Annotated in this window: 57 protein-coding genes (1 of these 57 only partly in view); 35 read left to right on the forward strand and 22 right to left on the reverse strand. The window is 68.3% G+C overall.

Annotation, left to right across the window (positions count from 1 at the left end):
- Positions 1-456: 456 nt before the first annotated feature.
- Positions 457-846, reverse strand: coding sequence for a hypothetical protein (locus tag ABZ671_RS16775; protein ID WP_357858082.1), 390 nt, complete (start codon positions 844-846; stop codon positions 457-459).
- 358 nt (positions 847-1,204) lie between these two features.
- Here ABZ671_RS16775 and ABZ671_RS16780 point away from each other — a divergent pair, with 358 nt between their 5' ends.
- From ABZ671_RS16780 to ABZ671_RS16790, 3 genes are read left to right on the forward strand one after another with little or no spacing between them, the layout of a single operon-like run.
- Positions 1,205-1,873 carry a hypothetical protein gene (locus ABZ671_RS16780; RefSeq protein ID WP_357858085.1) on the forward strand — a complete coding sequence of 223 codons (669 nt, stop codon included), beginning with the start codon at positions 1,205-1,207 and terminating at the stop codon, positions 1,871-1,873.
- Positions 1,848-2,534 carry a hypothetical protein gene (locus ABZ671_RS16785; RefSeq protein ID WP_357858088.1) on the forward strand — a complete coding sequence of 229 codons (687 nt, stop codon included), beginning with the start codon at positions 1,848-1,850 and terminating at the stop codon, positions 2,532-2,534. The genes ABZ671_RS16780 and ABZ671_RS16785 overlap by 26 nt, the downstream gene beginning before the upstream one ends.
- Positions 2,535-2,543: 9 nt before the next feature.
- Positions 2,544-2,738: a hypothetical protein gene (locus ABZ671_RS16790; RefSeq protein WP_357858091.1), complete on the forward strand. Its 195-nt coding sequence runs from the start codon at positions 2,544-2,546 to the stop codon at positions 2,736-2,738.
- Between the two features lie 311 nt (positions 2,739-3,049).
- Here ABZ671_RS16790 and ABZ671_RS16795 read toward each other — a convergent pair whose 3' ends face one another.
- A complete protein-coding gene (locus ABZ671_RS16795) occupies positions 3,050-3,544 on the reverse strand; it encodes a hypothetical protein (RefSeq protein ID WP_357858093.1) in 495 nt (164 codons plus the stop codon).
- A gap of 453 nt (positions 3,545-3,997) precedes the next feature.
- Between ABZ671_RS16795 and ABZ671_RS16800 the strand changes: the two genes are divergently transcribed.
- Positions 3,998-4,414, forward strand: coding sequence for a helix-turn-helix domain-containing protein (locus ABZ671_RS16800; protein WP_357858096.1), 417 nt, complete (start codon positions 3,998-4,000; stop codon positions 4,412-4,414).
- Between the two features lie 15 nt (positions 4,415-4,429).
- Here the strand turns inward: ABZ671_RS16800 and ABZ671_RS16805 are convergent, their stop codons facing one another.
- Entirely contained in the window at positions 4,430-5,044 is a 615-nt protein-coding gene (locus tag ABZ671_RS16805) for a phosphoesterase PA-phosphatase (protein ID WP_357858099.1), read from the reverse strand.
- Positions 5,045-5,429: 385 nt separating this feature from the next.
- On the opposite strand from ABZ671_RS16805, the gene ABZ671_RS16810 reads away from it, so the two are divergent.
- Together ABZ671_RS16810 and ABZ671_RS16815 are read left to right on the forward strand one after the other, a co-directional pair.
- Entirely contained in the window at positions 5,430-5,933 is a 504-nt protein-coding gene (locus tag ABZ671_RS16810) for a hypothetical protein (RefSeq protein WP_357858103.1), read from the forward strand.
- A 14-nt stretch (positions 5,934-5,947) separates the two neighbouring features.
- Positions 5,948-7,240, forward strand: a complete 1,293-nt coding sequence (locus tag ABZ671_RS16815; RefSeq protein WP_357858106.1) for an MAB_1171c family putative transporter — start codon at positions 5,948-5,950, stop codon at positions 7,238-7,240.
- Positions 7,241-7,305: 65 nt separating this feature from the next.
- On the opposite strand, the gene ABZ671_RS16820 is transcribed toward ABZ671_RS16815, so the two are convergent.
- The 5 genes from ABZ671_RS16820 to ABZ671_RS16840 form a co-directional block, all read right to left on the reverse strand.
- Positions 7,306-7,692 carry a hypothetical protein gene (locus ABZ671_RS16820; RefSeq protein WP_357858109.1) on the reverse strand — a complete coding sequence of 129 codons (387 nt, stop codon included), beginning with the start codon at positions 7,690-7,692 and terminating at the stop codon, positions 7,306-7,308.
- Positions 7,693-7,822: 130 nt separating this feature from the next.
- Positions 7,823-9,340: a hypothetical protein gene (locus ABZ671_RS16825; protein ID WP_357858111.1), complete on the reverse strand. Its 1,518-nt coding sequence runs from the start codon at positions 9,338-9,340 to the stop codon at positions 7,823-7,825.
- Positions 9,341-9,384: 44 nt separating this feature from the next.
- Entirely contained in the window at positions 9,385-11,283 is a 1,899-nt protein-coding gene (locus ABZ671_RS16830) for a helix-turn-helix domain-containing protein (RefSeq protein ID WP_357858114.1), read from the reverse strand.
- 381 nt (positions 11,284-11,664) lie between these two features.
- Positions 11,665-11,946, reverse strand: a complete 282-nt coding sequence (locus ABZ671_RS16835; RefSeq protein ID WP_357858116.1) for a hypothetical protein — start codon at positions 11,944-11,946, stop codon at positions 11,665-11,667.
- A gap of 109 nt (positions 11,947-12,055) precedes the next feature.
- A complete protein-coding gene (locus ABZ671_RS16840) occupies positions 12,056-13,036 on the reverse strand; it encodes a hypothetical protein (protein WP_357858119.1) in 981 nt (326 codons plus the stop codon).
- Positions 13,037-13,625: 589 nt separating this feature from the next.
- Between ABZ671_RS16840 and ABZ671_RS16845 the strand changes: the two genes are divergently transcribed.
- From ABZ671_RS16845 to ABZ671_RS16890, 10 genes are all read left to right on the forward strand, one after another.
- A complete protein-coding gene (locus ABZ671_RS16845) occupies positions 13,626-14,432 on the forward strand; it encodes a hypothetical protein (RefSeq protein WP_357858122.1) in 807 nt (268 codons plus the stop codon).
- Positions 14,433-14,578: 146 nt separating this feature from the next.
- Positions 14,579-14,791, forward strand: a complete 213-nt coding sequence (locus ABZ671_RS16850; protein WP_357858125.1) for a hypothetical protein — start codon at positions 14,579-14,581, stop codon at positions 14,789-14,791.
- Positions 14,792-14,817: 26 nt separating this feature from the next.
- A complete protein-coding gene (locus ABZ671_RS16855; protein ID WP_357858127.1) occupies positions 14,818-15,558 on the forward strand; it encodes a hypothetical protein in 741 nt (246 codons plus the stop codon).
- Between the two features lie 79 nt (positions 15,559-15,637).
- On the forward strand, positions 15,638-16,306 hold the full coding sequence (locus ABZ671_RS16860) for a hypothetical protein (RefSeq protein ID WP_357858130.1): 669 nt from the start codon (positions 15,638-15,640) through the stop codon (positions 16,304-16,306).
- A 46-nt stretch (positions 16,307-16,352) separates the two neighbouring features.
- Positions 16,353-18,095: a hypothetical protein gene (locus ABZ671_RS16865; RefSeq protein WP_357858133.1), complete on the forward strand. Its 1,743-nt coding sequence runs from the start codon at positions 16,353-16,355 to the stop codon at positions 18,093-18,095.
- Positions 18,092-19,630, forward strand: a complete 1,539-nt coding sequence (locus ABZ671_RS16870; RefSeq protein ID WP_357858136.1) for an SCO6880 family protein — start codon at positions 18,092-18,094, stop codon at positions 19,628-19,630. Before ABZ671_RS16865 ends, ABZ671_RS16870 begins: the two co-directional genes overlap by 4 nt.
- Positions 19,631-19,929: 299 nt before the next feature.
- A complete protein-coding gene (locus tag ABZ671_RS16875; RefSeq protein ID WP_357858139.1) occupies positions 19,930-21,183 on the forward strand; it encodes a hypothetical protein in 1,254 nt (417 codons plus the stop codon).
- 44 nt (positions 21,184-21,227) lie between these two features.
- Positions 21,228-22,925 (forward strand): TraM recognition domain-containing protein, encoded by a 1,698-nt coding sequence (locus ABZ671_RS16880; protein ID WP_357858142.1) that lies wholly within the window; start codon positions 21,228-21,230, stop codon positions 22,923-22,925.
- A gap of 257 nt (positions 22,926-23,182) precedes the next feature.
- Entirely contained in the window at positions 23,183-23,602 is a 420-nt protein-coding gene (locus tag ABZ671_RS16885) for a hypothetical protein (RefSeq protein ID WP_357858145.1), read from the forward strand.
- On the forward strand, positions 23,550-24,176 hold the full coding sequence (locus tag ABZ671_RS16890; RefSeq protein ID WP_357858148.1) for a hypothetical protein: 627 nt from the start codon (positions 23,550-23,552) through the stop codon (positions 24,174-24,176). Before ABZ671_RS16885 ends, ABZ671_RS16890 begins: the two co-directional genes overlap by 53 nt.
- On the opposite strand, the gene ABZ671_RS16895 is transcribed toward ABZ671_RS16890, so the two are convergent.
- A complete protein-coding gene (locus ABZ671_RS16895) occupies positions 24,177-25,466 on the reverse strand; it encodes a nitric oxide synthase oxygenase (RefSeq protein ID WP_357858151.1) in 1,290 nt (429 codons plus the stop codon).
- A gap of 158 nt (positions 25,467-25,624) precedes the next feature.
- Between ABZ671_RS16895 and ABZ671_RS16900 the strand changes: the two genes are divergently transcribed.
- The 6 genes from ABZ671_RS16900 to ABZ671_RS16925 all read left to right on the forward strand — a co-directional run bounded on the left by ABZ671_RS16900 (position 25,625) and on the right by ABZ671_RS16925 (position 31,759).
- Positions 25,625-26,128, forward strand: a complete 504-nt coding sequence (locus tag ABZ671_RS16900) for a hypothetical protein (RefSeq protein WP_357858154.1) — start codon at positions 25,625-25,627, stop codon at positions 26,126-26,128.
- Positions 26,129-26,345: 217 nt separating this feature from the next.
- Complete coding sequence (locus ABZ671_RS16905) at positions 26,346-27,587, forward strand: hypothetical protein (RefSeq protein WP_357858157.1); 1,242 nt, start codon at positions 26,346-26,348, stop codon at positions 27,585-27,587.
- A gap of 222 nt (positions 27,588-27,809) precedes the next feature.
- Entirely contained in the window at positions 27,810-28,466 is a 657-nt protein-coding gene (locus ABZ671_RS16910) for a hypothetical protein (RefSeq protein WP_357858160.1), read from the forward strand.
- A gap of 293 nt (positions 28,467-28,759) precedes the next feature.
- The gene (locus ABZ671_RS16915; protein ID WP_357858163.1) at positions 28,760-29,782 is read left to right on the forward strand and encodes an oxidoreductase; all 1,023 of its coding nucleotides are present in this window, start codon (positions 28,760-28,762) and stop codon (positions 29,780-29,782) included.
- 92 nt (positions 29,783-29,874) lie between these two features.
- Positions 29,875-30,780 carry a helix-turn-helix transcriptional regulator gene (locus ABZ671_RS16920; RefSeq protein WP_357858166.1) on the forward strand — a complete coding sequence of 302 codons (906 nt, stop codon included), beginning with the start codon at positions 29,875-29,877 and terminating at the stop codon, positions 30,778-30,780.
- Positions 30,781-31,357: 577 nt separating this feature from the next.
- The gene (locus ABZ671_RS16925; RefSeq protein ID WP_357858169.1) at positions 31,358-31,759 is read left to right on the forward strand and encodes a hypothetical protein; all 402 of its coding nucleotides are present in this window, start codon (positions 31,358-31,360) and stop codon (positions 31,757-31,759) included.
- Between the two features lie 120 nt (positions 31,760-31,879).
- On the opposite strand, the gene ABZ671_RS16930 is transcribed toward ABZ671_RS16925, so the two are convergent.
- Positions 31,880-32,089, reverse strand: a complete 210-nt coding sequence (locus tag ABZ671_RS16930; protein WP_357858172.1) for a DUF397 domain-containing protein — start codon at positions 32,087-32,089, stop codon at positions 31,880-31,882.
- A complete protein-coding gene (locus ABZ671_RS16935) occupies positions 32,082-32,975 on the reverse strand; it encodes a helix-turn-helix transcriptional regulator (protein ID WP_357858344.1) in 894 nt (297 codons plus the stop codon). Before ABZ671_RS16935 ends, ABZ671_RS16930 begins: the two co-directional genes overlap by 8 nt.
- Before the next feature lie 689 nt (positions 32,976-33,664).
- Here ABZ671_RS16935 and ABZ671_RS16940 point away from each other — a divergent pair.
- The 11 genes from ABZ671_RS16940 (at position 33,665) to ABZ671_RS16990 (ending at position 44,961) form a co-directional block, all read left to right on the forward strand.
- Entirely contained in the window at positions 33,665-34,819 is a 1,155-nt protein-coding gene (locus ABZ671_RS16940; RefSeq protein ID WP_357858175.1) for an FAD-binding oxidoreductase, read from the forward strand.
- 443 nt (positions 34,820-35,262) lie between these two features.
- Positions 35,263-35,526, forward strand: coding sequence for a hypothetical protein (locus ABZ671_RS16945; protein ID WP_357858178.1), 264 nt, complete (start codon positions 35,263-35,265; stop codon positions 35,524-35,526).
- An 11-nt stretch (positions 35,527-35,537) separates the two neighbouring features.
- The gene (locus tag ABZ671_RS16950; protein WP_357858347.1) at positions 35,538-36,983 is read left to right on the forward strand and encodes an APC family permease; all 1,446 of its coding nucleotides are present in this window, start codon (positions 35,538-35,540) and stop codon (positions 36,981-36,983) included.
- 169 nt (positions 36,984-37,152) lie between these two features.
- A complete protein-coding gene (locus ABZ671_RS16955; protein ID WP_357858181.1) occupies positions 37,153-37,998 on the forward strand; it encodes a hypothetical protein in 846 nt (281 codons plus the stop codon).
- Complete coding sequence (locus ABZ671_RS16960) at positions 37,995-39,242, forward strand: histidine decarboxylase (protein ID WP_357858184.1); 1,248 nt, start codon at positions 37,995-37,997, stop codon at positions 39,240-39,242. Before ABZ671_RS16955 ends, ABZ671_RS16960 begins: the two co-directional genes overlap by 4 nt.
- Positions 39,243-39,255: 13 nt before the next feature.
- Complete coding sequence (locus ABZ671_RS16965; protein ID WP_357858187.1) at positions 39,256-40,455, forward strand: class II histone deacetylase; 1,200 nt, start codon at positions 39,256-39,258, stop codon at positions 40,453-40,455.
- A 280-nt stretch (positions 40,456-40,735) separates the two neighbouring features.
- Positions 40,736-41,500, forward strand: a complete 765-nt coding sequence (locus ABZ671_RS16970; protein WP_357858190.1) for a class I SAM-dependent methyltransferase — start codon at positions 40,736-40,738, stop codon at positions 41,498-41,500.
- Between the two features lie 422 nt (positions 41,501-41,922).
- Complete coding sequence (locus ABZ671_RS16975) at positions 41,923-42,138, forward strand: hypothetical protein (RefSeq protein ID WP_357858193.1); 216 nt, start codon at positions 41,923-41,925, stop codon at positions 42,136-42,138.
- 18 nt (positions 42,139-42,156) lie between these two features.
- On the forward strand, positions 42,157-42,396 hold the full coding sequence (locus ABZ671_RS16980) for a hypothetical protein (protein ID WP_357858196.1): 240 nt from the start codon (positions 42,157-42,159) through the stop codon (positions 42,394-42,396).
- Between the two features lie 549 nt (positions 42,397-42,945).
- Positions 42,946-44,157 carry an MFS transporter gene (locus ABZ671_RS16985; protein ID WP_357858199.1) on the forward strand — a complete coding sequence of 404 codons (1,212 nt, stop codon included), beginning with the start codon at positions 42,946-42,948 and terminating at the stop codon, positions 44,155-44,157.
- Between the two features lie 177 nt (positions 44,158-44,334).
- Entirely contained in the window at positions 44,335-44,961 is a 627-nt protein-coding gene (locus ABZ671_RS16990) for a hypothetical protein (protein ID WP_357858202.1), read from the forward strand.
- Between the two features lie 97 nt (positions 44,962-45,058).
- Here ABZ671_RS16990 and ABZ671_RS16995 read toward each other — a convergent pair whose 3' ends face one another.
- On the reverse strand, positions 45,059-46,690 hold the full coding sequence (locus ABZ671_RS16995; protein ID WP_357858205.1) for a hypothetical protein: 1,632 nt from the start codon (positions 46,688-46,690) through the stop codon (positions 45,059-45,061).
- A gap of 594 nt (positions 46,691-47,284) precedes the next feature.
- On the opposite strand from ABZ671_RS16995, the gene ABZ671_RS17000 reads away from it, so the two are divergent.
- Positions 47,285-47,932, forward strand: coding sequence for a DUF981 family protein (locus tag ABZ671_RS17000; protein ID WP_357858350.1), 648 nt, complete (start codon positions 47,285-47,287; stop codon positions 47,930-47,932).
- Positions 47,933-48,072: 140 nt separating this feature from the next.
- Here the strand turns inward: ABZ671_RS17000 and ABZ671_RS17005 are convergent, their stop codons facing one another.
- Entirely contained in the window at positions 48,073-48,843 is a 771-nt protein-coding gene (locus tag ABZ671_RS17005) for an HAD family hydrolase (protein ID WP_357858208.1), read from the reverse strand.
- A gap of 145 nt (positions 48,844-48,988) precedes the next feature.
- On the opposite strand from ABZ671_RS17005, the gene ABZ671_RS17010 reads away from it, so the two are divergent.
- Positions 48,989-50,059, forward strand: a complete 1,071-nt coding sequence (locus tag ABZ671_RS17010; protein ID WP_357858211.1) for a glycosyltransferase family 4 protein — start codon at positions 48,989-48,991, stop codon at positions 50,057-50,059.
- Between the two features lie 30 nt (positions 50,060-50,089).
- On the opposite strand, the gene ABZ671_RS17015 is transcribed toward ABZ671_RS17010, so the two are convergent.
- The 9 genes from ABZ671_RS17015 to ABZ671_RS17055 all read right to left on the reverse strand — a co-directional run.
- Entirely contained in the window at positions 50,090-51,037 is a 948-nt protein-coding gene (locus ABZ671_RS17015) for an aminoglycoside phosphotransferase family protein (protein WP_357858214.1), read from the reverse strand.
- Between the two features lie 98 nt (positions 51,038-51,135).
- Positions 51,136-51,804 (reverse strand): dTMP kinase, encoded by a 669-nt coding sequence (locus ABZ671_RS17020; RefSeq protein ID WP_357858217.1) that lies wholly within the window; start codon positions 51,802-51,804, stop codon positions 51,136-51,138.
- Positions 51,798-52,628 (reverse strand): inositol monophosphatase family protein, encoded by an 831-nt coding sequence (locus ABZ671_RS17025; protein ID WP_357858221.1) that lies wholly within the window; start codon positions 52,626-52,628, stop codon positions 51,798-51,800. Before ABZ671_RS17025 ends, ABZ671_RS17020 begins: the two co-directional genes overlap by 7 nt.
- Positions 52,625-53,188 (reverse strand): AAA family ATPase, encoded by a 564-nt coding sequence (locus tag ABZ671_RS17030; RefSeq protein ID WP_357858224.1) that lies wholly within the window; start codon positions 53,186-53,188, stop codon positions 52,625-52,627. Before ABZ671_RS17030 ends, ABZ671_RS17025 begins: the two co-directional genes overlap by 4 nt.
- Positions 53,185-54,072, reverse strand: coding sequence for a nucleotidyltransferase family protein (locus ABZ671_RS17035; protein WP_357858227.1), 888 nt, complete (start codon positions 54,070-54,072; stop codon positions 53,185-53,187). The genes ABZ671_RS17030 and ABZ671_RS17035 overlap by 4 nt, the downstream gene beginning before the upstream one ends.
- Positions 54,069-55,187 (reverse strand): hypothetical protein, encoded by a 1,119-nt coding sequence (locus ABZ671_RS17040; protein ID WP_357858230.1) that lies wholly within the window; start codon positions 55,185-55,187, stop codon positions 54,069-54,071. The genes ABZ671_RS17035 and ABZ671_RS17040 overlap by 4 nt, the downstream gene beginning before the upstream one ends.
- Positions 55,184-55,984 carry a hypothetical protein gene (locus ABZ671_RS17045; protein ID WP_357858233.1) on the reverse strand — a complete coding sequence of 267 codons (801 nt, stop codon included), beginning with the start codon at positions 55,982-55,984 and terminating at the stop codon, positions 55,184-55,186. The genes ABZ671_RS17040 and ABZ671_RS17045 overlap by 4 nt, the downstream gene beginning before the upstream one ends.
- Positions 55,981-56,763 carry an HAD family hydrolase gene (locus ABZ671_RS17050; RefSeq protein ID WP_357858236.1) on the reverse strand — a complete coding sequence of 261 codons (783 nt, stop codon included), beginning with the start codon at positions 56,761-56,763 and terminating at the stop codon, positions 55,981-55,983. The genes ABZ671_RS17045 and ABZ671_RS17050 overlap by 4 nt, the downstream gene beginning before the upstream one ends.
- On the reverse strand, positions 56,760-57,180 hold the 3' portion of the coding sequence (locus ABZ671_RS17055; protein WP_357858239.1) for a ribulose-phosphate 3-epimerase. 302 nt of this gene lie beyond the right edge of the window; only the last 421 of its 723 coding nucleotides appear in the window; its start codon lies beyond the right edge, outside the window — the gene reads right to left on this strand; it ends in the stop codon at positions 56,760-56,762. The genes ABZ671_RS17050 and ABZ671_RS17055 overlap by 4 nt, the downstream gene beginning before the upstream one ends.

A 57,180-nucleotide genomic window follows, 5' to 3' on the forward strand; every position in this document is an offset into this window, starting at 1 on the left:
GGACCATCCTGGAGCCTGCCTCCCCGGCGAGGGGCCGCGGTCCAGCGGCGGCACGCTGGCCCGGCTGGAGGCCATCGGCCCGCAGGGCCGATAGCCCAACCATGTCCGGTGGGGGAGGGCCCGGCGGGACCGGGCCCGGGCGATGCCGGCGGCATCACCCCACGACCCGGCCGGCGCCGGCGGGCCCGCGGCCGCGGTACTCCTGGTCCTGGTCGTGGTGGACGCGGAGTTGGCAGGGCGAGGGGACCCACTGGTGGGCCCCCGCCCGGTGACGGCGGGAGCAACGGCCCACACCACGACGGCGCCACGACAACACCGCCTTTAACCGGCCCCCGACCAGACGGCCACCGACCCACACCAGCCCCAACGAACACCGGTCTCGGTACGACGGCCGGCGGCCGGTGAATTCAGAGCCGCCGCACCGGCTCTGCTGGATTGTTGCCCCGAGCAGGACGGTCATTCGTTATCGATCTTGATCCAGTCTTTCCAGCAGGCGCCGATGAGCTTCGCCTTGTAGGTGCCGTAGAGGCCGTAGATCCGCTTGGGGGCGATTGGGCGGCCGGCGGTCCGGCCGCTGGCTACGGTCACTCCGGTGTTGATGTCCCACACTTTCCAGTCCGTGCCGTAGCACGCGCCTACGGTCACGTCGATGAAGCGGCCGGTGCGGTGTGCGGGAACTGAGCCGGTGGTACAGGTTCGGTACCAGCCCGAGGACCAGTAGGGGGCGGTGCAGTTGGCGGACGCGGCCTGAGCGGGCGTCGCCGCGACGCCGAGCGTTGCGACGGCGGCCGCCATGCTGAGCAGTGCGGCCTGTAACGGCTTCGACTTGTGGATCGTTCCGCGCATGAATGCCTCTCTTGGTTGGACGAACCCAGCGGAGGGGCCCTGCCGCAAGCGCCGAAACGGGGTTTGGGTCGTGCCCCTGCGGTTTGATGCGCCCGTGGGCGAGAGGCTTGCGGCACCGCCAGCCTGGTTGCCGTCGCCTGGCGCTCGCCAGCCACTGTTTCTAGAGCTCAGCGTCCTTGGCTTACTCCCAGGAGCTGCACGGACCATAGGCCAACTGGCAGTAGGTGATCGCGCCCACCAAGCGCTCGGCCAGCAGGGGTTAAGGGCTACCTCTTGGCGGGGCGGTGGCGCATAATCTAGGGAGATTCGCCGCCATGCTGACCAGCGAGGCGGCGCATATTGTCTAGGGAGTTGACGCGTGACTGTCCAGTTCGTAGTGGCGGTGGATGCGGAGATGCTGCGGGCTGTTCAGGACCGGGTGGGGCGAGAGGTCGAGGCTGAGCGGGATTGGTGGCAGGAGCGGCGTCGTGAGCTCGGGGTGCAGTGGTTGCGTGGATCCGGTCGGCGGGAGGCCTTGGCGCAGCTTCGACGCGAACGGGCGCAGAGGCGGATGGCGGGCGAGCTGTTGGGGACGCAACGGCACCTGTTGACGTTCTTTGTGCGTCGAACGCTTGCGGCTCGGGGGTGGGACAAGGAGTATGAGCCGGTTCCGGTGGGGGAGCGGGGGATGCCGGGTAGGCCTGTGGGTCGGTCGCCGCAGAGCGATCTGGCGGCGGGGATTGGCTTGACCGATCGGTTGTACTTTGAGCTGCCTGACGAGTTGGGGGAGCAGGTGCGTCGTGCGGCCTATTGGGAGTCGGCCGCGGCGGTGCGGGCGCTGCTGGCGTGGGCGGATCGGTACGGCAAGGGGCCTGCGGCTGAGGGTGTCGAGGGGTTCGCCGCGGTGATGCGGCAGGCGATGGGGATGGGCCCGAGTGCCGCTGCGCTTCGGAAGCGTGAGGAGTTGCGGCGGCGGGTCCTGACGACAGGGGACATCCTTCGCCAGGCGGCTGGCGCCGCTGGTGACGCTTTATCTAGGGAGATTTAGCGGCTGTACGGGCAACAGCGCCGCGTTCCGCGCTCACCTACGCGAACACCGGCTCGGCTACGTCCTCGCGGTGTCCTGCAGCCACCTGATCCCGCTCGACGGTGGCAAGGCCCGGGTTCGGGCCGACCGGGTCGCCGCCGACCTGCCGGCATCGGCGTGGCAGCGCCGCTCAGCTGGCGCCGGGTCGAAGGGCCCACGCTTCTACGACTGGGCGTGGCTGGACGACGTGTGCACCGACGCCGACTCCGACGACGGCGGCCACAGCCTGCTGATCCGCCGCAACACCACCAGCGGGGAACTGGCCTTTTACCGCTGCTGGACCCCGAAGCCGACTGCTCTCGCGCAGCTCGTGCGGGTCGCTGGCATCCGTTGGACCGTTGAGGAGAGCTTCCAGGCCGCCAAGAGTCAGGTCGGTCTGGACCAGCACCAGGTCCGCCGCTGGGACTCCTGGCACCGGTTCACCACCCTCGCCCTGGCCGCTCTCGCTGTCCTGGCGATCTGCGCCGCCGACGCAGCCCACCACGACCCGGCCGACACCGGACTGATCAAGCTCACGGTCAACGAAGTCCGCCGACTCATCAACGCCGCCTCAACCTTGAGCTTCAAGCATGATCGAACCCTGAGCTTCAGGCATGATCGCGAAGGGCGGCTGCCGTATTAGGCTCAGGCCATGACGACCTCATCACCCCATGACGCGGTGCCGGACAGGACCAGCACGGGCGCACCGACCGGCGACGGACAGGTCGACCCGGTGACCCCTCTCACCCCCAACGGCAAATCCGACTCCAGCTCTGCCAAGACCACCATCACCGGGCACGTCGCCGGATTCATTGCTCAGGTGACCAAGACCCAAGGAGAGGTCTGACGGCGATGCCCACCCCCGACCGCGCGGTGAGCGACCGCGCACCGGAGACCCGAGACTCCGACGGAAAGCGAGAGCACGCCCCCAGCGCTGCCCCGGATTGGGCGATCGCTGGCTCAAACCCCACCACGACCCCACCCCCGCAGAGGCGCCCCCCATGCCTCTGACCAGCCTTACCGCTAGTTTTCGCAAGATCATCAGTCAAGGGCCGGACTCGCCACACCGGAGGCACCACCGCGTCGGCCCGCGTCGACGCTGGCCGACGTCCGGTCAGCGCAGCATTCGACCGGAGTGATGCCGCCGGCATCGGATGATCAGGGCGTTTGTAGTGAGGAGGTGAGGACGTCTGCAGTCAGGCGGAGGAGTTCGGCGAGTTCGTCGGCTGTTTCTGGGGCGGGGCGGCCGGGGAGCGGGTCGAACGCGAGTGCAGCCTCGGCGAGGAGGGTGGTATGGGCGTGCTGCCCGAAGTCGATGGTGCGGTGTTGTTTGGCGCGGTGAGCCACTGTGGCAGCAAGTCCCCGGGCGATGAGTAGTGTCCAGGCGGGCACGGCGATGAGCTCGTCGGGATCGTAGGGGGTGATGGCGTTGGCCGGGTGGCCTGTGTGGGGTTTCGGGTTGAGGCTGATCGCCAGGAGTCGTGCTTGTCCTGGGCAGCCGGCCTGGTGGCCAGGACCGGCGAGGGTTGCGGCGAGGGCGGCTTCGTCGAGGGTGTCCCATCGGTCGGGGGCAGCATTGTAAGGGCAGTCGAGGCAGGTGTAGGTGTAGCGCCCGGCTGCGGTCGGGGCCTGTGTTGCTGTGCTGGTTGGCATCCCCGTTCTTCTCCCCGTGGTCGTGGCTGCGGTGCGGAGCTGGAAATGGTTCATGGTGGCCCCGGGCGCGCCCGGGGCCACCGGTGCCAAACCGCGTTGGGTGACGGGACCCCCTTGATGCGCGGCGGCCGTACCGGCTTGTCTGTGCCCCCTCGTGCCGGTTGCCTTGGCGTGCTGTGACGCGCGCTCTGGGCGGGCTTGCGCATCCCCCGTTCCGTCCCCCATCTCGCGATCGGCGGTCCTCACACGACAAACTGTTACGGCTTCGACACATGCCGATGTCGGGCGCGCGCCTGTTGCAACACTATCGTTGTCAGCTACGGTGTCACTGCCACAACAGTGGTCGGGCGTAGCCAAGTCAAGCACGGCCGTGGAGGTGCTGCAACTATTGTGGCCACGACGTTCTTGTTCGCCACGATCGTGGCAGTCTGGGCTTGATCAGGAGGGGTGGTCATGGCCGACGCTGGCAGGGTCGACGGGTCGTTCGCCGCCCGGTTACAGCACCTGTTCGAGACGCATCTCAAAGCCGGCACCGACAAGCCGTATTCGCCCGACGAGGTAGCCAAGGCAACGGGCTTGTCTCTTAGCTACGTCAACTACCTGCTCAGCGGGGAGAGGGACAACCCGACGCGTTCGGCTATCCAGAAGCTGGCCAACTTCTTCCGGGTGGAGCCGAACTTCTTCTTCGACCCGGTTGGTGACACCGCTGTCGGTGCGGACGTCGACTCGGACCTGGAGACCATCACCGTGCTCGCGCGACGGATGCCTGCGGGAAGGCCCCGGGCGAGCCTACGCTTGATCGTCGAGCAGGTCGCTGCGTTAGAGGCGGAGGGCAAGAAACCGGGTCGACGGGGTCGGGCGGACGCGTAGGTCTGAGGCCTGGGGTTACCGCACGAGAAGGAACGACGGGATCGCGACGAGCACGCCGAGGGCAGTGCCGGCGATCACTTGGCCCAGGGTGTGATCGCGTAGACGCACTCGTGACCAGCCGACGAGTGCCACCACTGGCGCCGATGCGAACAACGCCGGTCCGAATTGGATCACGAGCACTGCGGCGGAGCCGGCGGCCACCGCCGCATGGATGCTGAGTTTCCAGACGAGGTTCGCCGCGGTGACCGCCAGGCCGAGAGCAAACATCACCACGACCATCGCGATCACTGGTCGGGGAGCGTCGAGGCCGATCATCAGGGCCAGGCCGACGAGGACGGACAGCAGACCGTAGATCAGGGGTGTTCGTCGCTGCTCACGGACCCGGATGTGGTGGTCGGTCAGCCGACCTCGGTGCACGCCCCACCAGATCAAGGCGTTGGGTACGACGGAGCAGAACAGTGCGCCGACGAGTGCCCATCCGAGGCCGACGAGAATCGGCGATGTGCTGGCGATTCCGATAACGATGGGCATCGCTGCGGCCAGCAGCGCCGGCGCGAAAACTTCGGTGAGGGAGCGAGCAACCCGGAGGCTCGGTTGACGGGCTGGTTGGCTGTCGATCACTTCGCGCATGCGTCGCATTGTGCCGTGGTCGGTCTGTGGCTCGCGGGGGAGCCGGAGTCGGGGCCGCATGCGAGAGAGGACGTGCGCGGGGCAGGTGATCCTCCTCGCATCGGGGAGGCTGGCCATCTATCCATCCATCCAGGGCGATATGACGGGTTTCATCGGATCTGGCGCTACGCCATAGGTGAAACTTCCACGAACACCGCTTCGGAGGACTCCCGTGACCGGATCTGCCTGGCTATGCTGCCTGCTTGCGTCCCGCCACTATTGTGGTTCGACGTACGGCTGGGACAACTGAACGTCCGATCAGGACATGCTGGGGCAGGTGACACGAACCGGGACATCTTCGGGTTGAAGGTCCGCCACGGGGGAGTGATGGCAAACGATGTGGGACATGAAGCGGCGGATAGACCGGCTCCTGCGTCAGCTCGATGTCGACCTGCCTGCGCCATTGACGGTGCAGGGGCTCGTGTCGGCCTTGGAGGCAGCTCGGGGTCGTCGTGTCCAGCTCGTTGCCATGACGATCGTGCAGTCGGGGCCGTGTGGGCTGTTGGTGGCGACTCCCGAGGCTGACTATGTCCTCTACACCCGCGACGCGTCGCGGGTGCTACAGGTTCAGACGATCCTGCACGAGCTGATGCACATCGGATTGAGGCATACCGGGGGGACGGTGCTCCCGGTGGGCCGGGTCGCGGCCGCGTTTGATGACGTCGGGCCGGAGGTGGTGCTGGCCCGCTCGCCGTCGACGTTTGGTGAGCAGCAGGAGCACGAAGCCGAGTTGCTCGCGACCTACCTGGGCGCACGGCTGGTCGGTGGCGACCAGGTCGGCGCCTTCGACGACTTGGGGGATGCGACGGCAGCCGTGATGCACCGCATTGCGGCGACGCTGGCGGACTAGGGGCGGGGGGTAACGTGCTGGTCGCGGCTGGTCATGTTGTGGCGGCGCTGGTCGCCGCGGTGGCGCTCGTCGTGAAGCTGTGGGCGCTGCGCCGTAATCCGGGGAACCCGAAGACTCTGGCGAGCGTGGGGATCTGCCTGGGGTGCGGGATAGCCGTCACCGCGGGCTGGGCTCCCGTCCATAGTCTGATCGACAGAGTGTCGGGTGTGCCGAACTTGGCCAAGCCCATCGAGCATGGGTCGGCGCTGCTCGCGGCCACGGCGATTCAGTTCCTCTTCCTGCACCTGGGGAACCCGCAGCGGGCGCGGCGCTTGATGCGGCTCCGGCTGGTGTTCTTCGGCGTCGTGCTCGCCGTGATGGTCGCGATGTTCTGGGCCGCCGCGATCCCTGAGTCGGAGCCGCTGCACTTCGCGGAGCGCTACGGGAGCATGTGGCAGATCTCTGCGTACATGCTCGCGTTCCTGCTGTACCTCGGGGTGTCCGTCGTGGACGTTCTCCGGATGTCGCTTGGTTACGCTCGGTACGCGGGCGCCCGACTGAAGATCATCATGCGGCTGCTCAGCGCCGGCGCGCTGTTCGGTGCGGCGTTCGTTGCGCACAAGGCCCTGTTCCTGGCCCTGAAGCTGGGCGGGGTGGCGCCTCCGTGGCCCGAGCCGATTGTGACGCAGACGTTGGTCACGATGTCGGTGGTGCTGATTTGTTCGAGCCTCGTCCTGGCGACCGTCTGGAAGACGGTCGATGGCGTCCGCGCCTGGCCCCGCAGGAGCGCGGTGTACCGGGATCTGCACGCGCTGTGGTATCTCCTGTACCGGGCGGTGCCGGACATCGTTCTGGATCCACCGCGCCGGCCGAAGCGGAACTCATGGTGGGTGGTCGGTGTCGGGCAGCGGTTGTATCGGCGGTGCGTGGAGATCGGCGACGGCTTGCAGGTGTTGGGGCCGCCGGATGCGCGGGTGGCGGCCGCCGCGCAGCGTCGTGCGTCTGAGGCTGGCTGGGGTGACGCCCGCGCGGCGGCTGCGGGGGAAGCTGCGGCGATCCTGGTCGCCGTACGCCGGCGCGAGCATCGTCGCGTTCCTGTCGAGGAAGTTGATCCGGGACTGGAGCCGCAGCCGGCGAAGGTTGCGCACGTCGATGTGGAAGCCGATGCACGGCGGCTGGCGTTGATATCGATGGTGTTGTCCGAGGAACTGGTGTGTGAGACGGCCGCCGAGTTTTCGGGTGAGTCAGCCAGTGAAGGGGTGAGCCTGGGGCTGTGGTGTTCGGAGAGGGGTGATGCCGGCGGCATCACCCCTCTCCCCCAATCCTAGGCAAACCCTGTCGCATTCTCCGCGTGGTTAGTTCACCCCCGAGCAGACATGAAACAGCCTCGCGTCTAGGCGTCGGCGTCGTTGATCACGTCGATCAAGGGTTCTCCCTGTAGGGCCTCGATCAACGGTTTCCCTTCGACCTTGCGCTGGCGCCGGGCTCGGGGGCGGAACGCGCGGTCGACCTGTTCCAGGCACCACAGCATCCGCTCGGTGTGGACGTGCCGGTGACGCATCTGCGGCTCGATCTCGTCGAGTTGGCTCGCGTCGCGATCGGCGAGCACGTAGCGGCGTCGGCAGCCACGGACACCGTGCTCGGCGAGGACCTCGCGTACCGCAGCGCGCACTTGATGGACGGTGGGTCGCAGCTCCATGACGTCGGCGATGAACAGGACCCGGGCCAGGGTCTGTCGGTCGAGTTGCACCGTGAGTTTGACCGGTGCCGGCTGCTTCACGTGTCCTCCTGTCGTTGTGTGGCGTCGCGTGTTTGCCGGCAAGCCTGATCGTCTGGTTTGGGTTATCGTTGGCGGGCAGGCGCTGCCCGTCCCCCCGTGCGGGCAGCGCCTTGTTTCGTTCCTGGGGCCGCTACTCCGTGCTGTCCGTACTGCCTGCCTTTTTTCGTATGCGCCGGCCTTGGGGCGGATTGGCCCGCAGCTCGGCAAGCTGTTGTTCGTACACGTCGCGTAGGTCACGGACGCGCTGCTCGCCGTGGGCGCGCTCGGCGGTCAGCTGTTCCTGGGCGGCAGCAAGGTTGGCGTCGGCTGTGGCGAGCTGCTGCATCGTGGTGTTGTGCTGCTGGGAAAGCTGGTCGTACGCGGCGCGCACGCTGGCTCGTTCCTGCTCAGCTGAGGTACGGGCTTGGTCAGCGGCGACTCGATCAGCTTCGGCGGTCGCGAGGCGGGACTCGATCGTGGTAAGGCGGCCGGCGAACTCGTTGGCCCGCTGCGTGGCTGCGTCCCGTGCCTCGACGGCGGCGTCGCGGGTCGCCGTCATCGCGGCGAGGTCACGGCGCAGGACATCGACCTGGTCGCGAAGCTGGGTGGCCTCGGCAGCTCGCTCGTCTCGGGCCCGCTCCGCGGCGGCCAAATCCGCCAGGGCGCGCTCGGCCCGCTCCGCGGCCCGGGCGGCGGCGGTGTCGGCTTCTCGCTGGGCCGCAAGCGCCTGGTCGCGAGCGTCTTCGGCAGCAGCCCTACCGGAGTCCGCGGACTCGGCGCGTCGATTGGCGTCCTCTGCGGTGCGCTCTGCCTGCTCGCGCGCAACTTCGGCGACCTGCTTCGCTTCCAGCGCCTCGTCCCGTGCGGCTTGGGACTGGCCCGCGTTGGCGATGGCGTTGTCCCGCTCGGTCTCGGCGGCTTTGCGCGCTGCTTCCTCGCGGTCTGCGCGCTGGTCGCTGGCGTCGGCCCGCCGCAGAGCCTCTGCCCGCTGTTCCTCGGCCGCCGCTACCTGCTGCGCCGCGCGCTCGGTGGCTTCCTCCTCTGCCGCTCGGTGCTCCTCGGCCTGACGCAACGCGGCGTCCCGCTCCGCCTGGAGATCGGCGGCGACCCCGTCGGCCTCTTCACGAAGGTTCTCAGCCTTGCGGGCCGCCCGTTCCGCGTCGACAGCTCGCCGCTCAGCGCCCGCGATGAGTTCGGCCGCCTCGGTGCGGACCGCAACGATCTCTTCGGCGGCTGTGCTGGGATTGGCGAGCGTGGACAGTTCGGCCATCGCTCGTGAGACCTGCGATTGCAGGTCCGCCAAGCTCTTGGTGATCTGCTCCCGCACTATGTCGGCCCGTTCGGTCGCGGTGCTGAACGGACGAGGCGAGGGGTCACCCGTGATGCCGGCGGCATCACCCCGCCGGGCAAGCCGATTGCGCTCGGCGTAGGCGGTGTTCCGGTTGTGCTGGACCTGCTCCCCCCTGCTGTCGGTCTTCACCTCGCCGCAGTAGCTGCTCGACTTCGACTGGCCCGGCTCGCGCGGCTTGACCGGATCTCCGCAGTTCGGAAACAGGCATGGAGCGTGATCCGGGTTGCGGCAGAACCCGTCCTCCTGGGCATCCCCACCGCACGCGGGAAACCGGCATGTCTTTGTCCTGGCGGGTGCAGGCAACGTTTCCTCACTCACAAAACCATTGTAGCAAACGTTTAGACGCCACAACGCCGAAACGTTTAAACGTTAGAACGTTTGACTAGGGTGATGTCGAACGTCGTCGCGAGAACCGCTAGCGCCGTCTCTTCTGCCTGCGCGTCTGGGTCTGGTGCTAGTCCGGGTGGTGGTGCAATGTCCCAGTCCGGTGGCCACCAGATGGGCTCGTCGGGCGACGGTGTTGCGGCCTGGCGGCGTGCGGCGAAGCGCTCCAGCGCCTCTCGCCAGAGGCGCCGCTCTCGGCGGTGCCGGGCATCCAGCCGGGCGAGGTACGCCGTGGCATCGACGTCCTGCCCGGCCTCGCGGGTGGTCGCCTCCCCCTCCCCCCACTGAGCAGCGGAGCTAGCGGTTCCCGGTAGGTTGCGCGCGAGGCCGAGCCGGACGAGTTTGGGCAGCATGTTGTAGGTTTCGGAGCGGCTGACGCCGGCCGCCACGGCGATCTGCGCGGCCGTGCCGCTCGCCCCGGCGGCAAGGGCCTGGTGGATACGCCAGCCGGTCGCGCCGAGCAGCGGTCGGGATCGCCGGGCGCTGTCTCGGACCCCGAAAACGCCAGGGATCGGTCGGGGGTCGGGCCATGTTGCGGGGTCGACGGCCAGGTGCCGGTACGCGGTTGGGATGATCAGCTCGTAGAGGTCGCCGTGCGTCCCTCGCCCGGTCGAGACGCGCTTTACCACAGCCTGCTCTGCTGGGAGGTCGCGTAGCTCGCGCAGGATGGCCGCCGCGGTGGTGTGGTCGATGATGCCGGCGCAGGCTCGGGAGTAGGACCGGGTCCCTGCTTCCACGTGACGGCGGCCGGTTCGCCAGCCTAGCCAGGCCAGGCTCCACAGGAGTGCGCGTGCGTTGTGCCTCTGCTTGCTGGCGATGAGCTGGTCGAGAACCGCTAGCGCCACCGCGAGCCAGCGCCGAACGAAATCACCGTCGGTGACAGCCCCCCCTCCCCCCCCGGTGTTGTGGGTTGCTTGTGGGGCTTGTGTGGACGCGCTGGCGGCCTGCTGCGCCTTGCGCCACTCGGCGTCCAGGCGGCGACGCCAGCGGGGGCCGTAGCGTCCGGTGTAAAGGGTGAGGAGCCCGGACCAGCGGCCAGTGTCGATGTGGTGGAGGACGTCGGCGTAGGAGTGGCCTCGTGTGGCGGCGGCGCAGAGGACGGCGTAGCAGGCCTCTGAGCGGGTCCATGGCCGGCCGTCGTGGGTGGTGTGGGTGGCCGGCCACACGCCGTGCTCGGCGATCTGGGTGTGCAGGGGGCTCAGCGGCCGGGGCCGGCCGCCGAGCTGCAGAACGCACGCCGTGGTGGTGGGCTGGTCGTCGGGGACGAGGTCGGTAAGGCGGGCCAGGGCGCGGGTGACGAGGTCGGCGGCTGATCGTGTGGTGACGGCCTGGTACGCCTCGGGCAGAGGTGTGGTCAGCTGACGGAAGCCGCCGTCCTTGCATCGGCTGCCGGGGGCGGTGAGACAGCCCTCATTGGGGTTGACGGTGGAGCTGATGTCGAGTGTGGGCCAAAGGCGGCGGCAGGCGTGGGCGAGGTGTCGAGCCTGGTCGAGGGTGATAGGGACGGCGAGGGGAATCCAGACGTGGCGGCCGCCGCTGGCGGCGACGTCGCTGATGGGCCGGCCGCCGAGCTGGCGGAAGAACTGCGCGGCGTCGGCGGCGTGGGCTGCGACGGTGGCGGCGTCGTGCTGGTGGCCTTTGGGGTCGAAGTCGAGGCCGAGTACCCAGGCCACTCCCCCGTTGTAGAGCCTCAATGCGGCGGGCCGGTCGGGCAGCTCCGTGGTAAGGCGTCGGTCCTGGGGATAGATGTGACGGCGCTGCGTGCGTGAGTAGCGGCGCAGTCGCATGTAGGGGCTGCGGGTGAGGTGGGGTGTGAGCGCTCGCCAGGTGTGCTCCGCGACTTGGCGCGGGTCACTCTCCGCCAGGCTTCCTAGCATGCTAGGAGGAATGCTCGGGGGCGGTGATGCCGAGGGCATCGCCGGGTGGTCGGCTCCCGCCGGCGCGAGGCCGGGGAGAGGGGTCTGGACCGCGGGCACGCGGTGACACGCCGGGCCGATTTCGGACAGGCTGATGCGTGCCGGCGGGGCAGGTGCTACCGTCATGGCAGCGACGCCTCCACAGGCATAGCGCAGCTCGGCTCGGGACCACCGGCGGCAGGCAAACCACACGGATCTCGGGCTGAGTGCTGGTCTTCAATTGGAGAGGTTGGTCGAGCTGGTCCCTCGGCCTTTACCTCGTTGGTTCGCCCCGGTCTCGTGCCGGGGCGTTCGTCATGTCAGGGGTGGTACTCCTCTCGCGGGGAGCCTCAACGCTGCTGGTCAGGCAGCGTTGGAGGTCGACAGGTCGAGCAGGGTGCCCTGCTCGTCGGTCGCGGTGGCCCAGGTGGGACGGCCGACGGCGTCGACGGGCATGCGGGCGAGAAGTGCGTTGATGACGGCGGAGGCGCTGGTTCCCATCGCCTCCATCGCCCGGTAAAGCTTGGCGGCCTGTTCCGGCTCCAGGGTCGGGTTGGGCCGCCAGGGCCGCTCGGACGAGACGTCGTACCGGGGCGGGTTCCCCCGCTGTGGGACGCCGAGTTTGGCTCCTCGTCGTGCGTGCATGTGATGATCCAACCATGCGCGGGGCGGTACGTACCACAATTCCTCCCGGCGTGTTTTGGCGATTTTTCCTCGGTCGTTTCGGTCGCTTTTCGTGGTCGTTTGACTGTGCTTAGTAGACGGATATGTGGACGTGGTTGGTGTGCTCGCCGCTCGGTCCGGTTTGGCCGAACGGGTTGCGGTAGGGGTGCCATCCTTGGGCGGGTGACCACACCTGCTGGTACCAGATGACGTACATGATTCCGAGGCGATCGGCGTTGGCGACGGCCCATGCCGCCATGTCGTCGCCTCGCTGGCGTTGGGCGCCTGTGGCAGCGCCGCCACTGGTCATCATCCAGTCGCAGGCGCGGCCCTTGGGGTGCTCGCCGGGACCTGCCGAGCGGTAACAGCCGGGGTTGCCGTAGCCGGCCTGTCTCGCCTGGGCGATGAGATGCATGGTGCGGGGAGTCAGACAGCCCTTGTTGGTGGTCGGGTCCGGCCGGACGGTGCATCCCTCGCGCGGCCAGGTCCCGTCAGGGTTGCGGGGCGCGGGCTCTGCGCCTGCGGCTGTGGTGATGCGGTCACAGTCCAGTTCGGTGCCGCCGTACTCGCGCACGGCGGCGAGAGCGGTGGCGGTGTGCTTGGCGTAGGCGTCGGGGTAGGCGCTGCGCTGTACGGCCTGGGCGGCGACGGTCAGCGGCAGGGTACGCCAGTCGGGGACCTTGACTAGGGCGAGGTAGAACGCCGTGGTGGCGTAGGTCGGGTCGTTGACCTGCTCGCGCGTGCCCCACCAGGGCGGTGTCTGCTGAAAGAGGCCGCTGCTGCCGTGGGCGTCCGGGCTGGGATCCAGGCGCAGGCTCGACTCTTGGGCGGCGGTGGCGACGGCGATAGCCCATGCACGAGGCGGCAGCTCGCGTTGTTGTCCGGTGGTGACGATCAGCCGGGCGTGGCGCTCCTGCTCGGAGTCGAGCTGCCACGCCGTACCCGTGGCGGTCAGGCAGTCGGTGGCGCTGACGGCTGCGGCTTGGCGAGGGACGGCGAGCGTGGTGGTGGCGATGATGCCACCGAGCAGCAGCACGACCAGCGCGCCACCGGCCACGGCGACCCGGCTCACTGGGTCCGCTCCGCGAGCGAGAGATGCGCCGCCGGATTCGCATAGCACATTTCGGCTGTCTTGTCAAATTCGCCTTGGCCTGTCGCGGTCGAACCCGGCCCGCCAACGTCCGGCCTTGGTCGGCGCAGACGGCCGCCGTCGCCAGACGCCGGCAAATCATCCCGTGTCGTTCCCCGCATAAGTTGGTACCGTACTCCATGTTGAACGGGGAGAAGATACCTTGACGGATGATCAATTCGGAGATGCGCTGTTCCCGGGGGCTCAGCGGGCACGCTCCTATGGCGAGGAGAGCCTGCGGCCTGCCTCTGCGGAGCGAACTCCGGCTGCCCCTGCGGAGCGGGCTCCGGGAGTCACCGGGCCGTTGCCGCCGCCGATGGCGGTCCCTGCCCCGGCAGTCCATTCAGGCGATGGACAGGAAGGCCCGCAAGGAAAGAGCAGGCGCGACAGGGATCGGGGTCGGCTCGTTGACGTGTCGGCTGGTGTGGCGGTGCCAGCGACGTGGGGTTGGCGAGGCCGGATCAACCAGTGGACTCGGGGGGCTGTTCGCCTGCCGGCGACGGGGGAGGAACAGCGGTACCGGGCTGGCCGCGTGCGTGTGCTGCGCACGTTCGATGCGCCTCAGCAGGTGGTGGTGGCCAACCCGAAGGGCGGGGCCGGCAAGACACCGGTGACGCTCGGTCTGGCCTCGACGTTGGGCTGGTACCGGGGCGGCTACACGCTCGCGTGGGATAACAATGAGACGCGCGGGACGCTGGGGTTACGTGCGGAGGAGGCGACGCACGACCGCAACGTGGTCGATCTGCTCGCTTCGATTGATGCTTTCCTGGACGTGCGGGCGAGTGTCGGAGGTCTGGGCGGATTCGTGCGTCCGCAGAGCGCCCATTTCGACGTTCTCGCCAGTGACGATGTCCCGGGCCGAATGGACGTTATCGATGGCGGCAGTTTTCACAAACTCGCTGACGTTCTCGGCCGCTTCTATCGGTTCATTGTTATCGATACGGGTAACAACGTGCGGGCCGCGAACTGGTGGGCGGCGACGTCGGCGGCTGATTGCTTGGTGGTGCCGACGACGGTCCGCGCTGACGTGGCGGAGACGGGGCTGTGGATGCTCCATCACCTCGCACGGCTAGGGCGTGGTGACCTGGTGCGTAACGCCGTGGCGGTGGTGACCTGCGCGGATCCGACGGTGGACACCGGCCTGCTCACCGCCATCGTCGACCGGTACCGCGAGGTCGTGCGGGAGGTGGTGGTGCTCCCGTTCGATTACCGGCTGAGCGCCGGCGATCGGGTGTCGTACCGGGACTTGGCACCTGCGCTTCGCCGGTCGCTGTTGGCGGCGGCCGTGGCGGTCGTCGAGTCGTTGGCGCGGCAGAGAAATGACGGAGGGCGAGGGTGATGAGTGCTGTTCGTGCGGCGATAGAGGCTGTCTTGGCGGCAGCACCGGAGCCGGCGCCTACGTCAGGTGGCGGTGGGATCCAGAACCCGCTGGATGGGGTCACCCCGGACATGGGTGTCCTGGGGGGACCATTCCAGGCGACCTGGGTGCGGGTCGCCGGCGCCGTCTGGGCGTTGATGCTGGCCGCCGTGGCGTTGTACGTGGGCGCGGCGTTCGTGACGATGGCGCAGGCGCGGCAGCTGAACAACCACCACATGATGAGTGAGGCGACATCGGCGGTGAAGCTGCGGCTCGCGGCTTTGGGCGGCGTGGTGTTGCTGCCGCTCATCGTGGGCGCTGTGATCGCGGCTGTCGGGTAGGCACGATGGCGCGTAGACAAGCGGCGGTGGTCGCGGTCGCGGTCGCGGCCGCCGCAGGGTTGCTGGGGTGGCACGTGCGGACGCCGGAGGGGGTGATGCCGGCGGCATCACCCCCGGAGACGGCGCATGGATCGGCGCCGACTCTCAGTGTCGAGCATCCTCCGGTGGAGGTCATGCGCCGGTCGACGGTGACGCCCGGGGCCGGCGGCACACGCACTCTGGTAGCGGGCGTCCCCGCCGGATTCGCACGGTCGCAGGACGGCGCGGCCGAGGCGGCAACCGCGTGGTTGGCGATGGTCGAGGGTGGGGCCGCGCTGGACGCCTCACGCCGCTCCTCCCTGTTGGCCGCCGTCGGTGACCCAGATTTCGTTCGTGCGGCGGAGGCGCGGCTCGCCGCTCGGGCGCTCGTGCTCGGTCTGGATCCCATTGGGCTGTCGCCGCGGGGCACCGTGATGGCAGTCGCGCAGGTGGACAGGGGCGCGTACCGGGTGGCGCGGTTCTCGGTGGCATCGGCGGCGGTCGAGGTGTGGTACCCGTACGTGTTGGGCGTGCGCGGCAGCGGCGACGGCCCCATCGGTGTGCGGTGGCGGCGCGCGGCCATAGAGCTTAGGTGGGACAGCGCTGCGGGGGACTGGAGGCTGCCGTCGGACTTCGGGTTCGCGGATGGCCCGGACCCGCAGGGTGCTGATCCCTCGCAGGTGGACAAGGCCGATGCGCTCGCCGACACGGGGAAGGAGTGGCTGCTCTATGCCACGGCGCAGGACTGAGGAGGAGCGCGTGTCTTACAACACCAGCTCGGACGGAGCCTCCGGAGGCAAGCCTTCATCCCGGTGGCGGACGTTGACGGTGGTCACGGTCGTCGCGGTCGTCGGAGCCGTTGCGGCCGTGACGCTCGCGCGTAACGACGGCGATCGGCCCGCCGCGTCGCCGACCCTGTCGTCGCCGGCTGGCGGCCTAGAACTCGGCTCGGGCGTACCCGCCTGCTCGGGTGGTCCGGACCCGGCGAGGGCGGTCGTAGCGACCCTGACCACGCCGGACACGGCGGATGGGGCGGCCGAGACGGCGGCCGCGGTAGTGCGCTGGACCGAGAGCAAGTCTTTCAGTCTGGAGACAGCTCCGGATCTGGTGCGGCAGGTGGCCGACAACACTGGCTCTCCGCAGTTGGCCGAGCTTCAGCAGGGGCAGGCGCCGTACCTGGCGCGGATGTCGGTGAGCCAGCCGCGGCCGTCGGCGGGGCTGTTCCGGGTGATGCCGGAGTCGGGGGCGACCGTGGTGACGGTGCTGTTGCCGGTGGCCTGGTCCACGGGCAGCGCGACCCACGATGAGTGGCGGGCTATCGACGTGCGGCTCAAGCGGCTGTCTGACCGGTGGGCGGTGGTGTCCGCGGCCAGCAGCGACGGCCTTCCGGATGCGGTCAGGGCGCTGCAAGGGAAGACGGTGACTGATCAGGACCTTTCCGTATACAGTGCGGCGCTGACCGCCAATGCCTTCCGCAGGTACGCCGATGGTTGCTAAGACTCGGCGAACAGGCGGACGGTGGGCACCGCGCCTCGTCCTGCTGGTGCTCGCGATCCTGTCGGTGATGCCGGCGGCATCACCTGCGGTGGCCGACGCGGCGCAGGATCAGGCGGCCTCCGAAGTCGCGGCGTCGCGGTGCGCAAAGATACGGGCGGATTTGAAGATCCCTCGGCCGTTCGGCCAGGTGTGCGAGTCCCGCCTAGTCGACGCGCTGAAGAAGGGTGCCGACGCGACCGCCGACGCGGTGGAACGGATATGCCAGTGGCTACCCGATCTGCCTCTGGTTGGCGATGTATGCGACCGGGTCCGGGAGCTGATGGCGGGGATCGCTCAGGAGTATCAGAAGCGCTTGGCGGCGCTGCGGGGGGCGGTGGAATTCGCGAAGGATCCTTGGGGGCAGACGCTGTCGAAGGCGGCGGAGCACATGGGGGTGTCGCTGAGTGACCTGCTGACCAGGGTGGTGACGAACCTCGCCCACCTGAGTGCTCCGGATGTCGGCTCGCCAGCGTTCCTCCAGTCATACGCCGCCGGGGCGGGCATCGCCATGTTCGTGCTGGTGGCCGCGCTCGCCCGAGCCTTCTATAAGGCGGGTAGCGGGGACATCACCGGTGAGGAGTTGGCAGACTCGCTGTTGCGGCGGTTGCCGTGGGCAATGGTGCTGGTGTTGTTCGGTCCCGGGATCGGTTACCTGCTCGTGGAGCTGTCCAATGGCGCCACGGCGAGCATCATGCGTTACTTCGCTGTCGACGTCGCGTCGCTGGCCGAGAAGTTGAACGCGATGGCGGTTCCGGCGAACCTGGGCCTGATTCCTGGCGGTCCGCTGGTGTCGATCCTCATCGTCCTGGTCGCGATGGTGGGTGCGTTCGCCTTGCTGGTGGGCCTGCTCATGCAGCTGCTGACCCTCTACCTCACGGGTGCGGTGATGGCGGTGGCATTCGTGCTCATGGTCGACCCCTCGACCCGTCAGCAGGCAACGAAGCTGCCTCTCCTGTGGCTGGCGCTGCTGGGCGGGAGGCCGTTGGTCTTTTTCTTGCTCGGTGTGACTGCGAAGTACGGCGACAGCTCGTTCTCCGTCTCTGCGCTGCACGACGAGGGGTTCCGCGCGCTGGTGTCCGCGCTGGTGGCTGCGCTGATGCTGCTCTTTGTAGGAATCGCGCCGTGGGCGGTGCTGCGGTTCGCGCCGGTGCTTCCGGGCGGAGGCGCGGAGCGGATTGCCCGCTCCCAGAAATCCAGCGGCGGAGCATTCGGCGGGGCGGCCAGCTCTCTGATGACGCACCTCGCCTATCGGCGGTTGTCGTCGGGCCAAGGGAGCTCCGACGCTGACGGTTCTCCTCCTCCTGGTGGCCAGCCGCAAGACGACCCCGCGCCGACTGCCACCCGCGACCCGGCAGGTGCGCGGGATCGCGGAGGCGATGATTCCGAACGTGACGCTGGCAAGTCGCTGCAGGAGACGGCAACCGGCGGGTCAGGGGGCCCACAATCGGGCTCTCCGAGCACTAGCCCGTCGCCGGCAAGCACCGGCCCGGCAGGATCGGGGGCCGGTGTGGGGGCCGGAGGCACCGCTGGCAGCTCGGCCGGTGGGGTGGGTGCCGCTGCAGGCGGGTCGGCCGGAGGCGCGGGCACGGCTACGGGTGGAGCCGGGGCGGCGGCGGGTGCCGGCGCGACGGCGGCCACCGGCGGCGTCGCCGCGGTGGCGGTGATCGGGGCGCAGGCTGCGGCTGCGGCGAAGCAGAAGGTCGAGGACACCGCTCATCGGGCAGGTGACATGGTGGGGGGCAGCGAGTGAGCGAGACTGCGGGCCGGAGCGCACGCATCGGCGGGGAGATCCGGCCGCGAGGTTTGCTCGGCGGCAGCCGCAGCCGAGCCGGGAACATCGTGGTGACTGTCAGCCTGGGGATGGGTTTGCTACTGGCGGTCGCTGTCGGAGGTCTTGGTGGCCTGTTCGCAGGTGGCGTCGTCTTCGCGGCCGGTTATTTTCTGACGAGACAGAGCCACGTGACTGGCAGGTCGCCGGGGGCTGAGCTGATCATCCGGGCCTGGTGGGCGCTGCGGCGCCGGCGTGGTGAGACGACCTTCGTTCCGTTGCACCTGGCCTCCCCGTTCCCCGCACCAACGGATCGGGTAAGCCGGCGGGCTGCGGGGCGCTGGGCGCGCAGCGTCCGAGACGAGGCACCGGGTCTGGAGGGGATCCGGTGGTTGTCAGCGCCGGGGGAGACGGCGGTGCTGCTGCATCAATGTCCGGGTGAACAGGCGTACCTGTCGGTGGCGATGGAGGTGGACGGCCAGCCGCCCGGGCTGCGCGCCGTGGGTGACTACGATCGCGCGGCGGCGGCGTACGGTCACCTGCTGGCACGCTTGGCCCGCGACGACGGTCTGGTCACCGGCCTCCAGTCCATCACCCGGATCATGCCGACGGACTCGGCGGCACACGAGCGGTGGGCGGCCGATCACGTCGATCCCGGCGCACCCGAGGCGTTGACGCGGTCGTATGCGGAGCTGGTCCGGATGACCGCTGGCGCTACGGAGATGGTGCGGCACTATCTAGTCCTGCGTCTGCCGGTGACCGTGACGTTCGCGCGGGCCGCCGAGGCGCGCGGCGACGGTGAGCAAGGATGGGCGCGGTTAGCGGTGGCCCAGGCAGAGTGGGTGGCCACCCTCGCCCGACGCGCGGACCTGCGCAACCCCCGGCTGCTCACCACACACCGGCTCGCTGCCGTGCTGCGTCACATGCAGTCGCCCGAGTATCCGCTCGACCAGACAGTCGATGTCACGACCGAGACGTGGCTGCGACACCAGCGCGTCCTGCGCCGCGCGACGATCGTGGATGACTCGTGGTGGCATCGGGTAGCTGCCATCCCGCCATCAGCAGTCACCCCCGAGCCAGTGCACACGCGGTGGATCGCACCGCTGCTGCACGGAATTACCCAACCGGTGATCCGCACCATCAGTCTCCAGGTGGAGGTCCAGCCAGCGGCGCGGGCCCGCAAACGTGCCCGCGCCGATGTCACCGTCGACCGCGGGGTGCGCGAGTCCGCGCTCCGCCGGGGGGCGGTCGACGACGGCACCCAGGCCGTGCAATTGTCCGCCTCGGCGCAACGCCTGGCGGATCTGCAACCCGGCTCCGGGATCCACGGCGCCCGGTGGGCCGGGTACCTCGCGGTGACGGCCGCCAGCGAGAACGAGATGAACCGCGCGTGCACGGCACTCGCCGACGCGGCAGGCGAATGCGGAATCAGCTACCTGGACTGGCTCGACATGCGCCACGACGCTGCGCTGCCCACCACATGGCCGGTGTGGCGTGGGCTGGAGGCTCAGCGGTGACCCAACCTGGCCGGCTCGTGCCCCAACCTCCGTCCCTGCCTCCGCCGCCGACCGACGGCGTGGGTCCTAGGGTGATGCCGGCATCACCCCGCACGTCGCCCCCGCGCCCGGACGACTCGACCCAGGTCCCGGTGATGCCGCCGGCATCACCCCCGCCCACCACCAGAGGCCACGAGGAGTTGCAGCCGCAGCCCCTCACTCCGGCCCCGTGGCGGTGGCGCCGATCCCCGCTGCTGGGCCGCCTTGGCCTCTACGCGCCTCGGGCGCCGGGCATCTTGAGCACCACGAGGCAGAGCGAGGTGCTGTGCACCGCGATCTCCGCGCCCCCAACCCACACCGACGGCATCCTCAACGGCATCGACCTGGTCACCGGTCAGCCGGTCCACCACGACCCTTTCTCCGCCTATCAACGCAAGACGGTGTCGTCACCGAACGTCGTGGTGCTCGGCGACGTAGGAAAGGGCAAGTCGGCGCTGATCAAAACGGTGTACGTCTACCGACCGTTGGCATTCCGCAGCCGGCGCACGGTCGTGGCTGACCGCAAGGATCAGGGCGGCGAGGGCGAGTACAGCGAGTTGTGCCGGCAGCTCGGTGGCAATCCCATCCGGTTTGAGTTGGGGCGCGGTGGCAGCCGGATCAATCTGCTCGACCCCGTGATTGGCATCTCGGCGGAAAGCTCCACGCAGGTGGCCGGACAGCTACAGTTGCTTCGCGCCGTGGTACACGCCGCCTCCGGCGCCGAGCCTGATTCCTGGCAGGGCGCGGCCCTGCGCATCGCGCACCTGCGTGCTTTGGCCAAGGCCGAGGCCGCAGCACGAACGCCCGTACTCGATGACGTGATCGCCGCGCTGCGGCTCGCGCCTCCAGCAGAGATTTTCGGCGAGATGGCGATCGCGGGAGCGAGCGCGACCCGCGACCGGTTCGCCGAGGCCGCATTGAGTTTGGCCTTCGACCTGGAGCGGGTTTGCGGTGATGACCTCGCGGGGCTATTCGACGGCCCGACGAGCCCTGACGTCCGCCTCGCCGATCGTCTCACCAGCTTCGACCTGTCGCAGCTGCCGACAGAGGGACCAGCGATCCCGCTGGTCATGACGGTGCTCAACACGTGGCTGACGAACCTGTTGCGGCGCCATCGCGGAATGCAGACCACCTTCATCGCGGAGGAAGGATGGCACCTGGCCGAGGGCGTCGGAGCGAGGTTGTTCCAGCGCAACTCCAAGCTGGCGCGGGGCATCGGCCTGGCCAACGTAGTGGCGCTGCACCACCTCGCCGATATCCCGGAAGAGTCGCCTGCGGTCGCCATGCTCAAGGAGGCCGAGACCGTCTACATGTACGCCCAGGCCCGACAGGACGACGCGGCCCGCTGCGTGCGCTTGTACTCGCTGCCGCCGAACCTGCTCGATGACCTGATGCAACTCCAGCAGGGTGTTTGCCTGCTCCGGATCGGGGCCAACGCGCCGATCCTGATGCAGCACCTCCGTTCGTCGGCCGAAGTCGCGTTGACCGACACCGACGCGGCCATGACCGGTCCCCGGCTGAAGGGTGGGCGGTGATGCCGCCGGCATCACCTCCGCCCGGGACTCGGTCCGGGTTCGGGGTGCTGGCTGCCCTGTCGGGGGCATTCACCGCGTGGCACGCCGCGGTCCTGCTCGCCGGGCTCATCACCGGCGCCCCGGACCATCCGGGTATCGGCGACACGATGGCGGCGTTCATGGCTTCCCCGGCGAACCCGGCCGCCGGGTACGTCGACCAGGTCGCGCCTGCCCCGCTGATCTGGACGCTATTCGGCGTCGAGCTGCTGTGCGTTGCCGCTGCCGTGGGTTGGTGGCGCACGCGGCGAGAGCGCCGGCAACGCCAGGGGCTGGGGGGACATCGGCAGTGGGCGCGGTACCTCGGCAAGCGGGTCGCCCGACGGTCGGCCGCCCAGACGCGTCCCAACCTGGCCCGCCGCCGCCGGGTGCCGCTGGAGGAGTTGGCGATACCGCTGGCGAGGTCTGCGGGGGATGGACGCCGTCTATACCTGCGGCATGAGGACTCGATTGCGGTCATGGCTCCGCCCCGAGCGTTCAAAACGGCAGCGGTTTTGGCGGGCCTGGTCCGCAGCGCGCCCGGCCCTGCCGTGGCCGGATCCACCAAGGGAGACCTGCTGGCCATCACCTATCTCGCCCGCAGCGCCAAGGGTGCAGTCCACGTGCTCGATCCGGGCAACGTTGTCGGTTGGCCGACGCCGCTGAGGTGGTCACCGGTCGCGGGTTGTGACCAGCCGCAGGTGGCGATTTCCACCGCCGAGGCGTTCGCGGCCGCCAGCCCTGACGATGCCCACACCGCGAATGCCCAGTTCTTTCGGAAGCAGGCGAGGGACGTGCTGCGGTGTCTCCTGCATGCCGCCGCACTCGACGGTCGCGACATGGGCAGTGTGGTGGAGTGGGCGCTGCGGATGGACAGCCCGAGTCTGCCGGCGCGGGAAATTCTGCGGAGTCATCCTCGGGCTGCCCCATCGTGGGCCACCGCTTTGGAGGAAGCGACGTCCGGGGATCGCGGCACCGGGCCGCTGGACTCGACGAAGAAGACTTTGGCGGACATGTTGACCATGTTCGCGGACCCGACGGTGTTGCACTCGTGCTGCCCGCCGCCTGGCGAGTCGTTCGACATCAGCAGGTTCCTCGCATCCACCGACACCGTCTACGTCATCAGCGGAGACCACGACACTGTGGCGCCGCTGATCACGGCGTTCGTCAACGAAGTCCTGAGACAAGCCCGTGTGGCGGCCGAGCGGAGGTGGCCGGCACGGTTGGACCCGCCCCTGCGATGTGTCATCGACGAGGTCGGCAACGTCGCTCCGGTGCCTCGGCTCGGCAGCCTGATGTCACGGCTGGGCGGTCAAGGTATCACCCTGGCCATCGGCGGCCAAGGGCTCGGCCAGGCCCGTGACCGGTGGGGAGAGGCGGGGGCAGCGGAGGTGTTCGGCTCGGCGACCGCGAAGATCGTCATGGGAGGCACGAGTGAGCCCGACCTGCTGAGCATGATGAGTGCCCTCGCCGGGGTGGTCGAGGTTCCCGCTACCTCCACGACCGTAGCCCACGGCCAGGTCGTCTCCGCCACGGCGAGCGACCGGGAACGGCCGATTCTGCATCCGCACCAGATCCGCGAGCTGCCCCCGTCGCACGGTCTGTTGATCTACCGTCAGGCGCCGCCGGTCGTCGCGGAGTTCGAGCCGTACTGGGACAGCCCGTGGGCCGATGAGGCGCGACGAAGCGCGGAAACGGTCGCCCGGCTGACGGGCCGGCTCGAATGACCGAAGAAGAGTTCGCTGAGGATGGTGATCTCCTCCTAGAGATCGGCAATGCGGTCGCGGCGATGGACACCAGGCTGTTCAACGTCGAGTCGGCGTTGACTCAACCCGCGCGCCGTCGGGTTCCGCTGCGGGCGTCTAGGACTCCCACCATGCGGCCTCCCGTAGGGCTACGGCGTGGAAGCCGGGCCGCCCAGGGTGATGCCGGCGGCATCACCTGGTCGGTGTGGGCCTTCGACCACCTCGCCCAACGCGACCAGGTGGCCGCGCTGATCCGGATCCGAAAATTCGTCGACTGGCTCAACGACGCCTACGAACTGCCGGCGTCGACGTTCGCCGTCGCCTCCTGCTGGTACCGCCACCCTGGTGTGGTCCGTGAGCTGTGGGCTCTGCTCGGCTCGTACGAGTTCGAGTTCGGGACACAGCGGGGTTCCCCGCGGCGTAGCCGCGACGGGCCCGCATACTGGCATGATCGCCTTCTGTGGCCCGCCCTGCGGCGCCTGCGCGAGGAACATGGGCTGCGGGAGTGCATTTCGTCGGGGCACACCCCGCGGACGGTCGTGGAACCGCTGAGGACGGACGACGAATTCGGTCGCGAGATCGAACGCTTGATCACGGATGGGAAGCATGATCACCGCCACGATGAAGGCCGTCAGGGACGGCCTCAACAGATACCTTGACGCATGGCGTACTGGCGCGGCTGTCGACGTCGTCTACCTCGGTCTCTACGGAACAAACGAGGCTGTGCTGTCTCCGCTGCCGGTATGGAATGCCTTGATTCAGCGGCTCGCGGCGGAGGTGGATCGGCAGGCCACGGCGAAGATCCACGAGGTGTTGAAGCACGGCGCCGGGCCGCAGCCCACGACGATCCTGGAACTCACACGGCTTGCTCGGCTAGCTAACACGCCGGTGCAGGTTCTCCAGGGCAGAGGTATGCCGCGCGGCAGCGCCGACCTGGTGGCATGGACTCCGGCCCTGTCGGACCTGCGGGCCATCCCGCATCAGAGCGCGGCTGCGGTCGCCCTGCGGGGCTTGAGCGACATCGTCTTGGACCGGGCAGCTCACCACGAGTCCGCCGCCGGCGAGATGGTGAGGTACGCCGTGTTCGACGTCGATGGATTCCACGCGGTGACGATCACCTACCGGTTGGCAGCGGCAGGGCGGCGCGCCGCCGGGCGGCGGGGCCCCACCCGGCGCCCGATCGTCGAGCTGATCAGTCTTGAGGTGCTCCGCTGGTTCGGCGGCAAGGACTGATCACGGTTGTCGTGGTCCCTCATGTGTTGGCTGCGGTGAGTCCGGCGGCTCGGTTACGGCCCATGGCAGCCGGGCGGCGGGGTTCGTCCCACGGGCTAGCGCGGCTGCCATGGTGGAGAGATGCAGGCCGGGATCCTGCGGGCCAGGCATGGTGTAGTAGCGTCCCCAGCTCGGATCCTGGGGGGTCATCGGGTACGAGTTCAGCCATGTCCAGTCGCCGAAGACCGGTCGGCCTGCGGCTTCCTCGCGTGCCGCGAATTGGGAGAAGCCTCGGCTCTCGCGATGGTGGTCGCTGATCCGGACGCCGGCGGCGCGAAAGCTGTGCAGCACGGCATCGTGGAGCACGATCAACGATTTGTCACGCCATAGGGCGTCGTGGCGGGTGTCAAGGCGGAGGCCTCGTGCGACAGCGGGCAGCTGGTCGTAGCGGTGTTGGTCAGCGAGGTTACGCGCGGCGATCTCCGATGCCATGTAGTGGCCGCTGAACGGCGCGCACGAGTATGAGACGCCTCCGACTTGCAAGGTCAGGTTGCTGATGGCCGGAAGCGCCGGCCATCGGAGGCCAAGCCGGGCGAACCAGCGGTGCTCCGGGTGGTGCAGGTCGACCTCCAGGACGGACTCGGCTGGCACGGGGAAGAGGCCGGGTGTCGTGTGATCGCTGCTCTGGATGACCCAGGGGAGCACATCGAAAGCTGTCCTGATCGGTGGTCCGTGCCAGCCGAGGTGCTGGACCAGGTCGGTAAAGGGCGCTTGGTCGGGATCGCCCGTCACCGCGCCGCCGCCCGGGCTCTCGGTCCACCCGGCGTACCTGATCAGTTGCGCATTCCAGATCCGCACGGGCGGTGTAGTGGGCGCGTCCGGTGCGAAGACTGAGATGACCGAGCGGATCGCTCCACCGTTGGTAGACAGATCGAGGTGGCGTACCAGTTCGTCGCGGATCTGCACCGGGGTGCTCAGCTCGCGCAGGTCGCGGACAGCCAGGGTGCTCCACCTGGCCCGTCCAATGCACCGTTCTGCGTTGCGCCACGCCACCCGCGCGCCGAATGTCAACTCGTCGGTCGTCTGCCACCACGTGCCGGTCTCCGCTACTTCACGTCGCATCTGGACCAGGCGCTGCTCTAGTCCGCTCAGGCCGGCCTCGGTGAAGTAGCGCCGCAAGAATGCCTCGCCGGCAGTCGCTACGGCGTCTGCGCCGGTCGTCGTCGGGCTGGCCAGTTGGCCGGCGGGGCATCCGGCGACGTTGGCGAGGGTGCCTGGCCAGCTCGGCGTCGTCACCGCGGTGCCGTTCACGTGACCCGCGTGAGGTGATGCCGCCGGCATCACTTCACCCTGACTTTTCACACGCAACCACCCTCCCATGAGGCCTTAATTACCGTTCGGACTTGATTAAGGTACCTAACTCGCGCTTGAATGAAGCGCCGGTGCGCGATCGAGCTATGGGGGCAGAGATGCGTGGTCAGGAGGAAGGCACGTCCGACGGGGGAGAAGCGGTCCTCGCTTCCGTCCCGGCGGCGGTGCAGGCGGTGGCGGTGCTGTGCTGGGCCGCAGCGGGCACCGCCGTCGGGGCAGCGATGGCGCTGGTCCTCGCTTGGGGCGCCTCTGCCTCACCCTCGGCGATGGTCGTTGACGTCACCGTCGTCGTCGTCCTGGTCGGGCTCAGCGTCGCGGCGGCCTCGGCGGCCCTGTCCACGCCGCAGACCGGATACGTCGCAGCAACGCGGTCGACGGCCGTCGGTCTGGCAGCCGCGGGCGTCGTCCTGGCGCTGGCTACCGGTGGTCTGCCTGTCGCAATCCGCCTTACCGCCGGAGCGGGTTTGGCGGCGCACGGCTTCGCTCTGCTGTGGCTGCTGGGTCGCAAGCCGGCGCGCTCGTGGTTGTCCCAGCGGCGTGTGGCCTCTGCGCGTGGCGCCCAGCGGGAGCTGTGGGACCTGGCGCGGGCCCCGTGGTTCTGATTCGGGCAGGCCGGACCGCAGTGACAGCCGGGCTGGTGACAAGACGGGGGCGCAGGTTGGCACGCGGCACTCAGGGCAAGGGCGCGCCGATGGAAGTGCTCGCCATAGCTGGCCGCCCACAGGTACTTCCCCGGCCTGTGGGCGGTCTGCATCCCGAGAATGCCCACTGCTGGGCACGAATCGCCACGGGCCCTGCCAGGCGCCGGGTGGTTGCGGCATGAGCGCCGTTGATGCTGTGGAGCGATGGCTGGCAGGGGATCGGCGCAGCGCCGCCTTCCCGTACCGGGAGGTGGTCTCCGCTTTCCAAGCGTCGGGGAAACACCTCGTTGCGCCACCGCTGCTGGAGGCTCTCGGCAGGGCGCGGGCCGCGGCCACTGTGGCGGCAGGGTCCTACGCCAGTAACCAGCTGCTGCGCACGTGGCTGAACGTGGCGCTCGACAAGGCCGACGGCCGGTACAACTACCGCACGTACCTGGCCATGAGTCTGCTGTCGATGCCCGACGTGGACGACGGTGTTCTCGTCGCTGACGCGGCGGCGGCGTTGCGATGCCGGGACCGGCTGGTCGTGGCCTTGATCGCGGATGCGATGCGGTTCGAGCAGTGCGCCGAACGCGACGAGCGACAGCCTTTGCGTGAGATGCGGCCTGACCCGGTGGTGACACGTAAGCGCCTGCGGCTCGGCTTACGCGTTCTTCGGCTCGCTCTGCTCCGGCTCGGGATGTGCGGGGCGGAGGATATCGATGGGCTGAGCCCTGAGCGGCTGTGGGAGGTTGTGGAGGACTCCCTCGATGAGGACGAGCGTCGGGCGGTAGCCCTGTCGATGCTGCCGGTGTCCCGGGTTCACGACGAGTATCTGTTCCTGCGGGTGCTCCAGGCGTGCGAGGCGACTGTCGCATTGGTGGCGGTGGATTTGTGTGCCGTCATCCATCTGCTCGGCAACGGCCAGCCACTGCACGGCGGATCGCGGCTGGACGCGGCTGCCAGCATCTTGCGAGAGTCGTCGCCGCTGCTTGACCTGCTCGCCACATTGCAGGACGAGGCGGTCTGGAGCTTCAGCCGGTGGACTGAGGGTGTCACCGGTGTCCAGGGCTACAGCTACAAGCTGGTCGAGTCACTATGCCACCGTCCGGAGCTGACCCGCCTGACTTCAATCACCAACCATGCCGCGTCCGAAGCGCGGATGGTCGCCAGCGAGGATGCGGTGCCGCAGGTACGGGCGCCTGTGACGGCCGGGGTGCCGGGCTCGGTCGACGGCCAGTTGGCAATCGGAATGGCGGCCTTCGCCGCGGCGCTGGCCGCTTGGGGCGACACCCATCACTCACTCGCGGTGCGGATGGTGGGCAATCGGGCGGTCACTCGCTCGGCCGATAGCGCCGGCTATCCGAAAGACGTTAAGGACGTCCCCGTCTTCAACCGGGGGCGTGCGGCCCTCGACGGCCAGGCCGGGGGTGTCGGGTGATCGGCCGTGCAAGTGATGCCGCCGGCATCACCCTGGGTCGGACGATGCTCCTTCGCGCTGGCATGTCTCCCCGCTGGCTGGCGGCCGTAGCGCCCTCGTCCAGGGCGTCGGCGGTGGCGCAGCCACATCGCACACCGGCGGCCGGGGTTCCCGACGCCTGTCAGCTCCTGGGCTTCAGGGTGATGCCGCCGGCATCACCCCAGCACGGAACGAGGTTGTCTCTTGACCGATCACGGTTCGGATGTCAATGCGAGCGCAGGCCAGCGCTCACGTCGGGCGCTCGGTGTGTCTGCGGCTGCGGCGCTCGCGGCGGTCGCGGCGGTCGCGGCGGTCATCTTGACCGTCACTGGCACTAGGAATCGCGAGTCGGCCGATCGGCTACCGGTGGAATCGGCGACGGCAAGCCCGGCTTCGTCAGCGGCCTCGACTGCGACGCCGTGGCGCTACAGCCCGCACCTGCGCCCGTGTGAGGTATTCGCGGTCGCCCCGCTGGAAGGCTTGTTCGGCACCGCTGATCCTCGGCGGAGTGCCACCGACCGTCCCCTCAAGGGCTGCGTGGTCGGTTTCGGGACGCACGGCGCAGCGAACCTCTTGGTGGAGGTCGATGACCACGCGGATGCGCAGTTCCGCGGGCTGAAAGAGGTTGCAGCGGAAGAGGGTTCCCTTAGCCAGGTCCCGAGCGGCTGTCAGGAGAGCTATGCCTACGTCGATGGACTGCTGGGGCCACGTCTGGCCTGCCTCGACGGGAACTTGTACCTGACCGTCGGCTGGACCGACGACATGCTCTCGGCGGACCCGGGCGGAGGAGATGACCAGGCGGTCATGAAAGCGCTTGGTCGTGCGGCTCAGGAAACCCTCCACAACCTGCGCAGGACTTAGGCCTTCGGGCCTTCCTGGGCCGGCGTGGGCGGGGGCGCCCGCGCCGGCTTGGCCCGACCTCCGAACCGCCCCGGAGGTCGGGCCCATAAATCAGCTATGGGATGCAACTGGTGAGTCCATCAAGGGGGAATCATGAGTTCAACGCAGGTCTGCCGTGTCGGGCAGGTCGCCCGACACCGGCCGGGGCAGGCCGACAAAGGCGTGCCCCCGCTCCTCGCGGGGGTACCGGCCTGGATTGTGCTGGCAGCGGCGTTCGCCGCCGCCGCACCATTAACTCAGGCGGTTGGTGACTGGTGACCGCCTCCATCGTTCAGAACGCGCGTCGGTCTGCTGACGGTGCCGCCATGGACTTCGGGCGGGTCGCGGTCGTGACTGGCGCAAACAGCGGCGTGGGTTACCACACAGCGCGGCATCTGGCAGCGCGAGGCGCGACAGTGGTCTTGGCCTGCCGACACCCGGGCCGCATGGCCGAGGCAGCGGCATCCATCCGGGCAGCGCACCCGGGGGCGGCCGTCCGGCAGGTAACGGTTGACCTGGGCAGTCTGCGATCCATCCGTGCGGCTGCTCACCAGATCCTCGACGATCATGCGCGGATCGACGTCTTGGTCAACAACGCAGGGGTGATGGGCGTACCTCGATGGGACACCCTTGACGGGGTCGAAGTGCACTTCGGGGTCAATCACCTGGGTCATTTCGCGTTGACTGGCCTTCTGCTGCCAGGGCTGCTGTCCGCTCCGGCAGCCCGGATCGTCACGGTAAGCAGCACGGCTCACCGGGCAGCCCGGCTGGACCCGGCCGACTGGCCCAACCCGAGGCTCTACAGAGCGTTTCGGGCGTACGCGGCAAGCAAGCTGGCGAACCTGCTGTTTGCCTACGAGCTGCATCGGCGGATGACGTCGGCCGGTGTGGCGGCGCGGAGCATCGCAAGCCATCCAGGTTGGTCAGACACGAAGCTGATCGAGTCGGCATACCGACGGGGTGGGCCCGGCGTAACGGTGGTGGGCCTGCGGCTGCTCGCCGCGGTTGTGGCACAGTCGGCGGCGCTCGGTGCGCTGCCGACGCTCGCGGCAGCCTACGCCGACATGCCGGGCGGGGCCTATGTCGGGCCACGGCGCTGGTTGCACACGCGGGGACCGGCCGCGATCGAGCGCTCTAGCGATGACTCGCATGATGAGGAGGCTGCGCGTCTCCTGTGGAGCATGTCGGCTGAGCTGTCGGGGGTCGATCCGTCATCTTCCCTGAGCGCGCCACGGGCCGGCCTTGGGTGCGTCGACGTTCCGGGGCCGGTCGAGGGTCCGCCTTGGAGAGCTCGATGATCGCCCAACTCCGTGTCCAACGAATCGCTGCTGCCGCAGGTGCCACGTTTGGTGGTCGGTCTGCGGCATCGAGTCAACTGGAGGTGATAGCGATGCCCGACGACAATGCGTTGGGGCTGCTCACCCGACCCTTACCGATCGGCAAGGCCGAAGCAGAACTCTCCGCGTTGCTGCGGGCGTGGCGCAGGCGGCTGAAACTGGATGACCTGCCGGATTTCGTTCAGTATCCGCATCGACGTAGACGGACCGTCAGCCAGGATGACATCGCTCGGGTCGTGGGAAGCACCAGCTTCTGGTACGGCGAACTGGAGCGCGGCCGTCTCGGCCGATACTCCGACGACTTCCTCGACCGGGTTGCCGAGGCGCTGCACCTTAACGAAGCCGAACGGGAGGTGCTCTACCGCCTTGCCGTCTGCCGTCAGCCGGTGCGCCGCGCACGGTCCGCCCGTTCAGACGAGGTATCGAGGACAGTCCGTCGGCTTGTGAGCGCTCAACGGTGCCCCGCCCTCATCCTTGACAGCACCTTCACCGTTCGAGCACGGAACACACAGGCAGAAGCCTGGTTCCCAGCATTGATCCCAGGCAACGCAAACCTGATGCGGTGGGCTTTCATCCGTCCCGAGGCCCGGCGGCAGCTCGCCCGCTGGGAGGAAGATTGGGCGCCGTCTCTGCTGGCACAACTACGCATGGCACATGCGCGCGAGCCCGGTCACAGGGCGCTGGCCCAGCTCATCCGCGAGGTCACTGCGGCCAACGAGCATGCTCGGTGGTGCTGGGAGAACGAGCCCAACGTCGTGGATACGGGAAAGGCTGTGCGAGGAATCAGGATCCGCGGCGAGGGTACGCCGGTCAGGGTCGAGGTCATCACCTGCTCACCGCTGGGGCACCCCGGCCTCACTATGGTGATCGTAGTACCGGTTGAACCGGTCGACGGCGCGGAAGCCGTGCCTGCCTCAACGTCGTCGGCATCCGCAACCGCGCGTGACTGCGCCGCCTGACATGTTGTCGCAGAGCAACTGAGGACCGATGCTCCTGGGCAGTTCGGCTCTCTGTAGGTGATGCCGCCGGCATCACCGCGGGCGAACAGGCGAGGCCCCTGGTGGGGTGATGCCGGCGGCATCACCCCACCAACATCGTGCTGACCAGTTGAGCGCCCGCGCAGAGGGCCATGTCTGCGGCGACAGGCGATCTCACCGGAGCAAGCACCCGACGCGAACTTCCCCAGGTGCCTGTTGCTGTCTCAGGACGCATGCTTTTCCCCGATCGCAAAAAGTGTCGGCGCGTTGGCAGACGATCGCTATCGGTCCAGTCTGTGAACCAGGCGGCTACGGTCGCCAGCAATGACACTTAGCGCTACTGCTACTTGGCCTACCTGCCGTGCAGCTCCTGGAAGTGCGCCAAGGGCGCTGAGCTCTAGAAACAGTAGCTGGCAGGTGTCGGTCGGCAGGAATGACACTGACGGTGGGCGCGAGCATTTCGCCGGAGGCGCGTCAATTCCATTGGATCCTGGCAATGCCCCTTCCGAGCTTATGCCCGGGCCCCTTTAGGAGGTTCATCCGGCCAAGAGAGGTATCCATGCGCGGAACGATCCGCAAGTCCAAACCGGCGCAGGCCCTGCTGCTCACCACGGCGGCGGTCGCCGCGACCCTCGGCGTCGCGACGACGCCCGCTCAGGCCTCATCCGCAAGCTGCACCGCCCCCTACTTCTACTGGGGTTGGTACCGGACCTGCACCACCGGCTCCATCTCGGCCAACTCGACCTACCACTTCGTTGACGTGCGCGTCTACGCCTGCGTTGGGTCGCCCTGGAAGGTGTGGGACACCAAGACAGGTGTGACCGTGGCCAGCGGCAAGGGTCCCGGCCAGAGTAAGGGGACGACTGTGAAGCGGATCAACGGCCTCTACGGTTCGTCGTACAAGGCGAAACTCTCGGACGCCTGCGCCAACGACAAGATCACCATCACGAACAACGTCTGACCGGGATACCAGCCAGCAGGGGTCGTCGCGGGCCTAGGCGCTCAGTAGCCGGCGCGAAGACGTGCCGGCTACTGAGCAACAGGTCTTGGGGTTCGTGGTGGTGATCTGGGATGGTTCCGGCTACTGGGCGAGGGTGCCGTCGCGCAGGCTGCTGGTGAACGCGGTCCAACCAGCCGCAGTGACGGCGATCAGGCCGCCCTGCGGATTCTTGCTGTCGCGGACGAAGACGACGCCCTGGCTGTTGAGCAGGTTCGTCGCCACCTCGACGCAGTTGCCCCCGTTGCCACTACGGGTGCTCTTGCGCCACACGGCGCCGGTCGGGTCAGCCACTGGTGTATCCCTTCTGTGCATCCAGGATGAGTCTTGTCGACGCCTGCTGATTCAAGGCGCGTTTCTCCAGGTCAGCCCACGCCAATCGGTATGCGCTGACCTCGTCGGGTTTGTGCAGGTATATAGCACCAGTAAGCGTCTCGGCGTACGCGAGCGGGGGCTCAAGCGGCTCACCGCGTTGATCAGCCGGGAAGTCCAGCAGAGTGAACGGCCCGCAGGCAGCCATGCCGCCATGCACGCCGGCCGAGAACGGAACGATGCGGATGGAGACGTTGGCCTTGACCGCTATCTCCACCAGGTGAGTCATCTGCTCGGCCATGGCCTGATTGCCGCCAACGGGTCGGTGCAGCACCGCCTGGTTGAGGACAACGCGCAGGTGAGGTGCCCGCGGTCGGGTGAGCAGCGACTGTCGCTCTACACGGACCTCGACCCGCCGCTGGATCTCCTCTTCTGGCACGTACCCGGCGGGGACACGGGCGACTTGCTCGGCGTAGGTGGGTGTTTGAAGCAGGCCAGGGATCAGCTCCGACTCGTACTGCCGGATAGTCTCGGCGCTGTCTTCCAGAGAGACGTAGAGGCCGAACCACGTGGGCAGCGCGGTCTCCGTGTAGTCGTGCCACCAGCTCTTACGCCGGCCGTTGCGGGTTTCGGCAGTGAGTGCGAGCAGGAGGTCAGCGTCCTCCTCGGTCGCGTTGTAGATCTCCAGGAGCGCCCGGATGTCGACGTCCCGGAAGCGGACGCCCTCGTGGCCTTCCTCCATTCGAGCAATGGTGGCCCTCCCCTTCTGAAGGCGTTCCGCCGCTTGCTCCTGCGTCAGGCCGGTCTTCCGCCTTAGCGCCTCCAGCCGGCGTCCGATGTACCGGCGTAACAGCGGCGGGCCCACCATGTCCGACACTTCATCCCACCTCCCGCTCATTTTGGACGAGTGCTCCGCTCAATTAAAACACGCATGCGTAACGCCGTTCATACGGGCAGACCACTAGCCACCTGCTCTTTTGCCATCCGCTCAGCCGAGGCAGCCCTAATCAAAGACGCGCTATGCAAGCTGTTGCTTTTTGAGCGCGCTCAAAGTGTAATGAACCTTGGGAGCGATCGATAGTCACTGAATCTCCGCTACGGCAGCCGCCGAGTGTCTAGCTCGGATCAGAGCCCCCTGTCGCGTCGCTGATCGCGGAACCGAACAGAGGGCCTGCCTGGTGCGGGACCGGTTCGAGAGGAGTCACATGGTTCTCGCCTTGGCAACCGGCGTGATGGGCCTGGCTCTCGGTCTCGCAGGGGGCTTCGTGGTGGCTAAACGCGCCAGCCGCTGGTGTCCGTCATGCGGCGGACCTTCCGTGGTCCCGTCGGCTGCACGAGGGCCGGAGCGGACCGCATGAATAGGGCCCGCAGTGACAAGGCTGCAAGCCCACGGCGCCCCCGGTCAGGTGCAGGGTCCGTCTGGTTCCCCCGTGTCGGACGGGTCCTGCACCATCCGGTTCTCGCGCTGCCCGAGGGCGCAAGCACCTTGCCCAAGCTCACGACAGGGGAAGCGTTCTTCACTCGCGCGCAGTCTCAGCAGGAAGGGGCGTGTGTTCGATGATCGAGCCTGGCCTGTCATGGTCAGTGACCCTGGCGTCGCTCAACCGCGCCTCGGACTACTTCTGGGCACATTTGCAAGACCGCAGCGTTCGATTTCTACCGGAATCAGCGGCTCCGGTGTTCCTCGCGAGTCTCGGGCAGCTGATCGCGCGACGAGACGACCCGGCTGGTCGACGTGCGCTACTCGCCGTGCTCGGCCAGGCGTACCAGCGGTACGGCTTGCAGGCGTACCACGACGCTGTCATCGCTGCGGCTTTGGTCAGCACGGTCAGAGAGTTCGCCGGGTCTCTATGGGAGCCGCATCTTGCCGCAGGCTGGCAGCGAGGGTGCCGCCGTGCCCTGCGTCTCGCCCACCGGGCATCTGAGGTTCTCAGCGATGGGACGCCATTCACGTTTGCTGAGGTAGCAGCTCGCGACCAGGCCGCCGATGGGATCACGGTGTTGACGGCGAGGCCGCACCAGCGCCTGCGCCATCAGCCTGGGCAGGCCATCGCCGTCTGCACGCCACGTCAGCCAGGAGTGTGGCGCTGGTACTCGCCAGCGAACACGCCCCGGCCAGACGGAACGGTTGAGTTTCATGTCCGCGCAGTCGACCAAGGCGTTGTCTCACCCGCGCTGGTGAAGCAGGTCCTGCCTGGAGAGGTGCTGTGGCTTGGCCCTGCGATCGATGCCGGCCTGTCACTCAGCTCTGCCGGCGAGGCCGATCTTCTGCTCGCGGCAGGAGGGACAGGCCTGGCGCCACTGCGGGCGCTGGTGGAAGAGGTAGCCGGTGGGGCGCGGCCGCGGCACGTAACCCTGGTCGTGGGCGCACGAACGGTGGCTGATCTCTACGACGCTGTGGCGCTCGACAAGCTGTATCAGGCTCATCGCGACTGGCTCGACGTCGTGCTCGCGTTCTCTCACGACAGCGACGTCGATCCGGACTCCCAAGGTCATCTTCTTGACGTGGCGCTGTACCACCACAGGCCTGAACAGGCCGTCTACGTTTGCGGGCCCCCGGGCCTCATCGAGGCAGCACGATCACGCCTGCCCGCTGCGGGCGTTCCCTCGGACCGGCTACATCTCGCGTCCACCTTCCTGCGTCCGAGCAGAGCCGGCACTCATGGGGCCCGAATGATCGAACACTGGAGAGCTGACCATGCAGGTCACTGAACGCCCGGTGACGGTGCGCCGAGCCGACGCTGGCAACGCGCACGCGCTCGCTGCGGTGCTCGCCGATTCGCTCGCAGGCGCCTCTGGGCTTCCCAGCAGCGCGCTTCCCCGCCGAGTCCGGATCCATCGCGGCGGATCCCCGATCGTCTGTCCCGACCAGGTGATGCCGGCGGCATCACCGGTCCCCGCATCCCGACCGCTGGTTCTGACCGCGCCCGCGTGATGCCGCCAGCATCACCGGCTTGTACAGCCGCACGTTCCGCCGGTCTTCGCCGTCTGTCTTTTGCCGAATCGCCATGGTTCATCCCCTCTGGAGGTCAATGATGCTGAGCCTGACCCGCACAGCAGCCGCCCCACCCCCACCACGGTCACGGCCGAGCCTGATCCGATGGTTAGCGGCATCGGTGGGCGCCGTAGGTACCGCCCTCACGGATGCGGGAGACGTGACCACGTCGAAGTACGCGTGGGGCTACGCAGTCCGGCGGGAATGGTCGAACGGGAGCCACGACCTGTTCGGGTTCACGTCCGACAAGGGCGAGGCCGAGCGGAGCCTGACCCGTGACCAGAGCTACTGGCGGCGGGGTCCGGTGCGGCCGGTGGCCGTGTACGTGGTGGCGGCCAACGCCTCCGCTGTGGAGCAGCATGCGGTGGACGGCTGCCGGTCGGCGTCGTGCCCCGACTCGCCGAAGCGGGGGGAGTTGCGGTGAGTTCGACGCATGTGCAGGCGGGGCTCGCGCGGCAGACGCTGACCACGTTCGGGTTGTGGGTGTTCGGGGCGGCGGCATCGGCGCCGATGGTGGTGCTCGCTGGTGGGCTCGTGGCGATCTACGCGACCACGGGGGTGACTGCGCTGCCGCTGACGGTTCTGTTGGTGGCGGGGGTGGTGGCGCTGCTGGCGGTCGGGTACACGGCAATGGCGCGTCAGGTTCGGCATCCGGCGGCGTACTACGGCATCTTGGCGCACGGGCTGGGTCGTGGTTGGGGTGTGGCGGCCGGCCTGGTCGCTCTGGTGGCCTACAACGCTATTCAGATCAGCCTGTACGGGCTGGTCGGGGCGACCATGGCCGAGTATCTCGGCGGTACGTGGTGGGTGTGGGCGGGCATCGCTCTGGTCATCGTCGGGGTGTTGGGTGTGCGGGCGATTGTGCTGTCCACCCGGCTGCTGGTCGTCGTGTTGCTGGTGTCGTTGCTGATCGTGGCGGTGTTCGTGGTGGCCGGTGTCTTGCAGCCGGCGGCCGGTGGGCTGTCGTGGGATGGCTTCAACGCCTCGGGGTTGGCCGTTAGTGGCATTGGCGGTGCGGTCGCGTTCTGTGTGGCCGCGTTCATGGGCGTTGACGGCGTGGCGTCGTTCGCTGAGGAGGCCACCGACCGTCGGTCTATCGGCCGGGCCACTATCGCCGCAGTGTTCGTGCTCGGCGGGATGTATGCGGTCGCCGCGTGGGCTATGGGGTTGGCGGTCGGCCTGGACGCTGTCGCCAAGGTGGCCGCTGACCCGGAGGGCGGGCTGCCGTTCACGGTCCTGCAGCGCGCCGGCGGTTGGTGGGTTGTCCTCGCGCAGGTGGCGCTGATCGGCGGTGCAGGGACCTCGATGCTGGCGTTCCACGCCGTGATCGCGAGGTACGTGTTCGCGATGGCCCGCGAGGGCGTCCTGCCTGTCGGCCTCGCGACGGCCGATGGTGGCACTCGGGTCAGCGCGCCGCGTGGCGGGTCGCTGATGCAGACGTGTATCGCTGTGGTGGTGGTGGGCGCGTTCGCGCTCGGTGGCGCTGACCCCTTGGCGGCGATGTTCACCTGGTTGTCGACGTTGGGGGCGATGGGCCTGCTGTGCCTGCTGGTGGCCGCGTCGGTGGCCGCGTTGCGGGCATCGGCGAGCGTGCGTGGCGAGCGGCCGGGCGCGTGGGAGTGGCGGGTCGCGCCGCTGCTGGGCACGTTCGGCGGAACGGGGCTGCTGATCGCGATGGTCGGCAATGTCGGCTCGCTGCTGGGTGCCGCGCCCGGGTCGCTGTCTCCGTTCGTGTTGCCGGCGGTCCTCGTCGTGGCGGCCATCGCGGGTGGGGTGTGGGCGACGAGTTTGCGGCGGTCGCGGCCGGAGGTCTACGCCGGGATTGGCCGTGGCATTCCGAAACCCCACGCGGTACCCGATCTCACGGGCATCTCTCTCTGAGACAGGAGCGACCGCGATGATGAGCACGCATGCTGCCATGCCTTCTCACGGTGGGCACTACGGCGTCGATCCTCAGGACCCCGCCTGGCGGCAGCCGGACTACCCACCACAGGCAGGCCCGCCGGGGCAAGCGGTGCACATCCCCCCGCCGGGATACGGGGCCGCCAGGGTGCCTGCTGAGCACCAGCGGCCACCATCTGGCGCCGTTCCCCCGCCTCCGCCTCCGCCTCCGCCTCCGAGTACACCACAGCCACCAAGCGCAACGTGGCGTGCCGATGACGAGCCGACGGCTGGCGACCGCCGCCAGGCTGATCTACGGATTCAGGTCGCGTATCGGCTCAAGCGGGCCAACTCCGACCACCTGCTCCATGCCGACCAGGCATACGGCCGCCGCGGCGCGCTCAGTCCGAACGGCCTGCTGCTGTTCTTCACCGCACCCGCCGAGGCCCAGCCGCACGGCTACAAGCTGTACACCGCCAGCCGTACGTTCCCGGAGTCGCCAGACTCCGACGACCTACCACTGCTGCTGCGCGCCTTGACAGAGGTGGCAGCGGACAACGTCGCTGTCTTTGGCCGTACCTGGAATCCTCTCGGAACCCAGGGCTGCATGGTCAACGGCGGGGACAGGGTTTTGCCCGCAGGTGCCGAGTACGTCGGCGTTGGGGTCAGCACCCTCGACTCGGATCGGGGCCGCTGGTACCAGATCGCCGACACAGTACGTGCAGCTGCTGCCGCCGGCCGCTACATGTCGACGCTCAACATCAAAGGCCAGTGCTACGCGGTGTTGACCGATGGGACTGCGATGCACGTTGTCCGCGATCCCGAGGCCCGCGTCGGCGACAGCGGGATCCGCTGCAACAAGACAACCGACCCGGAGCGCCTCAGCTACCGCTACCACAACCCCTGGGCCAACATCACGGAGCAGGGCGACGACGAGACCCGGGCGGTGTGGCGGCAGCTCGTCGCGCTGCACAACACCCTCGCCGCCCACCTGCTCGCGGGGCGGCCGGCGTGAACCCGACGCTCGAAGAGGCCGCGGACCTCAGCCGCGAGCCGGTCGACATCGACGCCGTGCTCGACCAGCTGGTGCGCGAGGCCGACGCCGCGGTGCCGACCACCATCGGTTTTCCCGGTGCCGTGGACCTGGACCAGCGCAAGGTCCTGGCCCTGCTCGGCAACCGGTTGTGGAACAACATCGGAGACCCCAGCGATGAGGGCGGGGTCGCCCACACCCGGCTGCTGGAGCGCAAAGTCATCGCCTGGGTCGCCGACGCCGTGTCGATGCCAGCCGACGACCGGTGGGGCTACGTCACCACCGGCGGCACCGAAGGCAACCGGGCTGCTCTGCGCGCCGCCTACCGTCGTCATCCCACGGCCCGGATCTACTACTCGGCCGCCGCGCACTACTCGATCCCCAAAGAAGTAGGGGACCTGGGCGCAGGCGCGCGGAGTGTGGTCGTCGCCGCCCGCCCGGACGGGGAGATGGACTATGCGGACCTCGCCGCGCAGATCCGCCGACGGCGCCGCTGGCCCGCCATCGTGGTAGCGACGGCAGGCACCACCATGACCGAGGCGATCGATGACACCACCCGCATCCGCGCGGTCCTCGCCGAGTACGACATGGCGGGACATCTGCACGTCGACGCGGCCCTGTCCGGCATCCCCCTCGCCCTCGACGGCCGGCTACAACTCGATGACAGCAGCGGCATCGGCAGCATCGCTATCAGCGGACACAAGTTCTTCGGCCTGTCGATCCCGTGCGGAGTGGTGCTCATCCGCAACAGCATCCGCAGCCAGGACACCCGCATCGCCTACACCGGCACCCTCGACACCACGATCACCGGCTCCCGCAACGGCCTGGCCGCCGCACTGCTGTGGCACACCATCGCCACCCATGGGCGTGAGGGGCACCGATGGCGGGCCAGCGAAGCCCGGACCCTCGCCGCCTACGCCGTCTACCAGCTCACCGCCGCCGGATGGCCCGCCTGGCGCCACCCTCACGCATTCACCGTCGTGATCAAAACCCCTCCCAAACCGGTAGGCAAGAAATGGCTGATCTCCACCGACGGCGACACCAGCCACATCATCTGCATGCCCGGCATCAGCAAGGCGCAGATCGACGCCTTCGTCGCCGACATCGCTGAGGCCATCAAGCCTCTTGCGCCGACTCTTTGGCCGCCGGACCGTCCGGGCCACGCGCAGCTGGAATCGCAGCAGGTCCGGCGTCGAATCGCCCTCGCACCACCCCTCTCGTCCTAGGTAAGGAGGCCAGGTGACAACACGCACTGGCTACGTGCACCACTCCCTCTATCTCTGGCATGACACCGGCACATCGGCCGGCTTGCCGCCCGCGCACGCGCCCGCCGGCGTCCAGCCGTTGATGCACTTCGAGCACCCTGATACCAAAAGGCGGCTCCACGAGCTCATCGAGGTGTCGGGGCTGCTCCCTCAACTCGTGTCCATCACGCCCAGGCCCGCCACAGAGGCGGAGATCCTGCGTGTACACAACCCGCATCACCTTGCGCACATCAGGTCACAGAGCGCCTTGCCCAAGGGGGGCGACGCAGGCGATGGCTTCTCGCCCATAGGCCGTGGCAGCTACGAAATTGCCCTGCTCGCCGCTGGAGGGGTGATCGAACTCGTCAGCGCGGTTGTCAAGGGCGCGGTGACCAACGGCTACGCCCTGGTCCGGCCTCCCGGCCATCACGCCACGGCGGACGCTGGTATGGGCTTTTGCGTCTTCAACAACATCGCAGTGGCCATCCGACATGCACAGGCCGAGCTCGGCGTCGAACGCGTTGCCGTCCTGGATTGGGATGTTCACCACGGCAACGGTACCCAGAGCATCTTCTACCGCGACCCTTCTGTTCTCACCATCTCCCTGCACCAGGCCAACTGCTTCCCGCCAAACTCCGGCGCGCATGAGGAACAAGGCGAGGGCGACGGCTTCGGCTGTGCCATCAACGTTCCTCTGCCCCCAGGCACAGGCCCGGCCGGCTACATGTACGCCATGGACGAGGTCGTCATCCCAGCGCTTGATCAATTCCGGCCTGACATGATCCTCGTTGCCAGCGGCTTCGACGCGAGCGTGCTCGACCCTCTTGGGCGACAGATGCTTGGCGCCGTCTCCTACGCCGAGCTCACTGCGAAGCTGATGGATGCTGCGGACCGGTTGTGTGGGGGCAGGGTTGTCATGGCGCATGAGGGCGGCTACGCCCCCCAGTATGTGCCGTACTGCGGACTCGCAGTGCTTGAAACGCTCTCCGGCGTAAAGACCGGTGTTGAGGACCCTTTGGCAGACGTCGTCGCCGGATGGCTCGCTGAGCCTCTCCTCGACGCGCAACGCACCGCAGTGGATGCTGCTGCGTGGCGCGTCGCTCGCATAGCCAATCCCCCCATGAGTTCGGTGGATCAAAAGAGGGGATGGATGGCTCGGCTGCGAGGGAAGGCACCCGAAACTCAACCGACGTGATGCCGCCGGCATCACCTGACGTTCGTGTCTCGTGATGCCGGCGGCATCACGACACGCGGACCGCAGTGGCCTTCAACGGCCTCCGGGACCGCGAGATCAAGAACGTCGTCGTCGCCGTGGCTCACCGATTTTAGCTGCGCAACCGCTGCCACGCCGTGGCGTCTGCGCTGCGCAACGGCCTGATTTGAGTTCGCCGCAAGCCTCTTCACTGGCACGTCCTGCTGCCCGCCCCAAACGCCCTGCACCCCCGAGAACACTCAGTATCAGAAGGAGGACCGCGATGACGACCGCCGACACCATCCAGCCAATGCCCGCCTCGCTGCTCGAACTGCTCGACCCGGTCATTCGGCAGGAGTTGGACAGGGTCGACATCCTGCCCGTCCACCGGGTCTTGGAGATCGGCGCCGGCACCGGCGAGATCACCGCCCTCCTGGCCCACCGCGTCGGCCTGACCGGCGGGCTGAGCGCGGTCGACAGGGACACGAGCTGCATCAACCCAACATCCAAGATCAACGTCTACCAGCGGGAGTTGGGCCGTGACGCCCTGCCCGGCGAGGCCGAGGGCTTCGACCGCATCGTCGCCCGGTGGCTGCACGGCGAACTGCCCGACCCGGCCGCCGTGCTGGAACAGATGATCGACCGGCTGTCTCCCGGCGGCTGGCTCATCCTGGCCGACATCACCAGCACCCCACCCCGAGTGTTCCGGCCGAACGGGAACGATGCCCACCTGATCCGCACCGTCATGCAGCGGCTCTACCACATCATCGCCCCCGACGGCCGGGCGACCTGGACGGCCGACATCGACACCCTGCTCCTCGACCAGGGCATGGTCCAGATCTGCACCCACACCTCCACCGAAACGTGGACCGGCCGCGGTCCCGGATGCCGCCTGCTCGCCGACGCGGTCGACCAGCTCCGGCCTGTCCTCATCGAGCCCGACCTCACCAACACCGACCTCGACCGGTTCGTCAACCTGATGGCCGACCCCCGCGTGATCCTCGGCTCCTACGAACGGCGGGCCATCCACGCCCGCAAGACGCCCTGACCACACATGAATCCCGACCCTTCACAACCCACACATAGACCGGGCCATGGGGAGGCCGGCAACTCCCCGCAACCCTCACCCGGTAGCCGCCCAAACCGGCAGCTACCCCCGGACCGGCCGCCGTTCTCCGGGTAGCCACGGCAGCCGGTCCAAGGCCGGCGGCAGCGGAGCATCCCCCGGCTCCGTGCCGCCGGCCACCCGGCCCAGCGCGACGGCACCGGCTGGTGCGGGCTCGCCCGTTGCGAGCCGGGGAAGGTGTTCTGACCAGTCCGAGCAGGAGGACGTGGCGAGTGGCCCAGATGGCTCATACGCGATTCGACGTCCGCGAACAGTTCGAGCAGGCGGCGCGGTATGAACACGACTAGCGCAAAGTACGGGACACCGACACCGATGGGTTCGCAGCTGCGCCTCGGGAGCGATTCATGCCTGCCGACACCGATCTCGCTGTGGCGTACGGCTACGACAACTCTGTGGTGACCAAGCGTGGCCAGACCGGCGGGGCGATGTCTTCGGTGTCCGCAGCCTACATCCAGGCCGCGATGCTGGAACTCGCCGAGCTGCGTCCCGGCGCGACACCTGTGGCGGTCGCCGTACCGAACAACGATCGGCCGCCCATCCTGGCCTACCCCGAACATTGATCAATGGAGACACCCCAGGTGTTGACGCTGACCGACAGCCAGATCGAACTTCTCGAAGCGATGGATGGTCCCGTGAACACCCACGTCACCAGAGGCACGGTCTGGATCAGGCGACGCCCATACAAGCTCCCCGACCTCTACGCCCTGCGCGCGGCCGGGCTCGTTCAAGCAGCGGAGTTCCGAAACGGTGCCCGAGGCACTCACCGATTCGAGCTGACCGCCCGCGGCATCGCTGAGGCACGGCACCGACGCGACTAGGCGTCGGCCTCGCATGTGAACGTATGTGGACAACAGAGATGACAGGCCAACCCGTTGCAGAGCTGGTCGGGCAGGCCGTTCGACGTGCCCGACGAGTTGGAGCTGTACTTGCTGACCAGTGGGCCGGAGCTGCCGACCGGCGGCTGGTCCGGGTGCTGGTTGCCGCCCTTGTAGTGGGAGGTCTCTCGGCGTTGGTCTCGGCGGCCGTGATGGTGACGGCGGTGTGGTTGTTGTTGAGTGAGCGGAGTGCGTCGTCGAAGGGCCTTGTCGTCTGCGTCGGGACGGCGGTTGGCGCAGCGGCCGGGGGATGGCGCAGCCAGCCGGGTGTGGCATGCCTGCTCGCGGCGATGGACCGCGACCGCGGCGATGGGTGAGGACGTCAACGGCCACGTCCAGGGCGACGAGCGTGGCCCTGCGTAGTGACACGCGGCTGGCCCCACCCGGCACCAGCCAGTCCGGCTATCTCCACGCCATGACCGAGGTCGTCCTCCCAGCCGTCGAAGTTTCGCAGCAGACCTGATCTTGCTCACCCCTAACAGAGGATCGCTGATGTCCACGATGGCCGAGACGCCTACTGAAGTGCAGACAGCAAAGCCCCTACGGTGGCTGTTTGCCTCCACCGGCATCTCAGTTACCGGGGATGGGATGCTGTTAACGGCCGCACCACTCATGGCGGCTGCACTCTCCCGCGACCCATTGTCCGTGGCATCAGTGACCGCCGCCGGATACGCCGCGTGGCTGTTCGCTGGTCTACCTGCCGGCGCGTTGGTAGACCGATGGAGCCGCCGCTTGGTGATGGTCCTCGCGGACTTGTTACGTGCCGCCGTTCTTACGGTATTCGCGGGGCTGGCTCTCTTCGATATAGCCACAATCCCCACCCTAGTGCTGGTTGTGTTGCTGGTCGGAGTGGGATCGTGCTTCTTTGATCCGGCGGCACAGGCCCTGGTCCCTCAGCTCGTAGGCAGGGATAAGGACCGACTTGGCCAGGTAAACGGGCGCTTCTGGGCCATAGACACCTTTGGCCGTTCCCTTGCGGGGCCACCGCTGGGCGCTGCGGCGTTCAGCGCATCACGCGCACTGCCTTTCGGAGTGGACGCCTTTTCGTTCCTTGCTTCTGCTGCACTGCTTTCTCGACTGCCGAACACGCCTCGTAAACCCTCAACACAGCCGATCCTGCCGGCAATTAGAGAGGGTGTTGCCTATCTGATCCGGCAAGCAGAGCTGCGAACTGTCACGTTCGGAATGGCATTCTACAACCTTGGCTATAACCTGGCCTTCGCAACGTTGGTCCTCTTTGCTCAGGACAAACTCAGCATTAGCACGTTTGCCTATGGCGTCCTCGTTGCGGCCATGTCCGTTGGCGGGATTATCGGCGGTTGGATCGGCCCGCGGGTCGGTGCCAGACTCACGCCCGGCCACGCTTACGCGCTGACGCTGAGCGTGCAAGGGCTTGCATGGCTTGCGGCCGTCTTCTCGGGTCATGTGTGGCTCGTCGGCCTGTCCCTGGTCTTCGTGGGAGTCGCTTCCACTACGGGAAGTGTCGTAGGCGGCTCCACCCGACATCTCCACTCCCCTGACGAGCTGCTTGGGCGTGTTGTTGCCGCAACCAGGCTGCTGGGCATCGGTTCGGCCGCCGTAGGCGCACTCCTTGGCGGCCTGGTCGCCAACGCCGCTGGACTCGCGGCTCCCTTCTACGTCGCCGCCTCCTTCCTTCTCGTGAGTGCAGCGGCCTTCCTGCGCCTCGGGCGCCCCCGGCACTGAGCCATTCCGCCCAACGAGGCGAATGCGGTAGGCAACAGTCCGGCTTGTCCGGAACGCACCGGACACGCCAGGGACGTCGCTGCGTCGAAGCGACGCAGGACCTCGACATGAAGGTGGTCCTACCACAGATCAACTTCATAGAGGTCCTGCCTCGATACGAGTGACACATACGCGGCGGTGCTGCCGGTACGCGAGGAGACCAGAGTTCGCGCCGACCGGGTCGCCGCCGACCTGCCGGCATCGGCGTGGCAGCGCCGCAGCGCTGGCGCCGGATCCAAGGGCCCACGCTTCTACGACTGGGCGTGGCTGGACGACGTGTGCACCGACGCCGACTCCGACGACGGCGGCCGGCACAGCCTCCTGATCCGCCGCAACACCACCACCGGTGAACTGGCCTTCTACCGCTGCTGGACCCCGAAGCCGGCCACCCTCGCGCAGCTCGTGCGGGTCGCGGGCATCCGTTGGACCGTCGAGGAGAGCTTCCAGGCCGCCAAGAGCCAGGTCGGCCTGGACCAGCACCAGGTCCGCCGCTGGGACTCCTGGCACCGGTTCACCACCCTCGCCCTGGCCGCTCTCGCCGTCCTCGCGATCTGCGCCGCCGACGCCGCCCACCACGACCCTGCCGACACCGGACTGATCAAACTCACGGTCAACGAAGTCCGCCGCTTGATCAACGCCTGCATCATCCGCCCGATCAGCGACCTCACCCATCGTTTGCGCTGGTCACAATGGCGACGCCGGCATCAAGCCCGAGCCCGACAATCCCACTACACACGCCGCCTCAACCTTGAACTTCAGGCATGATCGCGAAAGCGGCTGCCGTACTAAGCCTGGGATGCCTTGCCCAGCTCGGGCCCTGGCCAGTGATGCCGCCGGCATCGGCGCCATTGAGGGATACCGGCTAAGTCTGTGGCCGCTCGGGTACGACCCCGGCCACCGCATGCAGTAGGACGTCGGCCTCCAATAGGTCGTCGAGCGCCTCGTAGACAGCGTCAACCCGTTCGTCTGCGTCGGCCGGGCCGCTCAGAGCAAACAGGTCATGCGAGTTGAGCTGATCGGGACCAGCAACCAGCAGCACGCGCTGCCGGTGGTGGGCGAGTTCGAGCCATCGTGCCGACGGTTCGGTGGGTCCAAGCCACAGGTGATCGCGCTGACCATTGGCATCGGCGGGGTGGCGTACCGCGAGCCACCGCTGATCGGCGGCGGCGGCAATCCGGATAGCCCATCCGCCCTCACCGCTGATGCTGTCGAAGTGGGAGAATCCGAGGCTACGCAGGTATTCGGTCAGGGCGTCCTGCCAGGCGCGTACCGGCTCGCCGTGTGTCTCAGTGACTTGTCCGATCAGGAGGAGCGCTGCCCACGCTGTCACCTGTTCGTCGTCCTGGTCCTCGCCCACTGGGGCGCCGTCATCCCACAGCACCACCGGCCGCACGTTCCATCGATACTCGCCGGGCTTGTCCTCGTACCCAGATATCGCGAGGCCGAACGCGTCGGTCGATTCGAGGAGCACGGGGCGGGCCCAAGTCACCTCGGACGGGTGGCAGCCGGGGTGGTGCAGCTTGCTGGACAGCATCTGGGTAATCGTGTTCATGTCCGGGTCGTAGGCGGCCATGATGAGCTGGACGTTGGTGTCCTCGCGGCGCGCATCGATCGGCTCGTCGCATGAATCGCAGTACCCGTTGGGGGAGCGTTCTTGGTAGAGCCAGGTCCATAGATCTGGCTCGAACACCACTCCGCGGAGGCCTTGCCCGTCGAGTACAGCCTCGACCTCGGGGGCGAGCAGGTAACGGCGGTTGGTGCGATCTGGTCGGGGTGATGACATTGCTGCAAGAGCGTCGGGGTCAGGACCGGTCAGCGTTTCGGCCGGGGGCGGCCCGGCAGTGAGGTTGATCCGCGGAAGGTCGGCCAGAAGCGCGAGTCGACGTCCCGTAGTGCTCCAGGCGGCCGCGCAGGCTCGAATGGCCCGGTCAACGGTGGTTGGCATGGGGTCCTCGAACAAGGCTGAGGGGTCGGGCCCGAACAGCGAGGGTGGTTCCGGTAGCTGGTCTAGCGCCGCGCGGAGCCTGTCGGCGACGGCGTCGGAGTCCTCACCGGGCCTGGTGGTCGGGCTCAGAAGTACCTCGCCGTCGAGTTGGGGATGCCGGATGATCAGACGGCGGCCGTTGGTGTCTAGCCGGGCTCGTAGCCCGAGCCGCCCGTATAGGTCGCCTTCACCGTCGTCCCATCGCAGCAGCGCCGTGATCACCCGGTCAAGAGAGGCCGGTGCGGGGCGCAGGGTCAGGCGCGTGGGTTCTGGGGTGACGGAGGCGATTCCGAAGGGGCCGCTGGTCTCGGCGGGGGAGTGACTGCCGAACTCGGCGGCCAGGGCGTGGATCACGCGGGCGTCAAGGAGCTCCTGCTCGGGGTCGATCGCTGCGGGTACGGCGCCGTACTGGCGGCCCCACTCGCGAATCCCGGCTAGGGCTTCGCTGTGCAGCTCGCCGGTGTATCGAGCCCGGGAGCGGGCAAGGCGGGTGTCTCGATGCTGGGCCATCGCTGAGCCTTTCCGCGGTGCGCGCGGACCCGGCGCTGGCGCACCACGACAGGTCAGGGGCAATAGAGATCAGGCCGTGACGGGTTGCGTGGTCGAGCGGGCGGGACGAGCTGTGCTCCTTCGCCGTGTCGATGCCCGTGCTGCCGGGTAGCAAGTGGGCGTCGCGGCTGGGCCGCCAGCCGGCCCTTGTGGGAAAGCCTACGACGTACCGCCGACATTTCTCCAGCGCGGGTACGAACATGGTCGGTGCCGAAGTTGTCCGTGGGGATGATGCCGCCAGCATCGGCGGCCGCGACTCCATGGAGACTGGGCGCGTGCCGCTCCAAGCCCTGGCGACACCTTCGCGAGCACCGGGGTCACCACCTCAACTGACGGTTGGCCAATTGCCCCCATAGCGATATGCCGTGGCTGGTGCTACCACAGCGGGGTCCTGAGACTGACGCCCGTGCCGCGAGCGGCGAAGGCGCTAGCGATTGTGCTTACCCGCCGTCCGAGGTTCTGCCGTCGCCGTCGCATTGCATCACGGCCGAAGTAGCACAAGCGCCCGTACGGCGCCCCAGAATTAAGAGGCGGATGTGTATGTACACGACAATGATGGGTGTAGGCGTGGGCGTTGCGCTCATCCTGGTAGTACTGCTCGGGAGAGCGCTGCACCGCGGCACGGCCACCACCCTTGACGGGTGGGCGCTCGCGTTGGGCAGCACTGGCGTCCTGCTGGCCGTCAGCGGCCTGCACATGGTCCTCACGCAGAGCATCCAGGTTGAGGGCGAGCAGTTTAAGAGCGAGCTCTTCGGAGGCATGGTCGGACCACTCGGTCTCCTCTTGATCGCTGCGGCGATCTATTTGTGGCGACGCGGCGACGAATTGTTGGCCAGCCCCGACCCTGTCTGCCGCCTATACGCCGTAGCTGGCCCGCCGGCTGTCCTGGTCCTCGGGCTGGGCTTGAGCCTGATCGCCATCACGGTCGGCGCCGCCCAACACGAGATCTTCGGTACCGCCCCCGTCCAAGAGCCCATCCTCGGCACCGCACCGAAGGCGCTGGTCAACTTCGGCTTCACCAGCCTCTTCGCCCTGCCAGGCATCGGGGCGACCCTGGCACCACTCGGGGTGTGGCTCCGCAGCCGCCCGTTGGTAGCCGCCTCCGGGGTGGCGCTCGCCGCCGCCGGGGCCGGCTGGCTGCTCGCCGCTGTGACGGTCTTCTACACCCACATCGGGACTGCGCACAGCCTGATGGGGCACTGAGCGGTGGTGTGATGCCGGCGCGCATCGTCGCGGCAGGACTTGCTCGCTGCCGCTGGTGTCCGTGATGCCGGCGGCATCACCTCCACCAGAGGCGGCCGACCTGGTCACTCATCGAGTGGCACGGCCGTAGATGGTGGTGGTCAGCAGCCGCAGCGCACGCTCACCTGGGCAAGCGACGGCGCATGAGTCACGGCGATGCCACAAGGTACATTGGCGGCGCATGCGCCTTCCGGGCATATGTGGACTGCCGGCCAGCCGCCGTTGCCCGCTAGCTGCAGGTCTTGGGTGGCGCTGTCGCCGACGATTAGGCAGGCTTCCTGCCCGTCCTTCCGAAGTGATCGCCCAACTGCTGCGGCGAACCTGGGATCGGCCTTCGTTACTCCGATCTCACCGGAGATTAGGACCTGATCGAGGAGCGGCTCCAGCCCGGTGGCTGCAATCTTCATGCGCTGGTGAGCAGGCAGGCCGTTGGTCGCCAACCACAGTGCATGGTTCCGCCGGAGCAGTTTCAGGCCGGTGGCGACGCCCGGCAATAGCCGGAGGGCACGCCGACGGCAGGCTCGGAAGGTACGAGCCGCCCCAGCCGCCTGGCCCGGGTCGCCGCGCAGCGATTCGATGATCGTTTCCCAGACTCGGATCTCGTGCGTGTGCAGCGAATCCGCAACTGCCGCAGGGAGTCCGGAGCCTGTGGTCGGTAACCAGAGCGCCTCCCACCCACTGACGGAGGTAAGCGGTCCGGTATGGCGATGAGGATGGCGTGACCACATCTTGCGGATATGTGACAAAGCCTGATCTACTGATCCGGAATCGACGTCCGGCTTTACCGACATGAGTGTCTGGGTCAATGCCTCGCGGGAGGCGCTCGTGTCGTCAACGAGCGTGTCGTCAAGGTCCAGGACAAGGACGTTCATAACAGCCTTTCGGAAAATTCGGTGCTCTCGGTCTGGTTGTGCCCCAGCAGCTCAATGTGTAGCCTTTTATAGTCTCGCCTCGCTCGGGGGATCCCGGCGGCCTGCAGGTGTCTGACGCGCGGTTTGCGTGCCAATTGGGAGTGTCGTGAAAATTGATATAGCGCATCCGGGGTATCTGTCCGTCAAGCCGTCCGACCTGGAGAGCAAGGGTCTGGGCGGCAATGAGACAGCGCTCGTGCTTGCTGCCCGCGGACTCGCGGCGAGGGGGCACGAGGTGCGGGTTTTCGCTGACTGCCCCCGGGTCGAGGACCAGGGTGTGCACTGGCATCCTCTGCCTTCCTTGCGCGAGGAAGAGTACCGGGATGTGATCATCTTTTGGGTTCGCACGAAAAGAGTTGAGCCCGGAAAATTCAATGCGCCCGCTAGGGTGGCAAAACTAGGATTGAAGACGCCAAACGACAGCCTTTTAGGTCAGGTAATGAGCGGCGAAATCAACGTTCTGATCGCGTTTTCTGATTTTCAGCGCCGCCTTTACCTGGATAACTTTGGCTATCCGGAGACGGCGAATTGGGTCGTCACCGCTGATGGGCTGGACACCTCATACTATGCCCGGCGGTTGCCGAAGGTGCCCGGAAGGTTTTTGCACGCCGCGAACCCGAAACGCGGGTTGGAGCCGCTTCTGGACATGTGGCCGATCATTCGTTCGGCGTATCCGGGCGCGGAGCTGTTCGTCGCGTCGAGCCATCTGTTGCGAGGGATCACCGCGGACGAGGATGAGCGGCGCGCGGGAGACCTGTACCGGCGTGCGGTCGCGATGTCGGCGGACGGCGTGCGGTTCTTGGGGCGGGTCGCGAAGCCTGACCTGATCGAGTTGCAGCTGACCGCGCAGTTCTACCTGTATCCCACCACGTACCCGGAGACCTGCTGCATTGCGGCGCTGGAGGCCGCCGCTGCAGGTGACGTGATCGTGTGTTCGGCGGCTGGCGCGCTGCCGGACCGGGTCGTGGATGACGTGACGGGCTTCTTGATCGACGGGGACCCGGCGGACCCTGCGGTCGTCCGGCGCTTCGCCGACCGGATCGCGCTGCTGCGTGAGGATCCTTCGCGCCTGGAGCGGATGGCGCAGGCTGCTCGTGACCTGGCTGCGACTCACGACTATTCGCATGTGCTGCCTATCTGGGAGGAGGCGTTCACGCGGACCATGAGGTCCGCGTGAACGCGGCTGGCCGGGCCTTGAAGGCTGGGGTCAGGCGTAGGGGTTGGCGCTGCTGTAGAGCATGTCGACCCGCTCGTGCTGGACGGTGAACTCCTCGCGGCGGCGGTCGCGCTGCTTCCACAAGACCGCCAGCCACCGCAGGGCGCAGGTGCGCTGGTTCGCGCCGAACTGGTGCCGGTTGGTGTCGGTGACGCCAAGGTCGGGCAGCAGCTGTGTCCAGATGCTGTCCGGGACCGCGCGGCCGGAGATGTGCTCGATGAGGTCGGCGGCGTCGAAGGCCACGTTGCTGTAGCCGGCGTACTCGAAATCGACGCAGGCGGCACCGTCGTCGGTCGTCATCCAGTTGAGCAGGTTCGCGTCACCGCGGGACAGTACCGGTGTGTCAGACGCCGCGACCAGGTCCGCGTCCCCGCTGCGCTGCCAGACCGCGAGCAGCTGCTGCATGACGGGGGTGAGCGGGTCGTCGGTCTGGCCGGCCAGCAGCTCCGGCCACGCCTTCGTTAGGCGCACCATGTAGTGCTCGCCGGTGTCGATCCGGGGAAGTCCGGCCAGCAGACCGGTCAGGGGCACGGCTTGCAGCTGCGTGGTGGTGTGGGCAAGGGCGCGCAGCGCGGCCAGCTGGTCCACGGCCTCGATCAGCGGCTGGCCGTGAAGCCGAGTCATACCGATCGCGGGCTCGACCGGTGCCTCGTCGAGCCACAGCGGGGCGGGGACCGTGCGGAGGCCGTGCGGTTTGAGCAGGGTCAGGGCGGCCCACTCCCGCTCCATGCGCTGCCGGTCGGTCTTGACGTACAGCTTGATCACCACGTCGTCGCCATGCGGAGACGCCCACAAGTAGAGGTCGTTCTGCATGCCCCCGGTAAGGGGGCGTAGACCCAGCGCCAACAGCGCGGCGTCGCGATCGTCGTCGGTGCCGGCGCGCACGCGGCGGAGTTCGGCGAGAAGGTCGGTGGGGGCTTCGATGAGCGGGACTGACATGGGATCTTCGGCTCCGGGTTGATGGGGCGAAACGGACTGTCGGGGACTGACCGTAGTGGCCGGGCGTCGCCCTGGCTCGCCTGACGCGGCCGGGGATGTCACGCGACGGCGGACCGGTCGACGGCGGGTGCGGTCAGGTCGGCGACGGCGGCGAGCACGGCCTGATGCGCGTCGTCGGTGCCGAGTTCGCTGACGTCAAGGACACGCAGGTCGGGGTCGGTTTCGGCGAGGGCGGTGTAGGCGTCGTGGACGTAGCGCAGGAACGCGCGCTGCTCGTCGGTGTACGGGTGGCCTTGCCGCTGCTCGGCGCGGGTGATGGCGTCGTCGGGGGGAAGGCGCAGCCACAACGATCGGTTGGCTGCCGGGCCGGCGAACGCGCCGACCTGCTGCAGCCAGGCGATCGCCTCATCGGGTGGGGTCCGGTGTTTCTGCAGCAGCCCGGCGAGGCTGTAGGAGTAGAGGGTGTGCAGGCCGCGGTCTTCGATGACGGTGGTCCCGGCGGCGAGCGCGCCGGCGATGTGGGTGGCGTAGGTGTCGGCGCGGATCGCTGCGGCGAGGTAGGTGTCGGTGAGCACGCTGTCGTGCCGGGAGAATGGATCGCCGGAGTTGAACAGGGTCAGCAGGGGCCGGCCGAGCTGCTGGGCGTCGCGCGTGAGGTTGTCGGGCAGGTATGTGACGGCGGCGCCGTGCTGGGACAGGTGCGCGGCGAGGGCGCGGGATTGGGTGGTCTTCCCGGCACCGGGCAGTCCTTCGAAGGCGATCAGCATGAGGCGGCCCTCCTGTCGGATGCGTATCGAGTTCCGGTGGTGGCGGTGGCCAGGATGTGCAGGATGGCCTCAGTGAGTCCGGGTGCGGTGGCGATCGTGGTCAGCGAACGGCTGTCGTGCGGGCTGCCGTCGGTGTCGGTGACGGCCGCGCCCGCCGCGCGGGCGATCGCGACGCCGGCGGCCATGTCCCAGTCCCGGTTGCCCAGGGTGATGCTGGCGTCGAGAGTGCCGTCCGCGACGAGCGCGAGGTCGACGGCCGCCGAGCCGAGCATGCGTACCTTCCCCGCGACCGGCGCGAGCGCGGTGTGCAGGGCGATCGCGACAGCGTTGCGTTCCGGTGCGTCGTCGCCGGTGCCGTAGTCACCGATCGCGATCATCGCCTCTGACAGGCGGTTGACGGTGGACGGTGCGATCGGGTTCCCGTCACGCCAGGCGCCGATGCCGGGCGCTGCCCAGTAGGTGCGCTCGAGCGAGGGCAGGCTGATCACGCCGAGCAGCGGCCGGATGCCGTCAGTCAGCGCCAGGGAGACGCCATAGAGCGGCAGGCCATGGACGAGGTTGAGAGTGCCGTCGACCGGGTCCAGGACCCATCGGTGCGGGGTGGCCAGGTTTCCGCCCGATTCCTCACCGAACCGGTCGATGCCGGGGGTGTGCTCGGCCAGGAATGCGAGGATCTCGCGTTCGATGGTGTGGTCGAGGTCGGTGGCCATATCCCGGTCGCCTTTGGCGATGACCTGCCGGACGGCCTGCGTCTTCAGCCGGCGAGTGCCGAGGTGAACGGCATCGCGTGCGATGTCCAGCATGACGGCAAGGTCGATCGTCATCGGAGGGCGCCTTCCACGAGGGCAGGGGCTGTGGATATGTCGTGGAGGTAATCGACGGCGGCGGTGAGGATCCGCGCCGCCGTCGTATCGGTGCGCAGATGCAGCGCCGGGACGCTGATGGGCTCTGCGGTGGCCCGCAGCTGCTGGTAGAGGGCGAAGCCACGGTCGGCAGCCGGGTGCTGGCCATGCTGCCGGTCGGCGTCGAGGCGGGCTCGCGCGACAGGATCGGGGCACCAGCACCTGATGATTGCCAGCGGCTGGTGCAGTCCGGCCGCGAGTCGGACCACGTCGTCGATCTGGTAGCGGCGGGTGCACGTACGCTCAAGAATGACCGTGGCGTCCGGCTGCCGGGTCAGATGCTCACGCGCGGCCTGATGTAGCAGAGAGACCACGAAGTCGTCCTGGTCCCGGCGGTAGGTGACCTGGCCGCTGGCTTCGTAGAGCGCGGCCCGGACGTGGTCCTTGTCGAGCACCAGGCAACCGTGGCCGAGGTGCGCGCGCAGCGCGGCGGCCAGCGAGCTCTTGCCCGTGCCGGGCAGCCCGGCCAACTGCACGATCACCGCCGGTCTCCCGCAGTCTCGGACAGCGGCGGCCGTTCGGGCAGATGGGGCCAGCAGGAGCGCAGCAGCTGCCATCCGGTCTGCGCCGGCACGGGCACCACGGTGGCCGCAGCTGTCGCGGTGGTGCTGTGGGCGCTGTATCGCAGCGCGTCGGCCAGCGCGGGCCAGCGGCGCTGCGCGGCGACGCGGGCCAGAGTGTGCAGGAACCCGTCATCGCGGGTCAGGATCGGCAACGGCTCCAGATCCGCGACATGTCGCGGCGCGGCCGTGCGGCGGGCGAGCACGCAGGCGATGTCGGCCGGGTCGCTGGTGTGCGCCAGCCGCGTGCTCAGGTCGAGGGTGAGGCCGGGAACCACAGGATCGTCGAAGTCCCGGTGCAGGGCAGTGGGCCGGCGCCCGGTGGCGTAGTAGCCGCAGCTGGTCAGGATGTTCACGGCGTCGGCGGCGGCCTCGGCGGGGATGAGGATGTCGACGTCGCTGGACTGGCGGGATCCGTCGCCGTGGTAAAGGACGCTCGCGTGCGCGATCCCGTTGATCGCGGCGGCCGGAACGCCCCGGCCGGCGAGGACGCTGATAACGCGGACGGCTTCCCGGTGGTGCACACGCCAGCGGTGGGTGCTGAGCCGCCGCTGCCCACGCAGGAACTGCTGCATCGGCCGGGCCAGCTCCACCGTGTGGCCGCAGCGGTCGAGCCAGTCGGCGAACAGGCAGAGCATCTTGGCGACGATGGCGTACTCCAGCACCTCGCCGAGTGGCCGAATGTCCTCGCCGACCAGGTCGGGGTCGGGTGTGGGACCGGGGGGTTCGCAGGCGGCGCGCAGCAGCCGGTACGCCCGCGGGCAGCCGGTGGTATCGGGAAAGAACGTGGCAGGCGTCGCGGTCATCGGGACTCTCCAGCGTCGAGCAGCGCACCGACGGCGTCGGCCAGCGCGGCCGGGTCGGCGCCGGCGTGGACGCGGTAGCAGGGCCGTGTGGCCAGCGCCGCAGCGGTGCGATGCAGGTGGGCGTCGGTGACCTCGTTGGCCGGGCCGGGCACGAGCCACTGGTTGATGTGGGCGCTGGTGCCACGTGCGGGGTCGTGCATGAACATGCGGGTGTCGAGCAACGTCTGGTGCACTTCGTCTGGGCCGACGCGCTCGACGCTGACGCCGGAGCGGCCACGGTCGAGGTGCGGCCAGATCATCACCGACGGAGTCATCTGGCCGGCGACCGTCCCGCCCCGATGCAGCAGGGTAGGGAAGTCTGCCGGCTCGATGACGACTTTGTGCGGGAAGGCCCACTTCTCTTCCGTCGTCAGCGCGCGCTGGCCGGCGGGGACACGGTGGCGCAGGTGCGGCAGGGCGGAGAGCGTGCCGATTCCGGCGCGCAGCGGCATTGGCCAGGGGTAGCCGTGTAAGCCGCTGTCGCCGGCGTGCAGCATCAGCCGGTCGTTGGTCACGTAGTCGCCACCGAGGTGGTGCAGCCCGGCCAGCAGGGTGGTCGTCTTCCCACGCCCGCGGTGGCCGGCGATCAGGATGCCCCGATCGCGGCAGATGAACGCGGCGGCGTGGGCGTAGACCATCCCCCCGGCCAGCAGTTGCGCAGTCATTGCCTGCCGCACCAGCCGCGGTGCCCACAGTCCGATCGCGTCCGCCGTCGCGCACCGGACCCCGATCGTTCTCGTCTTCTGGTCGGCGTGCAGCAGCGTGCCTCGGTCGGGCACCCAGATGGTGCTCGACGGCCCGGGCCCGCGTTGATAGGCGTAGGTCTGCGGTCCGATGTCGAAGCACCGCCCATCCGTCGTGGCGTCAGCGCTACTCGCGACGTCCGGATCGACGGTGAGATAGATGTGCCAGGTCGCAGGCCCGGGGGGTTGTTCGTCGTAGGAGTACAGGGTTCGTCGGGCCTCAGCCAGCGCTTGCGGGCTGTCGGTGTAGAGGGTGACGGTGGCGTTGCCGCATCGGAAGGTCGCGGCGCAGCCACCGGTGGCGGCCGGGTCGGTCGCTGCGGGGTATGTCATCGGCTCTCCGTTTCGCGACGGTTCGGTGTGTGCGTGGGCAGATGGCGGTGCGCGTACCGGGCCAGGGCGGCGAGCGCGGATCCGTCTGCGGTGCGGTAAAACTCGGGCAGGCTCGCGGCACCGAGGGCCTGGCGCAACCAGGCGGGCTCGACGGCCTGCCGTGCGGTGCCCCAGGCGGCAAGCCCGGCACCGGTGAGCTGGAATCCGTCGCCGGCCCGCACGGCGGTGACCTCGACCGCCGGGGCGCGCCGATATTTGTCCGCATCACGGTCGACCCGCTCCGCAGGGTTTCCGGCGACGGGCAGTTCGGCGTAGAAGTTGAACACTGCGGCCGGACCATCGAGTACGAGAGTGAGGTGCCAGCCGCCGAACGGGATCACCGCCAGCGCCCCGGCGTGGCACTCCTGATACCGCAGAACCGGCTGGCCAGCGGCGGTCCGCCAAGCGGTGATCACCAGCGCGCGGCCGGTCAAGGTCTGAAAGACCTCCAGCTGCGCTGGGGTGTTCCAGTGCCCGGTCGAGCGGTGCAGCTCCCCGCCGGGCAGCGCGCCGGGCTGGTATTCGACCAGGTCGGCGAACCAGTCGGTGCCGAACGTACGCCGGCGCGGCAGGACATCGCGGTGGGCGATGTAGAGCAGCGGATCGTCCCCGGTGCCGTGGTGCAGGACGGCGTCGCTGACGAATACCGTGTTCCCGCCGTCGCGGTGGCGGGCCAGGAGGTCGGACAGGCGGAAGTCGGCACCGGCGCCGTGCTCAGGCAGCACGGTCAGCGGCGCAGCAGATGCTGTCGTGGTCATCGTGGGTCTTGCTTTCGGGTGATGCCGGCGGCATCGGTCGGCAGGCAGGCGGCGGACAGCACGTCGACGAGCTGGTCGAGAGCGGTGATGGCGAGGACGCTAGGTCGGGCGGGACGTCCGGTTGGCTGGTAGTGCACGGCTCGGGATCCGGCGTCCAGCGCGCCCCGGACGTCGGTGAGCCAGTCGTCGCCGACGTGGACCACTTTTTCCGGCGTGCTGTGGGCGCGTTCGGCCACCGTGGCGAAGACCTCTGGCCGTGGTTTCGCGACGCCGAGCTCTCCGGAGAACAGCATGTCGGCGAAGAACGGCGAGAGTTCGAGGTCGTCGAGTAGCTGCCGGTGGACCTGGGGAGAGGTCGACAGGGTGTTCGAGGTCAGCACGAGCCGCGCACCGGTTCCGCCCAGCGTCCGCAGCGTGTGCTGCGCGCCGTCGATCGGGCGCGGGCATCCGCGCAGACTCGCGTGGGTGTGCACGACTTCGAGGACCGACAGCATCTCCGCTGTCGCTTGGACGGCGAGCGGGTCGAGGACGCCGGCCAGCAGCTCGCCGACGGTGGGCTGTACGCCGTCGTGGCGCTGCCGGTGAAGGGCGATGCGATCGGCGGCAGTCACCGCATGGCGGATCTGGGCGCCGGGTCTGGCTTGCCCGAACGCGTCCAGGACGCGGGTGAACTCGGCTACCCGCCAGTCCGTCACTGCCGCCCGGTCGCCGTGCACGATCAGGGTGCCCCACAGGTCGAGGCTGACCGTCCAGCCCGAAAGGTCAGGTGAGGTGGTCATCGTGGGGTCTGCCTCTCGGGTGATGCCGGCGGCATCGGTTGGTGGGTGCGTATCCATGCGGCGGTGCCGGGCAGGTCGCGGCTGTCCCAGAGCATCGATCCGGGGACCACACCGTTGGCCCCGGCAGCGGCGAGCGGGCCGACGGTGTCCTGGCGGATGCCGCCATCGGCAATGATCGGGATCTGCCGCCGCTCGACATCCAGCAGCCGCCGCATTGCGGTGATCCTGGTCAAGGCGGCGGGCTTCATGGTGGTGCCTTTGGTCCCAAGCGGGGTGCCGATCAGGACGATCGCGTCGGCCTCAGCGAGTAGTCCACGGACGTCAACGGGGTCGGTGTCGAGCATCAACGCGATTCCCGCCGGCAGCCCAACGTCGTGGATTGCCCGAACGGCGTCGGCCGCGCCCGTGGCTTCCGCG

It is taken from the genome of Micromonospora sp. NPDC006766 (assembly GCF_040636055.1).
In the GTDB taxonomy this organism is placed as follows: Bacteria; Actinomycetota; Actinomycetes; order Mycobacteriales; family Micromonosporaceae; genus Micromonospora.

Excerpts from the sequence above, each read along its gene's own strand:
- ABZ671_RS16775 (WP_357858082.1), bottom strand. The coding sequence starts at position 846 with ATGCGCGGAACGATCCACAAGTCGAAGCCGTTACAGGCCGCACTGCTC.
- ABZ671_RS16790 (WP_357858091.1), top strand. The coding sequence starts at position 2,544 with ATGACGACCTCATCACCCCATGACGCGGTGCCGGACAGGACCAGCACG.
- ABZ671_RS16795 (WP_357858093.1), bottom strand. The coding sequence starts at position 3,544 with ATGCCAACCAGCACAGCAACACAGGCCCCGACCGCAGCCGGGCGCTAC.
- ABZ671_RS16800 (WP_357858096.1), top strand. The coding sequence starts at position 3,998 with ATGGCCGACGCTGGCAGGGTCGACGGGTCGTTCGCCGCCCGGTTACAG.
- ABZ671_RS16805 (WP_357858099.1), bottom strand. The coding sequence starts at position 5,044 with ATGCGCGAAGTGATCGACAGCCAACCAGCCCGTCAACCGAGCCTCCGG.
- ABZ671_RS16810 (WP_357858103.1), top strand. The coding sequence starts at position 5,430 with ATGAAGCGGCGGATAGACCGGCTCCTGCGTCAGCTCGATGTCGACCTG.
- ABZ671_RS16830 (WP_357858114.1), bottom strand. The coding sequence starts at position 11,283 with ATGCTAGGAAGCCTGGCGGAGAGTGACCCGCGCCAAGTCGCGGAGCAC.
- ABZ671_RS16835 (WP_357858116.1), bottom strand. The coding sequence starts at position 11,946 with ATGCACGCACGACGAGGAGCCAAACTCGGCGTCCCACAGCGGGGGAAC.
- ABZ671_RS16890 (WP_357858148.1), top strand. The coding sequence starts at position 23,550 with ATGATCACCGCCACGATGAAGGCCGTCAGGGACGGCCTCAACAGATAC.
- ABZ671_RS16900 (WP_357858154.1), top strand. The coding sequence starts at position 25,625 with ATGCGTGGTCAGGAGGAAGGCACGTCCGACGGGGGAGAAGCGGTCCTC.
- ABZ671_RS16905 (WP_357858157.1), top strand. The coding sequence starts at position 26,346 with ATGAGCGCCGTTGATGCTGTGGAGCGATGGCTGGCAGGGGATCGGCGC.
- ABZ671_RS16920 (WP_357858166.1), top strand. The coding sequence starts at position 29,875 with ATGCCCGACGACAATGCGTTGGGGCTGCTCACCCGACCCTTACCGATC.
- ABZ671_RS16925 (WP_357858169.1), top strand. The coding sequence starts at position 31,358 with ATGCGCGGAACGATCCGCAAGTCCAAACCGGCGCAGGCCCTGCTGCTC.
- ABZ671_RS16935 (WP_357858344.1), bottom strand. The coding sequence starts at position 32,975 with ATGGTGGGCCCGCCGCTGTTACGCCGGTACATCGGACGCCGGCTGGAG.
- ABZ671_RS16940 (WP_357858175.1), top strand. The coding sequence starts at position 33,665 with ATGATCGAGCCTGGCCTGTCATGGTCAGTGACCCTGGCGTCGCTCAAC.
- ABZ671_RS16970 (WP_357858190.1), top strand. The coding sequence starts at position 40,736 with ATGACGACCGCCGACACCATCCAGCCAATGCCCGCCTCGCTGCTCGAA.
- ABZ671_RS16975 (WP_357858193.1), top strand. The coding sequence starts at position 41,923 with ATGCCTGCCGACACCGATCTCGCTGTGGCGTACGGCTACGACAACTCT.
- ABZ671_RS16985 (WP_357858199.1), top strand. The coding sequence starts at position 42,946 with ATGTCCACGATGGCCGAGACGCCTACTGAAGTGCAGACAGCAAAGCCC.
- ABZ671_RS16995 (WP_357858205.1), bottom strand. The coding sequence starts at position 46,690 with ATGGCCCAGCATCGAGACACCCGCCTTGCCCGCTCCCGGGCTCGATAC.
- ABZ671_RS17000 (WP_357858350.1), top strand. The coding sequence starts at position 47,285 with ATGGGTGTAGGCGTGGGCGTTGCGCTCATCCTGGTAGTACTGCTCGGG.
- ABZ671_RS17005 (WP_357858208.1), bottom strand. The coding sequence starts at position 48,843 with ATGAACGTCCTTGTCCTGGACCTTGACGACACGCTCGTTGACGACACG.
- ABZ671_RS17015 (WP_357858214.1), bottom strand. The coding sequence starts at position 51,037 with ATGTCAGTCCCGCTCATCGAAGCCCCCACCGACCTTCTCGCCGAACTC.
- ABZ671_RS17020 (WP_357858217.1), bottom strand. The coding sequence starts at position 51,804 with ATGCTGATCGCCTTCGAAGGACTGCCCGGTGCCGGGAAGACCACCCAA.
- ABZ671_RS17025 (WP_357858221.1), bottom strand. The coding sequence starts at position 52,628 with ATGACGATCGACCTTGCCGTCATGCTGGACATCGCACGCGATGCCGTT.
- ABZ671_RS17035 (WP_357858227.1), bottom strand. The coding sequence starts at position 54,072 with ATGACCGCGACGCCTGCCACGTTCTTTCCCGATACCACCGGCTGCCCG.
- ABZ671_RS17040 (WP_357858230.1), bottom strand. The coding sequence starts at position 55,187 with ATGACATACCCCGCAGCGACCGACCCGGCCGCCACCGGTGGCTGCGCC.
- ABZ671_RS17045 (WP_357858233.1), bottom strand. The coding sequence starts at position 55,984 with ATGACCACGACAGCATCTGCTGCGCCGCTGACCGTGCTGCCTGAGCAC.
- ABZ671_RS17050 (WP_357858236.1), bottom strand. The coding sequence starts at position 56,763 with ATGACCACCTCACCTGACCTTTCGGGCTGGACGGTCAGCCTCGACCTG.